Source organism: Amycolatopsis sp. lyj-109 (assembly GCF_046548995.1).
Taxonomy (GTDB): domain Bacteria; phylum Actinomycetota; class Actinomycetes; order Mycobacteriales; family Pseudonocardiaceae; genus Amycolatopsis.
This window is the reverse complement of record NZ_JAJPWR010000043.1, coordinates 1-50,450: the sequence shown is the minus strand read 5'-3', so window position 1 is coordinate 50,450 and position 50,450 is coordinate 1. Positions and strand designations below refer to the sequence as shown.

Annotated in this window: 47 protein-coding genes and 2 pseudogenes; 32 read left to right on the top strand and 17 right to left on the bottom strand. The window is 71.3% G+C overall.

Going from position 1 to position 50,450, the window contains the following annotated elements; translation table 11 throughout:
- Positions 1 to 242: 242 nt before the first annotated feature.
- The 3 genes from ACLJQF_RS46960 to mptB are packed head-to-tail and all read right to left on the bottom strand — an operon-like array spanning position 243 to position 3,589.
- Positions 243 to 1,028, bottom strand: a complete 786-nt coding sequence (locus ACLJQF_RS46960) for an ABC transporter permease (RefSeq protein ID WP_410617027.1) — start codon at positions 1,026 to 1,028, stop codon at positions 243 to 245.
- The gene (locus ACLJQF_RS46955; RefSeq protein ID WP_410617026.1) at positions 1,025 to 1,951 is read right to left on the bottom strand and encodes an ABC transporter ATP-binding protein; all 927 of its coding nucleotides are present in this window, start codon (positions 1,949 to 1,951) and stop codon (positions 1,025 to 1,027) included. Before ACLJQF_RS46955 ends, ACLJQF_RS46960 begins: the two co-directional genes overlap by 4 nt.
- 6 nt (positions 1,952 to 1,957) lie before the next feature.
- Positions 1,958 to 3,589, bottom strand: coding sequence for a polyprenol phosphomannose-dependent alpha 1,6 mannosyltransferase MptB (gene mptB / locus ACLJQF_RS46950; protein ID WP_410617028.1), 1,632 nt, complete (start codon positions 3,587 to 3,589; stop codon positions 1,958 to 1,960).
- Between the two features lie 121 nt (positions 3,590 to 3,710).
- On the opposite strand from mptB, the gene ACLJQF_RS46945 reads away from it, so the two are divergent.
- Genes ACLJQF_RS46945 through ACLJQF_RS46915 form a run of 7 tightly spaced genes read left to right on the top strand, consistent with a single transcriptional unit; the run spans position 3,711 to position 10,153 of the window.
- On the top strand, positions 3,711 to 4,565 hold the full coding sequence (locus tag ACLJQF_RS46945) for a helix-turn-helix transcriptional regulator (protein ID WP_410617025.1): 855 nt from the start codon (positions 3,711 to 3,713) through the stop codon (positions 4,563 to 4,565).
- Positions 4,562 to 6,010 carry a Fe-S cluster assembly protein SufB gene (gene sufB / locus ACLJQF_RS46940; protein WP_020645296.1) on the top strand — a complete coding sequence of 483 codons (1,449 nt, stop codon included), beginning with the start codon at positions 4,562 to 4,564 and terminating at the stop codon, positions 6,008 to 6,010. Before ACLJQF_RS46945 ends, sufB begins: the two co-directional genes overlap by 4 nt.
- Positions 6,011 to 6,012: 2 nt before the next feature.
- On the top strand, positions 6,013 to 7,185 hold the full coding sequence (gene sufD, locus ACLJQF_RS46935; protein WP_410617024.1) for a Fe-S cluster assembly protein SufD: 1,173 nt from the start codon (positions 6,013 to 6,015) through the stop codon (positions 7,183 to 7,185).
- Between the two features lie 26 nt (positions 7,186 to 7,211).
- Positions 7,212 to 7,982, top strand: coding sequence for a Fe-S cluster assembly ATPase SufC (sufC, locus tag ACLJQF_RS46930; RefSeq protein WP_410617023.1), 771 nt, complete (start codon positions 7,212 to 7,214; stop codon positions 7,980 to 7,982).
- A 37-nt stretch (positions 7,983 to 8,019) separates the two neighbouring features.
- Positions 8,020 to 9,309, top strand: coding sequence for a cysteine desulfurase (locus ACLJQF_RS46925; protein ID WP_410617021.1), 1,290 nt, complete (start codon positions 8,020 to 8,022; stop codon positions 9,307 to 9,309).
- A complete protein-coding gene (gene sufU / locus ACLJQF_RS46920; protein WP_410617020.1) occupies positions 9,306 to 9,755 on the top strand; it encodes a Fe-S cluster assembly sulfur transfer protein SufU in 450 nt (149 codons plus the stop codon). The genes ACLJQF_RS46925 and sufU overlap by 4 nt, the downstream gene beginning before the upstream one ends.
- Complete coding sequence (locus ACLJQF_RS46915; RefSeq protein WP_013224702.1) at positions 9,752 to 10,153, top strand: metal-sulfur cluster assembly factor; 402 nt, start codon at positions 9,752 to 9,754, stop codon at positions 10,151 to 10,153. The genes sufU and ACLJQF_RS46915 overlap by 4 nt, the downstream gene beginning before the upstream one ends.
- On the opposite strand, the gene ACLJQF_RS46910 is transcribed toward ACLJQF_RS46915, so the two are convergent.
- On the bottom strand, positions 10,143 to 10,931 hold the full coding sequence (locus ACLJQF_RS46910) for a DUF4184 family protein (protein ID WP_410617019.1): 789 nt from the start codon (positions 10,929 to 10,931) through the stop codon (positions 10,143 to 10,145). The two genes, ACLJQF_RS46915 and ACLJQF_RS46910, sit on opposite strands and share 11 nt — an antisense overlap.
- A 121-nt stretch (positions 10,932 to 11,052) precedes the next feature.
- Between ACLJQF_RS46910 and ACLJQF_RS46905 the strand changes: the two genes are divergently transcribed.
- Complete coding sequence (locus tag ACLJQF_RS46905) at positions 11,053 to 11,385, top strand: YnfA family protein (RefSeq protein ID WP_410617018.1); 333 nt, start codon at positions 11,053 to 11,055, stop codon at positions 11,383 to 11,385.
- Between the two features lie 29 nt (positions 11,386 to 11,414).
- The gene (gene lepB / locus ACLJQF_RS46900; RefSeq protein WP_410617017.1) at positions 11,415 to 12,194 is read left to right on the top strand and encodes a signal peptidase I; all 780 of its coding nucleotides are present in this window, start codon (positions 11,415 to 11,417) and stop codon (positions 12,192 to 12,194) included.
- Here the strand turns inward: lepB and ACLJQF_RS46895 are convergent.
- Positions 12,118 to 14,065 (bottom strand): annotated as a pseudogene (locus ACLJQF_RS46895) (ABC1 kinase family protein). The gene lepB and the pseudogene ACLJQF_RS46895 overlap by 77 nt on opposite strands.
- Before the next feature lie 183 nt (positions 14,066 to 14,248).
- On the opposite strand from ACLJQF_RS46895, the gene ACLJQF_RS46890 reads away from it, so the two are divergent.
- Positions 14,249 to 14,788, top strand: coding sequence for a snapalysin family zinc-dependent metalloprotease (locus ACLJQF_RS46890; RefSeq protein ID WP_410617015.1), 540 nt, complete (start codon positions 14,249 to 14,251; stop codon positions 14,786 to 14,788).
- A gap of 50 nt (positions 14,789 to 14,838) precedes the next feature.
- Here ACLJQF_RS46890 and ACLJQF_RS46885 read toward each other — a convergent pair whose 3' ends face one another.
- Complete coding sequence (locus tag ACLJQF_RS46885; RefSeq protein WP_410617013.1) at positions 14,839 to 15,714, bottom strand: DMT family transporter; 876 nt, start codon at positions 15,712 to 15,714, stop codon at positions 14,839 to 14,841.
- A 111-nt stretch (positions 15,715 to 15,825) separates the two neighbouring features.
- Here ACLJQF_RS46885 and ACLJQF_RS46880 point away from each other — a divergent pair, with 111 nt between their 5' ends.
- The 4 genes and pseudogenes from ACLJQF_RS46880 to ACLJQF_RS46865 all read left to right on the top strand — a co-directional run bounded on the left by ACLJQF_RS46880 (position 15,826) and on the right by ACLJQF_RS46865 (position 18,972).
- Positions 15,826 to 16,290, top strand: a complete 465-nt coding sequence (locus tag ACLJQF_RS46880; RefSeq protein ID WP_410617011.1) for an Lrp/AsnC family transcriptional regulator — start codon at positions 15,826 to 15,828, stop codon at positions 16,288 to 16,290.
- Positions 16,291 to 16,347: 57 nt separating this feature from the next.
- The gene (locus ACLJQF_RS46875; protein ID WP_410617010.1) at positions 16,348 to 17,598 is read left to right on the top strand and encodes a sensor histidine kinase; all 1,251 of its coding nucleotides are present in this window, start codon (positions 16,348 to 16,350) and stop codon (positions 17,596 to 17,598) included.
- The gene (locus ACLJQF_RS46870) at positions 17,595 to 18,248 is read left to right on the top strand and encodes a response regulator (protein ID WP_410617008.1); all 654 of its coding nucleotides are present in this window, start codon (positions 17,595 to 17,597) and stop codon (positions 18,246 to 18,248) included. Before ACLJQF_RS46875 ends, ACLJQF_RS46870 begins: the two co-directional genes overlap by 4 nt.
- Before the next feature lie 10 nt (positions 18,249 to 18,258).
- Positions 18,259 to 18,972: pseudogene (locus ACLJQF_RS46865) on the top strand (class I SAM-dependent methyltransferase).
- A gap of 3 nt (positions 18,973 to 18,975) precedes the next feature.
- Here ACLJQF_RS46865 and ACLJQF_RS46860 read toward each other — a convergent pair.
- From ACLJQF_RS46860 to cysD, 3 genes are read right to left on the bottom strand one after another with little or no spacing between them, the layout of a single operon-like run.
- Positions 18,976 to 19,347 carry a VOC family protein gene (locus tag ACLJQF_RS46860; RefSeq protein WP_410617007.1) on the bottom strand — a complete coding sequence of 124 codons (372 nt, stop codon included), beginning with the start codon at positions 19,345 to 19,347 and terminating at the stop codon, positions 18,976 to 18,978.
- Positions 19,348 to 19,381: 34 nt separating this feature from the next.
- Positions 19,382 to 21,193 carry an adenylyl-sulfate kinase gene (gene cysC / locus ACLJQF_RS46855; protein ID WP_410617006.1) on the bottom strand — a complete coding sequence of 604 codons (1,812 nt, stop codon included), beginning with the start codon at positions 21,191 to 21,193 and terminating at the stop codon, positions 19,382 to 19,384.
- Positions 21,193 to 22,125, bottom strand: coding sequence for a sulfate adenylyltransferase subunit CysD (gene cysD / locus ACLJQF_RS46850; RefSeq protein ID WP_410617004.1), 933 nt, complete (start codon positions 22,123 to 22,125; stop codon positions 21,193 to 21,195). Before cysD ends, cysC begins: the two co-directional genes overlap by 1 nt.
- A gap of 39 nt (positions 22,126 to 22,164) precedes the next feature.
- Between cysD and ACLJQF_RS46845 the strand changes: the two genes are divergently transcribed.
- Genes ACLJQF_RS46845 through ACLJQF_RS46830 form a run of 4 tightly spaced genes read left to right on the top strand, consistent with a single transcriptional unit; the run spans position 22,165 to position 25,785 of the window.
- The gene (locus ACLJQF_RS46845; protein WP_410617003.1) at positions 22,165 to 22,644 is read left to right on the top strand and encodes a nuclear transport factor 2 family protein; all 480 of its coding nucleotides are present in this window, start codon (positions 22,165 to 22,167) and stop codon (positions 22,642 to 22,644) included.
- Entirely contained in the window at positions 22,641 to 23,831 is a 1,191-nt protein-coding gene (locus ACLJQF_RS46840) for a hypothetical protein (protein ID WP_410617001.1), read from the top strand. Before ACLJQF_RS46845 ends, ACLJQF_RS46840 begins: the two co-directional genes overlap by 4 nt.
- Positions 23,828 to 24,616, top strand: a complete 789-nt coding sequence (locus tag ACLJQF_RS46835) for an SDR family oxidoreductase (protein ID WP_410616999.1) — start codon at positions 23,828 to 23,830, stop codon at positions 24,614 to 24,616. The genes ACLJQF_RS46840 and ACLJQF_RS46835 overlap by 4 nt, the downstream gene beginning before the upstream one ends.
- A gap of 8 nt (positions 24,617 to 24,624) precedes the next feature.
- Positions 24,625 to 25,785 carry a sulfotransferase family protein gene (locus ACLJQF_RS46830; RefSeq protein WP_410616997.1) on the top strand — a complete coding sequence of 387 codons (1,161 nt, stop codon included), beginning with the start codon at positions 24,625 to 24,627 and terminating at the stop codon, positions 25,783 to 25,785.
- A 25-nt stretch (positions 25,786 to 25,810) separates the two neighbouring features.
- Here the strand turns inward: ACLJQF_RS46830 and ACLJQF_RS46825 are convergent, their stop codons facing one another.
- Positions 25,811 to 27,028: a glycosyltransferase gene (locus ACLJQF_RS46825; RefSeq protein WP_410616996.1), complete on the bottom strand. Its 1,218-nt coding sequence runs from the start codon at positions 27,026 to 27,028 to the stop codon at positions 25,811 to 25,813.
- A 38-nt stretch (positions 27,029 to 27,066) separates the two neighbouring features.
- Between ACLJQF_RS46825 and ACLJQF_RS46820 the strand changes: the two genes are divergently transcribed.
- The gene (locus ACLJQF_RS46820; protein WP_410616995.1) at positions 27,067 to 27,696 is read left to right on the top strand and encodes a TetR/AcrR family transcriptional regulator; all 630 of its coding nucleotides are present in this window, start codon (positions 27,067 to 27,069) and stop codon (positions 27,694 to 27,696) included.
- Here the strand turns inward: ACLJQF_RS46820 and ACLJQF_RS46815 are convergent.
- Positions 27,693 to 29,360 (bottom strand): GGDEF domain-containing protein, encoded by a 1,668-nt coding sequence (locus ACLJQF_RS46815; protein ID WP_410616993.1) that lies wholly within the window; start codon positions 29,358 to 29,360, stop codon positions 27,693 to 27,695. The genes ACLJQF_RS46820 and ACLJQF_RS46815 overlap by 4 nt on opposite strands.
- 137 nt (positions 29,361 to 29,497) lie before the next feature.
- On the opposite strand from ACLJQF_RS46815, the gene ACLJQF_RS46810 reads away from it, so the two are divergent.
- The gene (locus ACLJQF_RS46810) at positions 29,498 to 29,845 is read left to right on the top strand and encodes an ArsR/SmtB family transcription factor (protein WP_410616991.1); all 348 of its coding nucleotides are present in this window, start codon (positions 29,498 to 29,500) and stop codon (positions 29,843 to 29,845) included.
- Positions 29,842 to 30,480, top strand: a complete 639-nt coding sequence (locus tag ACLJQF_RS46805; RefSeq protein ID WP_410616989.1) for an SRPBCC family protein — start codon at positions 29,842 to 29,844, stop codon at positions 30,478 to 30,480. The genes ACLJQF_RS46810 and ACLJQF_RS46805 overlap by 4 nt, the downstream gene beginning before the upstream one ends.
- Positions 30,481 to 30,687: 207 nt before the next feature.
- Here the strand turns inward: ACLJQF_RS46805 and ACLJQF_RS46800 are convergent, their stop codons facing one another.
- Entirely contained in the window at positions 30,688 to 31,056 is a 369-nt protein-coding gene (locus ACLJQF_RS46800) for a PASTA domain-containing protein (RefSeq protein WP_410616987.1), read from the bottom strand.
- 101 nt (positions 31,057 to 31,157) lie between these two features.
- On the opposite strand from ACLJQF_RS46800, the gene ACLJQF_RS46795 reads away from it, so the two are divergent.
- From ACLJQF_RS46795 to ACLJQF_RS46775, 5 genes are all read left to right on the top strand, one after another.
- Positions 31,158 to 32,729: a deoxyguanosinetriphosphate triphosphohydrolase family protein gene (locus tag ACLJQF_RS46795; protein WP_410616985.1), complete on the top strand. Its 1,572-nt coding sequence runs from the start codon at positions 31,158 to 31,160 to the stop codon at positions 32,727 to 32,729.
- A 340-nt stretch (positions 32,730 to 33,069) separates the two neighbouring features.
- Entirely contained in the window at positions 33,070 to 35,946 is a 2,877-nt protein-coding gene (locus ACLJQF_RS46790) for a S8 family serine peptidase (RefSeq protein WP_410616983.1), read from the top strand.
- Between the two features lie 114 nt (positions 35,947 to 36,060).
- Entirely contained in the window at positions 36,061 to 36,708 is a 648-nt protein-coding gene (locus tag ACLJQF_RS46785; RefSeq protein ID WP_410616982.1) for an acVLRF1 family peptidyl-tRNA hydrolase, read from the top strand.
- 152 nt (positions 36,709 to 36,860) lie between these two features.
- Positions 36,861 to 38,489, top strand: a complete 1,629-nt coding sequence (locus ACLJQF_RS46780) for an ABC-F family ATP-binding cassette domain-containing protein (RefSeq protein WP_410616980.1) — start codon at positions 36,861 to 36,863, stop codon at positions 38,487 to 38,489.
- Positions 38,490 to 38,666: 177 nt separating this feature from the next.
- Entirely contained in the window at positions 38,667 to 38,876 is a 210-nt protein-coding gene (locus tag ACLJQF_RS46775) for a helix-turn-helix domain-containing protein (RefSeq protein ID WP_003071237.1), read from the top strand.
- Here the strand turns inward: ACLJQF_RS46775 and ACLJQF_RS46770 are convergent.
- Complete coding sequence (locus tag ACLJQF_RS46770) at positions 38,863 to 40,230, bottom strand: glycosyltransferase 87 family protein (RefSeq protein ID WP_410616979.1); 1,368 nt, start codon at positions 40,228 to 40,230, stop codon at positions 38,863 to 38,865. The two genes, ACLJQF_RS46775 and ACLJQF_RS46770, sit on opposite strands and share 14 nt — an antisense overlap.
- Before the next feature lie 34 nt (positions 40,231 to 40,264).
- Positions 40,265 to 41,119, bottom strand: a complete 855-nt coding sequence (locus ACLJQF_RS46765; protein ID WP_410616978.1) for an LLM class flavin-dependent oxidoreductase — start codon at positions 41,117 to 41,119, stop codon at positions 40,265 to 40,267.
- 72 nt (positions 41,120 to 41,191) lie between these two features.
- On the opposite strand from ACLJQF_RS46765, the gene ACLJQF_RS46760 reads away from it, so the two are divergent.
- Together ACLJQF_RS46760 and ACLJQF_RS46755 are read left to right on the top strand one after the other, a co-directional pair.
- Complete coding sequence (locus ACLJQF_RS46760; RefSeq protein ID WP_410616977.1) at positions 41,192 to 41,623, top strand: MarR family winged helix-turn-helix transcriptional regulator; 432 nt, start codon at positions 41,192 to 41,194, stop codon at positions 41,621 to 41,623.
- Between the two features lie 98 nt (positions 41,624 to 41,721).
- Entirely contained in the window at positions 41,722 to 43,593 is a 1,872-nt protein-coding gene (locus ACLJQF_RS46755) for an ABC transporter ATP-binding protein (protein ID WP_410616975.1), read from the top strand.
- 84 nt (positions 43,594 to 43,677) lie between these two features.
- On the opposite strand, the gene ACLJQF_RS46750 is transcribed toward ACLJQF_RS46755, so the two are convergent.
- Together ACLJQF_RS46750 and ACLJQF_RS46745 are read right to left on the bottom strand one after the other, a co-directional pair.
- Positions 43,678 to 44,844 carry a serine hydrolase domain-containing protein gene (locus ACLJQF_RS46750; RefSeq protein WP_410616973.1) on the bottom strand — a complete coding sequence of 389 codons (1,167 nt, stop codon included), beginning with the start codon at positions 44,842 to 44,844 and terminating at the stop codon, positions 43,678 to 43,680.
- 108 nt (positions 44,845 to 44,952) lie between these two features.
- The gene (locus tag ACLJQF_RS46745) at positions 44,953 to 45,681 is read right to left on the bottom strand and encodes an SIS domain-containing protein (RefSeq protein WP_410616972.1); all 729 of its coding nucleotides are present in this window, start codon (positions 45,679 to 45,681) and stop codon (positions 44,953 to 44,955) included.
- A 117-nt stretch (positions 45,682 to 45,798) separates the two neighbouring features.
- Here ACLJQF_RS46745 and ACLJQF_RS46740 point away from each other — a divergent pair, with 117 nt between their 5' ends.
- The 4 genes from ACLJQF_RS46740 to ACLJQF_RS46725 all read left to right on the top strand — a co-directional run bounded on the left by ACLJQF_RS46740 (position 45,799) and on the right by ACLJQF_RS46725 (position 49,757).
- Entirely contained in the window at positions 45,799 to 46,491 is a 693-nt protein-coding gene (locus ACLJQF_RS46740; RefSeq protein WP_410616971.1) for an alpha/beta hydrolase, read from the top strand.
- A gap of 95 nt (positions 46,492 to 46,586) precedes the next feature.
- Positions 46,587 to 47,840, top strand: coding sequence for a class I SAM-dependent methyltransferase (locus ACLJQF_RS46735; protein WP_410616970.1), 1,254 nt, complete (start codon positions 46,587 to 46,589; stop codon positions 47,838 to 47,840).
- Between the two features lie 96 nt (positions 47,841 to 47,936).
- Positions 47,937 to 49,148, top strand: coding sequence for an LCP family protein (locus tag ACLJQF_RS46730; RefSeq protein WP_410616968.1), 1,212 nt, complete (start codon positions 47,937 to 47,939; stop codon positions 49,146 to 49,148).
- Positions 49,149 to 49,202: 54 nt separating this feature from the next.
- A complete protein-coding gene (locus ACLJQF_RS46725) occupies positions 49,203 to 49,757 on the top strand; it encodes a GNAT family N-acetyltransferase (protein ID WP_410616966.1) in 555 nt (184 codons plus the stop codon).
- Here ACLJQF_RS46725 and ACLJQF_RS46720 read toward each other — a convergent pair.
- Positions 49,723 to 50,184, bottom strand: a complete 462-nt coding sequence (locus ACLJQF_RS46720; RefSeq protein WP_410616965.1) for a peroxiredoxin — start codon at positions 50,182 to 50,184, stop codon at positions 49,723 to 49,725. The two genes, ACLJQF_RS46725 and ACLJQF_RS46720, sit on opposite strands and share 35 nt — an antisense overlap.
- Between the last annotated feature and the right edge of the window lie 266 nt (positions 50,185 to 50,450).

The following is a 50,450-nucleotide window of genomic DNA, read 5'->3' as shown; positions in this document are numbered from 1 at the left end:
GTTGCACCTCGCAGCCCTCTCGGGTGCGCCCGTTCAGGGGGATGTGGGGCCCGTCACCAGCGCCTTCACCCTCCCGCACCCTCGTGAGTGGTAATTCGGGTTAGAACCCTAATTACCACTCACGACCAGCCGCGGCAGACCGCTCACCTGCAATCTTCCCGGACTGGCGCACACCCGCGCGAATTCGCCAACAGCATCGTTGGAGGCACCGAACGCCACCTTGGGGCGTTTGAGAACCAGGGTCAGGTGAGCTTGGTCGTGCGCGAAGCCAGCGCCCCCGCGAGCACCGCCCAAACGGCCAGCACCGCGAGCGGCCCGGGCGCGAACGAGCCGTCCACCAACGCCGCGCGCATCCCCTCCGCCAGCGCGCCCGACGGCAGCAGCTCCACCACACGCGCCATCCCCGCGGGCAGCGACGACGGCGCCAGCAGGATCCCGCCCGCCAGCAGCAGCACGAACCACACGATGTTCGCCAGCGCCAGCACGGCTTCCGCCCGCAGTGCCCCACCCAGAAGCACACCGAGCGCCCCGAACGCCAGCGTCCCGAGCACCAGCAGCAGAACCGCCGACAAGAGACCGGACAGCGAAGGCGACCACCCGAGGAAAGCCGCCACCACGCCGATGATCACCGACTGCAGGGCCACCACCACCAGCGCCGCCGCCAGACGACCCGCCACCAGGAGCCAGCGCGGCAACGCGGTGGCCGAGAGGCGCTTCAGCACCCCGTAGCGCCGGTCGAAGCCGAGGGCGATCGCCTGGCCGGTGAAGGCCGACGACATCACCGCCAGCGCCAGGATCCGGGGCGTGATCCAGTCCACCTTCGGAACAGCGCCCAATGAAGACGCCGGCAGGATGTCCAACAGGGACAGCCCGATCAGCAACGCCAGCGGGATGAGCAGCGTCAGCAGCACCTGCTCGCCGTGGCGCAGGGTCAGGCTCACCTCGATGCGCGCGTGCGTGCGCAGCATCCGGCCCAGCGACCCCCGTCCGGGCGCCGGGACGAAAACGCCGGGCTCGAAAACGCTCATGCCCGCAGCTCCCGTCCGGTCAGCTCCAGGAAGACCTCTTCCAAGGTCCGCTTGCCGACCTGCAGTTCCTCCGGCAGCACGCCCTGCTGCGCGCACCACGCCGTCACCGTCGACACCACCTGCGGGTCGACCGAACCGACCACCGTGTACGTTCCCGGCGCCGACTCGCGCACCGCGTAGCCCTCCGGCAGTGCCGCGGTCAGCAACGCCGTGTCGAGCCGCGTGCGGGCCTTGAACCGCAGCCCCGCGTTGCCCGTCTCGTCCACCGTCAGCGACTGGGGTGCGCCCGACACCACGACCTTGCCGTGGTCCACGATCACCACCGTGTCGGCCAATGCCTCGGCCTCCTCCATCAGGTGCGTGGTCAGCAGCACCGAGACGCCGTCGGCGCGCAGCGCGCCCAGCAGGTCCCACACCAGGTGCCGGGCCTGCGGGTCCATGCCCGCGGTCGGCTCGTCGAGGAACACCAGTTCCGGCCGCCCGACCAGGGCGCAGGCCAGCGAAAGCCGTTGCTGCTGGCCGCCGGAGAGGCGCTTGAACGGCGTCCGGCGCACCGACGTCAGCCCGAGGACGTCCAGCAGCCAGGCCGGGTCCAGCGGGGTCGCCGCACAGGAGGCCACCAGCCGCAGCATCTCGTCGGCGCGGACGCCGGGGTAGGCGCCGCCGCCCTGGGGCATGATCCCGATCCGGGGGCGCAGCGCGGCCGACTCGCGGACCGGGTCGAGACCGAGCACGCGCACCGCACCGGCGTCAGCGCGGAGGAAGCCCTCGCAGACCTCGACCGTGGTGGTCTTGCCGGCCCCGTTCGGGCCGAGCAGGGCCAGCAGGCTGCCGCGCTCCATGCGCAGGTCGAGGCCGTCGACCGCGCGGGTGGAACCGTAGCTTTTGACCAGCCCGCTGATCTCGACGGCAGGGACACTCACGTCGGGTCACGATACGGCGTCGACCGGCTCGGGCACCCGCGGGGACGGCTTGGAGAGCAACACGGGGGCGAGCCGCCGCACGATCAGCATCCCGCCGCCGCAGACGACGATCGCCGCGACGTAGGCGAACGGCAGCACGTACGGGCGGCCGTCGAAGGTGCTGCCGGTCGGCGGGAGCAGGAACGGCAAGGCCGCGCTGATCACCGTCGCGGCGACGCGGAACCTCGACGTCCCGGCCGCGGCGGCCAGCGGGATGACCGCCCACAGCAGGTACCACGGCTGCAGGTTGATCTGCAGGAGCATCACCGCGCCGAGGGAGACGCCGAGCCCGATGATCGGCCGGTAGCGCCACTTGAAGCTGTCCCAGAGGAACTTGACGGTGATCCCGACGGCGACCAGGTAGCCCAGCGCGCCCAGGATCGGGACCAGCGCGTTCGTGTGGTTGCCCAGCCCCAGCGCGATGCCGAGGACGCCGGAGAGGTTGGCCAGCTCGGCGGTGGGGGAGATCCAGGAGCGGACCAGGCCGGGGGTGTTGAACGTCGCCCCGACCCAGCCGAAGCCGAGGCCGGTGCCGAAGCAGACGGCGACCAGGACCACGCCGAACCACAGCGCCATCGGCGCGCCGGCCAGGAACAGGTCCTTGAGCCGGCCGTGCCGGCGCCGCGCCACCATCACGGCGAAGAACGGCAGCGCGAACACCGCGGGCAGCTTCACCGCGACGCCGAGGGTGATGATCGCGACGCCGAGTCCGATGTACCGCAGTTCGCCGCGGGCCAGCGGGGGTGGCGTGTCGCCCTTCACCCGGATCGGCAGCCGCCGGATGCCGATCTCCAGCCCGGCGAGCATCAGGCCGACGGCGAGCGAGTCGTTGTGGGCGCCGGCCACGAAGTGGAAGATCAGCAGCGGGTTCAGCGCGCCGAGCCACAGCGCGGTCGCGGGCTGGACGCCGAAGCGGCGGGCCAGCCGGGGGAGCGCCCAGACGATGAGCACCACGCCGGCGAGCGCGAGCAGCCGCTGCAGCAGCACGCCGACCGCGATGCTGTTCCCAGCGAGCGGGGCGAGCCAGCCGCCGAGGCGCAGCACCAGGGGCCCGTACGGCGCCGGCGTCTCGCGCCACATGTTCGACACGCCCGCGGTGAACGGGTCGGCCACGCCCAGCGCCTGCGCCGGGCCGAGCACGTACGGGTCCATCCCGCGGTGCACGATCTCGCTCTGCGCCAGGTAGCTGTAGACGTCGCGGGAGAACAGCGGCGGGATGACCAGCAGCGGGAGCACCCACAGCGCGATGGTGCGCGCGAGCTGCCCCTGTGACGCCAGCCGCTCGCGGCTGGGCGCGGCGAACCGGCCGAGCATCAGCCAGCTCAGCACCAGGATGCCCATCCCGGAGATGGCGATGGCCAGCGACACCGTCGGGATCCGGGTGAACAGCCGCAGCACCGGGATCTCCTGTACCGGGTTGATCACCGGGGCGGCGCCGGCGCCGAGCGAGCCGAGCGCGAGGAACAGAGACCCGACCGTGCCGAAGCGGCGGACGACGTTCAGCCCGCGCTGTTCGGCGGCTTCCAGGGGGAGCGGTTCGCGGGGGTGGACGGGCGAGAGCGTCACGGGGTGGGCACTCCCGGTTTCGAGCCGTGCCACTTGCTGCTCCTGTTCGCCCACTGCCACGCGTGCAGGGTATCGGCCCACCCGGCGAGTGAGTCGGGTCACTGCCGGACACCCCGCCTTTGCCGACCGCGAGGAAATAAGACACACTTGTGTTGTGAAAAAGACGGAGACGGGTGACCAGGCGGGCGGCGACCTGCCCCGCGCCGTGCACCCGCACGTCCCGTCGCAGGTCAGCGCCGAGGGCAAGACCCGGCAAGAGGTCGCCCGGCTGCTGCTGGAACAGGGTCCCATGACCGCCGTCGTGGTCGCCGAGCAGCTCGGGATCAGCCCCACCGCCGTCCGCCGGCACCTCGACGCGCTTCTCGCGGATGGCGAAGCCGAGACGCGCGACGCGCCCCGCCGCGGACCCCGAGGCAGGGGTCGTCCCGCGAAGCTCTTCCTGCTCACCGAGCCCGGCCGCGCCCGCTTCGGGCACGCCTACGACGACCTGGCCGTCTCCGCGATCCGCTTCCTCGCCGAGCACGCCGGGGAGGACGCCGTCCGCGCCTTCGCCGAGCAACGCATCGAGAAGCTGGTCGGCCCGCACCGCTCCGCGATCACCGCACCGGGTGATCCGGCGGCACGTGCGGAGGCCCTCGCGACCGCTCTGAGCAGGGAAGGCTACGCTGCGTCGACCCGTCAGGTCGGCGCTGGTGCCCTCGAAAAGCCGGCCCCCGGTCAGAACGTCGGCGCGCAGCTCTGCCAGCACCACTGTCCGGTCGCCCACGTGGCCGCGGAGTTCCCGCAGCTGTGCGAGGCCGAGACCGAGGCGTTCGCGCAGCTGCTGGGCACCCACGTCCAGCGGCTGGCGACCATCGCACGCGGTGATTCCGCATGCACCACCCACGTACCCGCTTCGGCGGGTCACCCGGCCCATCCCGAGCCGGGAAGCACAAAGCGTCCGAAGGCGGCCCAAGGGCAGCTCACCGGGCGCGAAGCACGGATCCCGAATGGAGGGAAACCCGCATGACTGCCGCTGCCGAGCAGCGCACTCCCACCACCGCGCCACTGAGCCAGGAAGAGACCATCGAGTCCCTTGGCAAGTACGCGTTCGGCTGGGCCGACTCCGACGAAGCGGGCGCCAGCGCCCGTCGCGGGCTGAACGAGGATGTCGTCACCGACATCTCCGGGAAGAAGTCCGAGCCGGAGTGGATGCGCGAAGCGCGACTGAAGGCGCTCAAGCTCTTCGAGAAGAAGCCCATGCCCAACTGGGGGGCCGACCTCTCCGGGATCGACTTCGACAACATCAAGTACTTCGTCCGCTCCAGCGAGAAGCAGGCTGCGAGCTGGGAAGACCTTCCCGAGGACATCAAGAACACCTACGACCGGCTGGGCATCCCCGAGGCGGAGAAGCAGCGCCTCGTCGCCGGGGTCGCGGCGCAGTACGAGTCCGAGGTCGTCTACCACTCGATCCGCGAGGACCTCGAGAAGCAGGGCGTGCTCTTCCTCGACACGGACACCGCGCTCAAGACGCACCCGGAGCTGTTCGAGGAGTACTTCGGCTCGGTCATCCCGGCCGGCGACAACAAGTTCTCCGCGCTGAACACGGCGGTCTGGTCCGGCGGCTCGTTCATCTACGTGCCCAAGGGCGTCAAGGTGGACATCCCGCTGCAGGCCTACTTCCGGATCAACACCGAGAACATGGGCCAGTTCGAGCGCACCCTGATCATCGTCGACGAAGACGCCTACGTGCACTACGTCGAGGGCTGCACGGCGCCGATCTACCAGTCCGACTCGCTGCACTCGGCGGTCGTGGAGATCATCGTCAAGAAGGGCGCCCGCTGCCGCTACACGACCATCCAGAACTGGTCGAACAACGTCTACAACCTGGTCACCAAGCGCGCCAAGTGCGAAGCGGGCGCGACCATGGAATGGATCGACGGCAACATCGGTTCCAAGGTGACGATGAAGTACCCGTCGGTGTTCCTCATGGGCGAGCACGCCAAGGGCGAGGTCCTCTCGGTCGCATTCGCGGGCGAGGGCCAGCACCAGGACGCGGGCGCCAAGATGGAGCACCTCGCGCCGTACACCTCTTCGACCATCGTGTCGAAGTCGGTGGCGCGCGGCGGCGGCCGCACCTCCTACCGCGGCCTGGTCCGCGTCGCGAAGCGCGCGCACCACTCGCGCTCCAGCGTCGTCTGCGACGCGCTGCTGGTGGACACCATCTCGCGGTCGGACACGTACCCGTACGTGGACATCCGCAACGACGAGGTGTCCATGGGCCACGAGGCCACGGTGTCGAAGGTCAGCGAAGAGCAGCTGTTCTACCTGATGTCGCGCGGTCTCGACGAGGCCGAGGCAATGGCGATGATCGTGCGCGGCTTCGTGGAGCCGATCGCCCGTGAACTGCCGATGGAGTACGCGCTCGAGCTGAACCGCCTGATCGAGCTCCAAATGGAAGGGTCCGTCGGCTAGTCATGTCGGTTACCGAGAACAACGTTTCCGGCGCTTTGCGCGAGGGGGCGGTCATTCCGGCCGCCTCCCGCGCGGAGCGCTTCACCTCCTACGACGTCGAGGCCTTCGAGGTCCCGGGCGGCCGTGAGGAGAACTGGCGCTTCACGCCGATGAAGCGGCTGCGCGGCCTGCACGACGGCAGCGCGGTCGCCACCGGCGAGATCACCCTCGAAGCCGACGCCGCGCCCGAGCTGGGCATCGTGACCGTCGGCCGCGACGACCCGCGGCTGGGCCAGGCCGGCGTCCCGAGCGACCGGATCGCCGCCCAGGCGTACTCCTCGTTCACCAAGGCCACCATCGTGACGGTGCCCAAGGAGACGAAGGCGTCCAAGCCGTCGGTGCTGCGCATCCACGGCCCGGGTGTCGACCAGGTCGTCTACGGGCACCTGCAGGTCCGCGCCGAGGCGTTCGCCGAGGCCGTCATCGTGCTCGACCACGTCGGCTCCGGCACCTACGCCGACAACGTCGAGTTCGTCATCGGCGACGGCGCCAAGGTCACCGTGGTCAGCGTCCAGGACTGGGCCGACGACGCGGTGCACGTCTCCGAGCAGCACCTGAAGCTGGGCCGCGACGCCGCGCTGCGGCACACCGTGATCACCCTGGGCGGTGACCTGGTCCGCGTCTCGCCGACGGCGACCTTCACCGACAAGGGCGGCGACGTCGACATGCTCGGCGTCTACTTCGCCGACGGCGGCCAGCACCAGGAACACCGCCTCTTCGTCGACCATGCGGTGCCGAACTGCAAGTCCCGCGTGGGCTACAAGGGCGCGCTGCAGGGCGAGGGCGCGCACACGGTGTGGATCGGCGACGTGCTGATCCGGGCCGCGGCCGAGGCCACCGACACCTACGAGTTCAACCGCAACCTGGTGCTGACGCCGGGTGCCCGCGCGGACTCGGTGCCGAACCTCGAGATCGAGACCGGCGAGATCGAAGGCGCCGGCCACGCGAGCGCGACGGGAAGGTTCGACGACGAGCAGTTGTTCTACCTCCAGTCGCGCGGGATCGCCGAAGAAGCCGCCCGCCGGCTGGTCGTGCGCGGGTTCTTCCACGAGATCCTGGTGAAGATCGACGTCCCCGAGGTGCGCGAGCGCCTCGAAGCCGCGATCGAGGCCGAGCTCGAAGCCGTTGGCGCCTGACCGCTCTCTGACTTAGGAAACGAAGAATGGCTACCCTGGAAATCAAGGACCTGCACGCCTCGGTCAACACCGACGAGGGCGCGAAGGAGATCCTCAAGGGCGTGAACCTGACGATCAAGTCGGGCGAGACGCACGCGATCATGGGCCCCAACGGCTCCGGCAAGTCCACCCTGTCCTACGCGATCGCCGGTCACCCGAAGTACCAGGTGACCTCCGGCGAGGTGCTGCTCGACGGCGAGAACGTCCTCGAGATGAGCGTCGACGAGCGTGCGCGGGCCGGTCTGTTCTTGGCCATGCAGTACCCCGTCGAGGTGCCGGGCGTGTCCATGTCCAACTTCCTCCGCACCGCGGCCACCGCGGTCCGTGGCGAGGCTCCCAAGCTGCGCCACTGGGTCAAGGAGGTCAAGGAGGAGATGGGCAAGCTCGAGATCTCGCAGGAGTTCGCCGAACGCTCGGTCAACGAGGGCTTCTCCGGTGGCGAGAAGAAGCGCCACGAGATCCTGCAGCTGGCGCTGCTCAAGCCGAAGTTCGCCATCCTCGACGAGACCGACTCCGGTCTGGACGTCGACGCCCTGCGCGTCGTCTCCGAGGGTGTGAACAACTACAAGGCTTCGAGTGAGGTCGGCGTCATGCTGATCACGCACTACACCCGTATCCTGCGGCACATCACGCCGGACTTCGTGCACGTCTTCGCCGGCGGCAAGATCGTCGAGTCGGGCGGTCGCGAGCTGGCTGACGAGCTCGAGGAGAACGGCTACGTCAAGTACGTGGGCAAGCCCGAGCCCGCCGCGCTCTGACACGTCTTACTACACCGAGAAGAGAGGAGTCGGCCTGATGACCACCACCTCGGCCAGCTCTCTGCCACTCGACGTGGCGGCCCTGAAGGCCGACTTCCCCATCCTGTCGCGCACGGTTCGCGACGGGAAACCCTTGGTGTACCTCGACTCCGGGGCGACGTCGCAACGCCCGACGCAGGTGTTCGACGCCGAACGCGACTACGTGTTCACATCGAACGCCGCCGTCCACCGCGGCGCGCACCAGCTGTCCGAAGAAGCGACCGACGCCTATGAGTCCGCGCGCGCGAAGATCGCGGAGTTTATCGGCGCCGATCCCGAAGAGCTGGTGTTCACCAAGAACGCGACCGAGGGCATCAACCTCGTTGCGTACTCGATGAGCAACGCCGCCACGGCCGGTCCCGAGGCTGCGCGCTTCGTGGTCGGCCCGGGTGACGAGATCGTCGTCACCGAGATGGAGCACCACGCGAACCTCGTGCCCTGGCAGCAGCTGTGCCAGCGCACCGGGGCGACGCTGAAGTGGTTCAAGGTGACCCCCGAGGGCCGCCTGGATCTGTCCGATGTGGACGAGCTGATCACGCCGCGCACCAAGGTGGTAGCGTTCGCGCACCAGTCCAACGTGCTCGGCACGGTCAACCCGGTGTCGTTCCTGGTCGAGAAGGCCAAGGCCGTCGGCGCGCTCACCGTGCTCGACGCTTGCCAGTCGGTGCCGCACTTCACGGTGGACTTCCACGCCCTGGGCGTCGACTTCGCCGTGTTCTCCGGCCACAAGATGCTCGGCCCGTCCGGCATCGGTGTCCTCTACGGGCGCACCGAGCTGCTGTCGGCCATGCCGCCGTTCCTCACCGGCGGGTCGATGATCGAGATGGTCCGCATGGAGGGCTCGACCTTCGCGCCGCCGCCGCAGCGGTTCGAGGCCGGCGTCCCGATGACGTCGCAGGCCATCGGCCTCGGCGCGGCCGTCGACTACCTCTCGGCCGTCGGCATGGACCGCATCGCGGCGCACGAGCACGAGCTGGCCGCGGCGGCCATCGAAGGCGTCGGCGCCATCCCGGGCGTCCGGATCATCGGGCCGACCGACCTGGCGGACCGCGGCGCGACCGTGTCGTTCGTGATCGACGGCGTGCACCCGCACGACGCCGGCCAGGTGCTCGACAGCCTCGGCATCGCCGTCCGCGTCGGCCACCACTGCGCGTGGCCGCTGCACCGGGCCTGCGACGCGCAGGCGACCGTGCGTGCGTCGTTCTACCTGTACAACGATCTGTCCGAAGTGGACGCCCTGGTCGCGGGCGTGCGCGAGGCGCAGAAGTTCTTCGGGGTGGGCCAGTGAACCTGGAGAGCATGTACCAGGAGATCATCCTGGACCACTACAAGCACCCGCACGGGCGCGGCCTGCGCGAGGAGTTCGACGGCGAGTCGTTCCAGGTCAACCCGACCTGCGGCGACGAGGTGACGCTGCGGGTGAAGATCGACGACGGGAAGGTCGCCGACGTCTCCTACGACGGCCAGGGCTGCTCGATCAGCCAGGCGTCGACGTCGGTCATGACGGATCTCGTCGTCGGACACACGCTCGAAGAAGCGTTCACCACCATGGACGCCTTCGTGGAATTGATGCAGGGCAAGGGAAAGATCGAGCCGGACGAGGACGTGCTGGAGGACGGGATCGCCTTCGCGGGCGTTGCCAAGTACCCGGCCCGCGTGAAGTGCGCCCTCCTCGGCTGGATGGCTTTCAAGGACGCCGTCGCCCGGACGACCAGTGGAGATGGACAGGCATGACCGAAGACACCGCCACCGACGCGCGCGAGGGCCGGACCGCCGCCGACCTCGACGCCGAGACCACGGCCACGCAGGACCTCGACCTCGCCAAGCTCGAGGACGTCGAGGAAGCCATGCGCGACGTCGTCGACCCGGAGCTCGGCATCAACGTCGTCGACCTCGGCCTCGTCTACGACATCCGCGTCGAGCCGGACAACACCGCCACCATCGACATGACGCTGACGTCCGCGGCCTGCCCGCTGACCGACGTCATCGAGGACCAGACGTCGGCGGCGCTGACGTCCGGCGGCCTGGTCAAGGACTTCCGGATCAACTGGGTCTGGATGCCGCCGTGGGGACCGGAGAAGATCACCGAGGACGGCCGCGAGCAGCTGCGCGCCCTCGGCTTCACCGTCTGAGTTCTTTCTTGTCGAGCGGGTCACCCTTCCGGGTGGCCCGCCTCGCGTATAACGACATATACCAGGCGAGCGCGTAGAGCCCGAGTGCGGCGAAGAACCCGCTGCCGACGCCGGTGACGAGCAGGTAGGTCGCGTTGCCGAAGACGCCCGCGGGCGTCATCGGGTCGTGGCCGGCGAGGAACGGCAGCACCTGCACCAGGCCACCGCCGGCGGCGCCGATCGCCAGGAACGCCGTCACGAGCCCGCGGTGGCGGGCGGGCGGCGGGGCGGGCACGGCAGGGGTCCGGCGGTACCAGCGGACCAGCCACCAGGCGAGCACGGCGGCCCCGGCGATCGTGCTGACCAGCTGGATCAGCCGTCCGACGTCGACGCCGGTGACGAGCGGGACCCGCAGGAACGCGAATCCGCCGCTTTCGTGGGTGAAGGCGTCCCAGCCGACGTGCGTGGCGGCGCCGAGGACGAGCGACAGGGCGATCCACCCCGGTCGCGTCCAGTCGAAGGGGTGGCGGGGGAGCCGTTCGGCGAGCGGTCCCGGCGCGAGCGCCAGGAGCGGCCGCTTCAGCAGTACGTGGAAGACGGCGAGCAGGGCCAGCGCGAGGAGCGGGTCGAGCCAGAGGACCGCGGTGAACTCGTGGGTCCGGGAGAGACCGAACCCTTCCGGCGCCGGCAGGAACCAGAAGAGGTCCGGCGCGACCGAACCGGCGACGAGCGCCGACGGCACCAAGGGGTGCCTCGCCAGCGGGAGCACTGCGGCCGGGTGACTCAGCGTGAACGGCACGGGGGTTAGTAATCCGATCAAAAGTAGGCCGACCCTCACGCGGCACGTAACCGTAGCCGCGAAAGCCATTCGGCCGTGACTGTGGTCGGATTGGTAACGAACGACACAGTAGTATCCCGGAGTGGTCCTGCGGTCGATCGCCCTGTTCCTGGCCGCGGCGGTGTGCGAAATCGGCGGCGCCTGGCTGATCTGGCAAGGCATCCGCGAACACCGCGGTCTGCTGTGGATCGGCGGCGGAGTGGTGGCGCTGGGTGTGTACGGGTTCGTGGCCACTCTCCAGCCGGACGCCCACTTCGGCCGTATCCTCGCCGCGTACGGCGGGGTGTTCGTGGCGGGGTCGCTGGCCTGGGCAATGGTTGCGGACGGGTACCGGCCGGATCGGTACGACGTGCTCGGGGCGCTGCTGTGCCTGGCGGGGGTCGCGGTGATCATGTACGCGCCGCGCACGGGGTAACGGCGCAGGTGGGCGGGCGATAGATCGTCGTGACCGACCTCGCGTTCCCGCCCGCGCCGCCCGAACTGCCGAAGCCGCGCCGGATCTCGCCCGCCCTCGTGGTGGGCATCGTCGTCGCCCTGCTGGGCCTCGGTGTGACGGTGGCCGGTGTGGGCACGGGTCTCTTGAGCTACCGGGCCTACCGGGTTCCGGGTCCGGCGATGAGCCCGGCGCTGAAGCCCGGCGGCGAGGCCGTGGTGCGCGCCCGCGATGGTGAAGAGGTCCACCGCGGGGACGTGGTCATGTTCGACCGTGGTGCGTTCGCCCACCCGGACAGTTCCGGGCTCAGTGTCTTCCGGGTCGTCGCGGTCGCCGGGGATGTGGTCGCCTGCTGCACCGAGGGGCGGCTGTCGGTGGACGGCCGGCCGATCATCGAGACCTATCTCAGCCGGGACGAGTACGCGCACGACGCGGCGGCCGCCATGCCGTACCTCGTGCGCATGCACGAAGGCCAGGTGTTCCTGCTCGGGGACGAGCGGGGCAGAGCCCGCGATTCGCGCTTCCTCGGCGTCGTGCCGCTTTCCGCGGTCACCGGGTTCGTGGTCGGTACCGGGGGTGTCCTCCACCCGGCACCGCTGGCGCGCACAACCGCCTTCACCGATGCGGGGCTGCCCGGCGCGCCGTTCGAAGACACCTTGTACGCCACGCTGCGCTGGTGGCTGCTCGGCGGCGCTGTCGTGTTCTTCGCCGGGTTCACCGGGCTGATCGTGACGCTCGTCCGGAACGCCGGAAAACGACGAAGAGCAGCCGCAGTCCCACCAGGGCACTGATCACCAGCAGGTTGTAGCCGAACACCTGGTGCAGCGTCAGGTCCGCGGCGATCCGCGGGCCGCCCGAGCCGGTCAGCAGCAGCACCGCCATCAACCCCGTCGCCGCGCCGGTGAAGGCCAGCAGGGCCTCGTGGACCAGGCCGGTGACGACGTCGCGGTCGCGCTCGTCGGAGAACAGCCGGACGTTCACCGACAGCCGGCCCTCTTCCAGCGCCGCGCCGATCCGGTCGATGCGGCGGGGGATGCGGCGCAGCACCGGCAGCAGGGCCATCAGTTCGCCGGTCGCCGTGCGGGCCAGCGAGCCCGGCCGCAGCCCGGCGCCGACCTGCTCGACGGCGAACGCGCGGGACTCGGCGACGACGTCGAAGCCGGGATCCAGGGCGGCCAGGGTGCCCTCGACCGTGGCCAGCGTGCGGAACACCGCGGCCACCGGCGGCGGCACGCTGAGGCGAAAGTCCGCGACCACGCGGAACAGGCCGGTGAACAGGTCGAGGTCCGGGGTGCGGCCGGGGCCGAAGTGCCGGGCGACCAGGGCGCCGAGGGCGCGTTCGAGGCGTTGTTCGTCGATTTCGCCGGTGCGGTCGACGACTTCGAGGAGCCCGTCGCGCAGGCCCGCCGGGTCGCCGCGGTCCAGGGCGAGCAGCAGGTTCTGCAGGCCGCCGCGCAGGCCTGCGTCGAGGCGGCCGACCGAGCCGAAGTCGAGCAGGCCCAGGCGGCCGTCACCCAGCAGCATGAGGTTGCCGGGGTGGGGGTCGGCGTGGAAGACGCCGCCGATCAGCACCTGGTCGAGCAGGCAGCGCAGGAGCGACCGCGCCAGCCGCTTGCGCTCGGACGCCGGCAGGGCGTCCTTCGCCGCGGCGAGCGGCTGGCCGTCCAGGCGGGACATCACCAGCACGCGGTCGGTCGAGAGTCCTTTGTGGACCTTCGGGAGCGCGACGTCCGGCGAGCCCGTGGCGGCCACGGCGGTGATGTTGCGGGCTTCGATGGTGAAGTCGAGTTCCTCGGCCAGTGCGGCGGCGAACCCCTCGGCCAGTTCGGCGACGCCGAGCGAGCGTGCCCAGTCCGCGCGGTCCGCCAGCGCCGCGGCGACGCGCCGGACGATGGCGATGTCGCGTTCGGCCTGCTCCCGCACGCCCGGCCGCTGGACCTTGACCACGACGTCTTCGCCGCTGCGCAGCTTCGCGCGGTAGACCTGCGCGACCGACGCCGCGGCCAGTGGTTCGGGGTCGAACTCGGCGAAGACGTCGTCGGGGGAGCCGCCGAGCTCGTCGGCCAGCAGGGCTCGCACAGCGTCGGCGCGGGCGGGTGCGACCTGGTCCTGGAGCCGGGCGAGCTCGTCGGCGAACACCGGCGGCAGCAGGTCCGCGCGGGTGGAGAGCAACTGGCCGAGCTTCACGAACGTCACGCCGCCTTCTTCCAGCGCGCGGCGCAGGGACCGCGCGAGCTGGGCGTGCCGCCCCGCCGCGAGGCCCGGTTCGCGGCGGCCGGTGAGGTAGCGGCCGAGGCCGTGCTTGACCGCGATCCGGCTGATCTGCGCGTACCGGCGGGTGCGGGAGAGCCGGCCCCGCAGCCGGCCGAGGCCGACGCCGTGCGGCAGGGCCATCTCCGCGACGAACAGGAAGATCAGCGTCGCGAGGAAAGCGCTGCCGGCCAACGGGATCAGCAGGCCGAGCGCCGCGCCGCCGTGGTGCAGCAGCGAACCGGGGAACGCCTGCCCGATGCCACCGGCGACGAGCCACCCGAACGCGGCGGCGCACAGGGCGCGCACGGCACCGATCCGCACGCCGAGCACGCGCCGGGCCGCGGCGACGAGCGGCCACAGCAGGAGCACGTACAGGGGGGAGGGTCAGCAGGCCCAGCAAGATGTCCATCGGTTCCCTTTCGCCGGGAACGAGCAGACCACGGCGGCCGGGGCCGGTGGCTCACGCGGCGGCGGGAGGAGTCTCCCGCCCGCGGGGGAACGACTTTCGGCCGTGGCCGCGTCGGTGGTGACCTTCTAACCTGATCGCGCGAACCACGGTGAAGTGCTCTCTGAATCGGACGAAGGAGACTCGATGAACGGACGCGTGATCGGCAGGGTCCTGGCGTTGGCCACGGCCGTCGCGGCTCCGCTGGGCCTGGGCCTGGCCACCGCCCCGGCCGCCTCGGCGGCCGCGGTCACCACGCTGTACTACAGCTCGTCGGGTGCCCCGGACTACCTGGCCCAGATCGACCAGGGCGCGGCCAACTGGAACGCGGCGGTCACCGACGTGAAGCTGGTCAAGCGGGCCACGGGCGCGACGATCGTGTTCCACGAGGTGCACAGCGGCGGCTCGTACACGAACACGAACGGCCACGGCCGTGGGCAGATCTACCTGGACACGAGCCAGGTGGCGGAGGGCTACGACCCGACGCGTATCGCGGCCCACGAGCTGGGCCACAACCTCGGTCTCCCCGACCACTACACCGGGCCGTGCACCGAGTTGATGTCGGGCCACGGTCCGGGAACGGCCTGCAAGAACGCCAAACCGTCCGCGGCCGAGGCGGCGAAGGTGCAGTCGTCGTGGGTGAACGGCTTGGTGGCCCAGACGGCGGAAACGCGCGCGGTCGCGTAGGGCGTGGCGTCTTGAATGACTCATTCAGGACGTGGGAGGTCCTGAATGAGTCATTCAAGACGTCGGCGACTCCGCAGGCCCAGCGTCACCCCGGCGATGACCACCGCGCCGCCGAGCACCTGCACCAGCGTGAGCCGCTCCCCGGCCAGCACGACCGCCCACCCCAGTCCCGCCACCGGGACGACGTTCAGCAGGTTCACCGCGACGCTCGCTTCCAGCCGCCGGAGGCCGTGGTTGTACAGCAGGAACCCCGCCACCGAACAAAGCCCCGCCAGGAAAGCGATCCGCAGCACGTTCGCTCCACCGGGCACCCGCCAGCGGTCCACTTCGGACAGTGACAGCAGGACGAACCCGCCCGCCCCGGCGAGCGTCTGGTAGTACGTCACCACGATCGGCGAAGCTCCGGATCGGTCCCGCCGCGCCAGGACGTTGTACGCCGCCCAGGCCACGCCGCCCGCGATCAAGAACGCGTCGCCCCACAGCGAATGGGTGCCGTTGCCCCGGACCACCAGGCAGACACCCGCCACCGCCAGCAGCATCCCCGTCAGCCGGACCGGGGAAAATTCGGCGCGGCCGGACAGAACCAGCGTCAGAACCGGGTACGCGGCCACGATCAGCGTCGCGTCCGAAGCCGACGCCAGGTCGACGCCCACGTTCTCCAGCGCGAAGTACGCCGTGATCCCCAGCAGGCCCGCCAAGCCGATGAACAGCCGCTCCCGGGGCGAGGGCAGGCGCCGGCGGTCCGGGCCCGCGTGCACCGCCACCCCCAGGATGAACGCCGCCAGCACGAACCGCAGCGCGCCCAGCGTCATCGGCGGGATCTCCGCCAGCGCCACCTTGGTGACCGCGAACGAACTGCTCCAGATCAAGGCCGCGCCCAGGACGGCGGCGACGGACAGGCCCAGGTGACGGGAATCGGTGATCATGGGCGCCAAGGTAGACAACTGCCAGGACAAGCACGGCGAATGGCGTGTTAGATTCGGCAACAAGATAAAAATGCCGAATCGAACGACGAGAAACAGTGAGCAAGAGGCCCGATGGACGAACTTGACACGGCCCTGCTGACCCTCCTTCAGGAGGACGCCAAGCAGACCAACAAGGAACTGGCCCGCCGCCTGCACATCGCGCAGTCGCCGTGCCTCGAACGAGTGCGGGACCTGACCCGGCGCGGGATCGTGCGCGGGCACACCGTCGACGTCGACCTGAAGAAGATCGGCCGGCCCGTGCAGGCGATGGTCGCCGTGCGGCTGCGGCCGCCCGATCGGGCCGTCATCGAGTCCTTCCGGGCGTTCGTCACCGGCCTGCCCGAGGTGCTGTCGGTATTCGTCATGTCCGGCAGCGACGACTTCCTGCTGCACATCGCCGTCGCCGACAACGACCACCTCAGCGGGTTCGTCCTCGACCGGCTGACCCAGCGCCGGGAGATCGTCGACGTCCGGACGTCGGTCATCTTCAACCACTTCCGCCGCACCGTGGTGACGCCGCCCGACGGTGAGGGGTGACGCGGTTCCACCGCAAGAGGGAGGCGCGGCCGGGCGCCGGGCTGGGAAGATCGGCCGGTGCGCATCCTCCGGCCCCTGACGAACAAGGCGACCTACCGCCGCTGGGTCTACCTCGTCCTCGGCGGTGCCATCAGCGTGCCCTACATGCTCTTCTCCGCGGTCGCCGTGCCGTCGCTGCTGCCGTTCGTCACCACGCTGGAACGGGCCACCCTCCTCGGCGGCCTGCTGACGCTGCTCGTGCTGGCCGGGACGGCGTTCCTGCCCGCGGTGCACGTGCTGGAGTCCACCGCGATCCGCGAGCTGCTGGACGACCCGGTGCCGGACGCGCCCGCGAAACCGCACACCCGCCAGGGCCGGTTGCACGCCGCGACGATGTTCATCCTGCACGTCGTGGCCGGGTTGGTCGTCAGCTTCTTCAGCCTCCTCGCGCCCGTCGCGATCGGCGTGTCGATCAGTGCCGTGTTCACCGGGCATCTCTTCCAGACCACCGACGGCGACGACGTCACCGTGCCGAAGGGCTGGGCCTCGGTGTGGCTCCCCGTCGTCTTCGTATTCGGACTGGTCCTGCTGATCTACGCCGTCAGCGTGGCCGGCGGGCTGCTGCGCCGGGCGGCGATCGCGCTGCTCGGGACCACCGCCGCCGACCGGATCGCCCGGCTCGAACGGCGGACCGAGCAGCTCGCCGAGCGCAACCGGCTGGCCAGGGAGCTGCACGACTCGGTCGGGCACGCGCTGAGCGTCGTCACCGTCCAGGCGGGTGCCGCCCGGCGCACGCTGCGCACCGACCCGGACTTCACCGAGCGGGCGCTCGGCGCCATCGAGGAGTCCGCCCGCACCGCGCTCGACGACCTCGACCACGTTCTCGGGCTGCTGCGCGAGGAGGCGGCCGGCCGGGCACCGCAGCCGACGCTCGCCGCGCTGCCGGCACTCGTCGAAACGACCCGGCTCGCCGGTACCGACGTCACCGCCGACCTCGGCGGCGACCTGGCCGCCGTGCCGCCGGTGGTGTCCCGCGAGGTGTACCGGATCCTGCAGGAATGCCTGACCAACGCGGTGCGCCACGCCGGTAGGGTCCCGGTGACGGTGGTCGTCGGCGTCGCCGCGCACGAGCTCCGCGCGCGGGTCGCCAACCCGCTGGGGAGCGGCACCCGCCGGTCCGGGGGCGGCCGGGGCCTGCGCGGGATGGCCGAGCGGGTGTCGGTGCTGGGCGGCGAGCTGTCGGCCGGGCCGGTCGGGGGGCCGGTCGGGGGGCACTGGGAGGTCGTGGTGCGGGTGCCGTGGGGGACGGGGAGGGGGAGAGAGCGATGAGCGTGGGTGTGCTGCTGGTGGACGACGAGCCGCTGATCCGGGCCGGGCTCCGGGTGATCGTCGACAGCGAGGCCGATCTGAGCGTGCTCGGCGAGGCCGCCGACGGCGCGGAGGTGCCCGGGCTGGTCGCCCGGCTGCGCCCCGACGTCGTGCTGATGGACGTGCGGATGCCCGCCGTGGACGGGATCCGGGCCACCACCCACCTGATGTCCACTGTGGACGATCCGCCGAAGGTGATCGTGGTGACCACGTTCGAGAACGACGACTACGTCTACGACGCGCTCGTGGCCGGAGCCAGCGGCTTCCTGCTCAAGCGGGCCCGGCCGGAGGAGATCGTCGCGGCGATCCGGACGGTCGTGGCCGGCGAGTCGCTGCTGTTCCCGGCGGCGATCCGCCGGCTGGCCGCCCAGCGCGTCCCGGCCGCGACCGGCGACGGCCTGGCCAGGGCCGGGCTGACCGGACGCGAGCGCGACGTGCTGCGGCTGGTGGCCGCCGGACTGTCCAATGTGGAGATCGCGGGCGAGCTGTACGTGGGTGTCCAGACGGTGAAGACGCACGTGGGCAACGTGCTGGCGAAACTCGGCGCGCGGGACCGCACCCAGGCGGTGATCCGGGCGTACGACTCGGGCTTCGTGGCACCGGCGCGCTGATTCGGGCAGCATGGGGCGCGTGACTGCCGCATACGACGAGTTCGCCGGGGCTTACACGACCGAGAACGAAACCAGCCTGATGAACGCCTACTACGAGCGGCCCGCGACCCTGGCGCTCGCCGGGGACGTGGCCGGACGGCGGATCCTCGACGCCGGCTGCGGCTCGGGCCCGTTGTTCGCGGCATTGCGCGAAAAGGGCGCCGTCGTCACCGGGATCGACCAGAGCGCCGGGATGATCGAGCACGCCCGGCGGCTGCTGGGGGAGGACGCGGACCTGCGGGTCGCCGACCTGGCCGACCCGCTGCCGTTCGCCGACGCGGAGTTCGACGACGTCGTGGCGTCCCTGGTGCTGCACTACCTGCGAGATTGGGAACCGGTGCTCGCGGAGTTCCGGCGCGTGCTGTAGCCCGGCGGCCGGCTCATCGCCTCGGTCAACCACCCGATGATGGTCAACCTGACGCACCGCCACGAAGGGCCCCGGCCCGACTACTTCGAGGCCTACACCTGGACGGACGAGTTCGAGCTGCACGGCCAGGCCGCGCAGATGACGTTCTGGAACAAGCCGCTGCACGAGATGACCGACGCCTTCACCGCGGCCGGCTTCCGGATCGCCGTCATCAGCGAACCGCACCCGGTGCCGGCCGCGCGCGAGCTGTTCCCCGGCGACTTCGAAATCCTCGACACCTTCCCGAGCTTCCTCTTCTTCGTCCTGGAAGCCGGGTAGGGCTCAGTCGAGGCAGAACTCGTTGCCCTCGATGTCCTGCATGTTGAGGCACGACTCGTTCTCGTGGTCGGCGAGCAGGAGCTGCCCGCGGACCGCGCCGAGCGGGATCAGGCGGACGCACTCGGCCTCGAGAGCAGCCAGCCGCTCTTCGCCGACGAGCCCGGTGCCGACCCGGACGTCGAGGTGCACGCGGTTCTTGACGACCTTGCCTTCGGGGACGCGCTGGAAGTACAGCCGCGGGCCCACCCCCGTCGGGTCGCTGCAGGCGACTCCGCTGCTGTGGAGCTCGTACCCCAGCACCTCGCACCAGAACCGGGCGACGCGCTCGGGATCCGCGCAGTCGAAGGTGACCTGAACCTGCCTGACCGACGTCATGAGGCCCACCCTAGGGGGCGTGAGCAAGGGAGTTTCAGCCGAGCTCGTCGAGCAGGGCCTGGATCGCCGCTGCCATCGCCGCCGGGTCGCCGTCGCCCGGGCGCAGCACCAGATCGGGCGACGAAGGCCGCTCGTAGGGGGCGTCGATGCCGGTGAAGCCGGTGATCTCCCCGGCGCGCGCCTTCGCGTACATGCCCTTCGGGTCGCGGGCTTCGCACACTTCCAGGGGCGTGTCGACGAAGACCTCCACGAACGGCAGCCCGTCGTGCGCCGCCCGTGCCCGGGCGCGATCTTCTGAATACGGGCTGATCAGCGACGCGATCGCCACCACGCCCGCGTCCGCGAACAGGCGCGCCACCTCCGCCACCCGCCGGACGTTCTCCGCCCGGTCCTCGGGGCTGAACCCGAGCCCCTTGTTGAGCCCGTGCCGCAGGTTGTCGCCGTCGAGCAGGTAGGCCGGGCGGCCCGCCGCGACCAGCCGGCGCTCCAGCTCGACCGCCACCGACGACTTGCCCGACGCCGAAAGCCCGGTGAGCCACACCGTCGCGCCGCGGGTCGGCCGGTCCTCGCGCCGCACCGCCGCGGTGTGCCAGACGACCGGGGACAGCGGAGCGCCGGTGATCATGCCCGCCGCGACCGTGTCGCCGGTGTGCTCGTCGACCAGCAGGAAGCCGCCGGTGGCCCGGTTGCGGCGGTACGGGTCGAACAGCAGCGGACTGCGCGTGCGCAGCCGGATGCGGCCGATGTCGTTCAGGAACAGCGCTTCCGCCGTCTCGTCGCGGTGCAGGGTGGTGACGTCGAGACGGTATTCCAGCCGCTCGACCGTGCCCCGCGTCTCGGTCGTCGTGTGCCGGACCACGTAGGAAGCACCGGGGGTCAGCGCGGCGCGCTCGGAGAACCAGCAGACCAGGGCGTCGACCTCGCGGGCCGATTCCGCGCGGTTGCCGGGGCGGCACAGCATGGCCCCGCGGCCGAGGTCGAGGTCGTCGGCCAGTTCCACGGCCACCGCCTGGCCGGTGAACGCTTCTTCCAGGGGCTGCCCGCCAGGCCCCCACACCGCGCGCACCTTCGACGTGAACCCCGACGGCAGCGCCACGACCTCGTCACCGGGCTTGAACACCCCGCCCGCGATGGTGCCGGCGTAGCCGCGGAAGTCGGACCGGCGGATGACGTACTGCACCGGGAACCGCGCGTCGATCAGGTTGCGGTCGGAGGCGACGTGCACCTCTTCCAGCTGGTGCAGCAGCGAAGAGCCTTCGTACCACGGCATGCTCGTGCTGCGGTGGACGACGTTGTCGCCGTGCAGCGCCGAAACCGGCACGAAACTCAGGTCGGCGACGTCGAGTTTCATCGCGAACCGGCGGAAGTCCTCGCGGATCTCGTCGAACCGCTCCTGCGACCAGTCGACGAGGTCCATCTTGTTCACGCACATCACGAGGTGCCCGATCCCGAGCAGCGACGCGAGGAACGCGTGCCGCCGCGACTGCTCCAGCACGCCCTTGCGCGCGTCGACGAGGACGAGCGCCAGGTCGGCGGTGGACGCGCCGGTCACCATGTTCCGCGTGTACTGCAGGTGCCCCGGCGTGTCCGCGATGATGAACTTGCGCTTGGGCGTGGCGAAGTACCGGTGGGCGACGTCGATGGTGATGCCCTGCTCGCGCTCGGCGCGCAGGCCGTCGGTGAGCAGCGCGAGGTCCGGGTAGTCCTCGCCGCGGTCCCGGCTGGCGCGCTCGACGGCGGCGAGCTGGTCGGTGAAGATCGCCTTCGAGTCGAACAGCAGCCGGCCGATCAACGTCGACTTGCCGTCGTCCACGCTCCCGGCGGTGGCGATCCGCAGCAACTGCATCAGAAGTAACCCTCTCGCTTGCGGTCTTCCATGCCGGCTTCGGAGATCCGGTCGTCGGCGCGGGTGGCACCGCGCTCGGTCACGCGGGTGGCGGCCACCTCGGCGACCACTTCGGACGGGGTCGCCGCCGACGACTCGACGCAGCCGGTGCAGGTGGCGTCCCCGACGGTCCGGAAGCGGACGGTCGCCTCGTACGGCGTCTCGCCGTCCACGAGGGACAGGAAGCGGGTGGCCGCCAGCAGCATGCCGTCGCGCTGCACGACGGGCCGCTTGTGCGAGTAGTACAGCGGCGGCAGCGCGATCCGCTCGTCCCGGATGTACTGCCAGATGTCCAGCTCGGTCCAGTTCGACAGCGGGAAGACGCGGATGTGCTCGCCGCGGCGGTGCCGCCCGTTGTAGAGGTTCCACAGCTCCGGGCGCTGGGCCCGCGGGTCCCACTGGCCGTGCTCGTCGCGGAAGCTGAACACGCGCTCCTTCGCGCGGGCCTTCTCCTCGTCGCGGCGGGCCCCGCCGAACACGGCGTCGAAGCCGCCTTCGCGGATCGCCCGCAGCAGCGTGGCCGTCTGCAGCCGGTTGCGGCTGGCTCCCGGCCCGGTCTCCTCGACGACGCGGCCGGCGTCGATGTCGTCCTGCACGCTCGCCACCTCGAGACGCAGGCCGAGGGCGGCGACGGTCTCGTCGCGGAACCGGATGACCTCGTCGAAGTTGTGGCCGGTGTCGACGTGCAGCACGGGGAAGGGCAGCGGGGCCGGCCAGAACGCCTTCGCGGCGGCGTGCAGCATCACCACCGAGTCCTTGCCGCCGGAGAAGAGCAGGACGGGGCGCTCGAAGGTCGCCGCGACTTCGCGGAAGACGTGCACGGCCTCCGCTTCGAGCGCGGCCAGGTGCGAGAGCTCGTACGAGGTCACGGACACCGGAAAAAAGTAGAACATGTTCTTGTCTTTGGTCAAGTGGTGCGGGACGCTGGTGGCATGGACCTGGTCGTACTCGAAGAGATCAAGCGGCTGAAGTACCGGTACCTGCGCGGGGTGGACCTGAAGCTGTGGGACGAGGTGGCCGACACCTTCACCGTCGACGCCACGGCCGACTACGGGACCCGCGCGACCGGGAGTGAGGGCAAGCAGTTCGAGGGCCGCGACGCCATCGTCGAGTTCCTCACCCAGAGCCTCGGCAACGGCATCATCACCGTGCACCACGCAGCTCAGCCCGAGATCGACGTCGACGGCGACACCGCGACCGGGCGGTGGTCGTTCACCGACAAGGTCATCGTGCCCGAGCACAAGATGATCGTCGAAGGTGCCGCGTTCTACGAAGACACCTACCGCCGCGAGAGCGACGGCGTCTGGCGGATCTCGCACATCGGGTACGTCCGCACCTTCGAGACGCTGACGAGTTTCGACAGCATCCCGGGCTTCAAGCTGATCGCGAACCGCTGGGCTGTCCCGGCATGATCGAGAACGAGTTCTCGTTGACCCGGTCGTTCGCCGACGCCATCGTCGAGGCTGAGAAACTGATCGCCGAAGCGCCGCCGGCCCAGACCGAGCAGGGCCTTCTCGAGGGCTACGACTACCTCGCGGGCAGCATCCGGGCGTCGCTGCAGATGGCCTGGGCCTACCAGCGCGACTTCCCGTACTTCACCCTGTCCACCGGGCCCTACACGAAGATGGCGCTGGACAACCCGGACACCCTGTACTTCAACGCCAACATCCGGGCCGACCGCGAGTACCTCGTCACCGGTGTCCGGGGGACGACCGCCGACCTGAGCTTCCAGATCCTCAACGGCGACTACTCGCCGGTGGAGGTGCCCGACAGCCTCGCCGCGTTCGACGACCGGGCGATCGAAATCGATGAAGACGGCCGGTTCGAGCTGCGCTTCGGCCCGGCTCGCGACAACCCGCCGCCGAACTACTTCGTCCTCGGCGAGGGCTCGTCGATGCTCGTCGTGCGTGAGGTCTACAGCGACTGGGCCACCGAGCGGAAGGGTGAGATCCGCATCCACTGCGTCGACACCGCGGGCCAGGCGCCGCCGGTGCCGGACCGGTCCGCGCTGGCCAAGCGCTACGGCGTCACCGGCAAGATCCTGCTGAGCAGGCTCAAGACGTTCCTCGCCTTCCCGAAGTGGTTCTACTACGACCTGCCGGTGAACACGCTGACCGAGCCGCGCTCGACCCCGGGCGGGCTGACGACGCAGTTCTCCTCGGCCGGGCACTACGAACTCGGCCCCGAAGAGGCGATGATCGTCACCGTGCCGCGCTGCGCGGACGCCCCCTACCAGGGCATCCAGCTCGGCAGCCTCTGGTACATCTCGCTGGACTACAGCAACCACCAGACGAGCCTCACCGCCGACCAGGCCCGCGTCGACCCGGACGGCAAGATCCGGTTCGTCGTCGCCGAGCGCGACCCCGGCCTGGCGAACTGGCTCGAACTGACCGGCCACGACCGCGGGTACCTGCAGATCCGCTGGCAGCGGCTCGCCCGCGACCTCGGCCCGGACGACGGCCCGGTCGTCGAGGTGGTCAAGACCGACGAACTGCCCGACCGGCTGCCCCACTACGAGGACGCGCGGGTGACGCCGGAGCAGTGGGCGGCGCGGATCGCGGCCCGGCAGGACGCCGTCGCCGCCCGGATGCTGGGGTGAGCGTGGAGAACGTGCTGCAGGGCAAGGTGGTCGTCGTCTCGGGGATCGGCCCCGGGCTCGGCCGGTCGATCGCCGTGCGCAGCGCCCAGGCCGGCGCGGACGTCGTGCTCGCCGCGCGCACCGAGTCGCGGCTCACGGAGGTCGCGAAGGAGGTGACCGACCTCGGCCGCCGGGCGGTCGCGGTCCGCACCGACATCGACGACGCGGACTCCGCCGCGAACCTGGTGAACGAGGCGGTCGAGGCGTTCGGCCGGGTGGACGCGGTGGTGCACAACGCCTTCGCCGTCCCGCCGCTGACCGACCTGGCCACTGTGGACTTCGACGCCGTCCGCGCGGGCTTCGAGACCGCGGCGATCTCCGTGCTCCGGCTGACCCGGCTGTTCCTGCCCGCGCTCAAGGAGAGCAAGGGCTCGCTGGTGATGATCAACTCGGCGGTGCTGCGGCATTCGCGGAAGACGTTCGGCGCCTACAAGATCGCGAAGTCGGCGCTGCTGTCGCTGTCCCAGAGCCTCGCCAGCGAGCTGGGGCCGGACGGCGTGCGCGTCAACACCGTGGCGCCCGGGTACATCTGGGGCCCGAACCTCCAGTGGTACTTCGGCTACCTGGCCAAGGAACGCGGGATCACGCCCGAGGACGTCTACGCCGAGACGGCGTCCACAATAGACCTGCGCAAACTGCCCGAGCCCGACGAGATCGCCGACGCGGTGGTGTTCCTCGCCTCGCCGATGGCGCGCGCGATCACCGGGCAGTGCCTCGACGTCAACGGCGGCGAGTACCACCACTAGGAGGATTCATGCTCCCCGGCCGGGAAGACGTGGGCACCGTCGAGGACCTGCACGCCTCGGCGTCGAAGCTCACCGGGCTCGACGACTTCGGCGCCGACGAGTACGTCGAAGGCCTGCGCGTGCTGCTGGAGTCGTACGAGGCGGACGAGGACCTGACGCCGTACGGCAACAAGGTCCACCGGGCGCTCCTGCGCGGCGCGCTCGTGGCGCGGCTGCTGAGCGAGACGTCGTGGAAGCAGCACCCGGCGTACGCGGACGTCCGCGTGGAGCGGCCGATCTTCGTCACCGGCCTGCCCCGCACCGGCACGACGGCGCTGCACCGGCTGCTCGCCGAGGATCCCGCGCACCAGGGCCTCGAAGTGTGGCTCGCCGAGGTCCCGCAGCCGCGTCCGCCGCGTTCGACGTGGCCGGACAACCCGATCTTCCAGGGGATTCAGGCCGGCTACGAACGCCACCACGTCGAACACCCGGAGTTCATGGGCGTGCACCACATGTCCGCCGACCAGGTGGAGGAGTGCTGGCAGCTGCTGCGCCAGTCGATGCGGTCGGTGTCCTTCGAATGCCTGGCGTACCTGCCGCGCTACTCGCGCTGGCTGGCCAAGCAGGACTGGACGGACGCCTACGCCCGGCACAAGCGCAACCTGCAGCTGATCGGGCTGCCGGACGCGGGCAAGCGCTGGGTGCTCAAGAACCCGAGCCACCTGTTCGCGCTGGACGCGCTGATGGCGAACTACCCGGACGCGCTGGTGATCCAGACGCACCGGGCGCCGAGCACGATCATGGCGTCGATGTGCAGCCTCGCCGAGAAGGCCGCGGAGGGCTGGTCGTCGAAGTTCCGCGGCGAGGTGATCGGGAGCGGGCAGCTCGATCTGTGGGCGCGGGGAGCGGACGAGTTCGGCTGGGCCCGCGCGCGGCACAATCCGGCGCAGTTCTGCGACGTCCGGTACGAGGACTTCGTCGCGGACCCGATCGGCACGGTGTCCACTGTGTACGACCACTTCGGACTGGACTTCACGCCGGCGGCGCGGGCGGCCATGACGTCGGTGCACGAGGCGAGCCGGACCGGGGAGCGCAAACCGGTGCACCGGTACAGCCTGGCGGACTTCGGCCTGACGGCCGAGGAAGTCGACGAGCGCTTCGCGAGCTACCTGGCCGCCCACGGCTCGTGAGTGGTAATTCGGGTTCTAACCCGAATTACCACTCACGACAAGCCGCGGCAGACCCGGTGATGAGCTTGACTACCTCGTCCATCGTCGGCCCGGCCGCCATCTCCGCGGCCAGCGCCCGCGCCCGGTCGCGGTAGCGCGGGTCGTCCAAGACCGCGCGAACCGCCCGCCGCAGCGTCCGCGGTGAGGCCGAGGCGCGGGCGCGGCCGATCCCGGCCCCCGACCAGGTGACCCGGGCCGCGACCTCGCGCTTGTCCTCGCTGGCCCCGACCACGACCAGCGGCACGCCGTAGCGCAGGGCGTGGTTGACGCCGCCGTACCCGCCGTTGCCGACCATGACGGCGCAGCGGGGGAGCAGCTCGTCGTATGGCAGGAAATCGGCCACCCGGAGGTTGTCCGGCAGCGGGCCGGGCCGCAGCCGCCCGCCGCAGGTCGTCGCGACGACCAGGACGTCCTCGTCGGCCAGCGCGTCGATGGTGGGCTCGACGAGCCGGCCGAGGTCGTCGTTCGCGATCGTCCCCTGGGTCACGTGCACCACCGGGCGGCCGCCGTCCAGGTCGGCCCACCACGGCGGCAGCGGGTGCTCGCTCGCCGCGCTGACCGTCGTCGGCCCGATGAAGTGCAGCGGCGCTCCTTCGCGCGGGTACTCGAAGCCGGGGCAGGTCATCTGGAGCACGCCGTCGCTGTGCAGGGGCCAGTCCGTGAACAGCAGGCCGGGGTCGCCGCCCAGCAGGTCTTTCGCGAGTTTCTGCGCCGGGCCCGTCACCCACGGCGCGAGCGTCCGGAGGATCGCGCCGCTGACCGGATGCCCGGGCGGGCCGGTCGGGACCGGTGGCATGAACGGCAGGAAGCCGAGGACCAGCAGCCGCGGCCGCCGTTCGCGCCGGGACAGGGCCAGCCCGGCCATCATCAGCGGATCGCACAGCACGACGTCGGCCTCGTGCGCGTCGATGACGCCCAGCTGTGCGGGCACGGCGCGGACGAAGTGGGTCAGCTCGAACCGCGCGAGCTTCAGCCCGCTCAGCCCGGCGCGACCGGGGATGGAGCCGTCCAGATCGGTCTCGTCGAAGTCGGCCTCCGGCGGCAGGACGCTCACCTCGGCGCCCAGTGCTTCGAACGCCTGCCGGTAGCGCGCCCCGGTGACGACGGCGACCTCGTGGCCGGCGGCGATCAGCGCCTCGACGACCGGCTTGGTCGGCCCGACGTGGCCGCGCGCGGGCTGTACGCAGACGAGTACCCGGGTCATGACCGCCCCTTTGATCGATACGCTGTACTATCCAATTGATGACGATACCCGAAGGTTCGCGGCGCCGGTACGCGTCGCCGGTGCGCGAGGCGGGCGCCCGGCGCACCCGGGCGCACGTGGTGGCGACGGCGGGCACGTTGTTCGCCGCGCGGGGTTACGCGGGCACGAGCATGCGGCAGATCGCGGCGGAGGCGGGGGTGAGCCTGGAGACGGTGACGCAGACGGGCCGCAAGCCGCAGCTGCTGCTGGCGGCGTTCCGGGACGGCTTCGCGGGCGACCCGGACGCGATGGACCTGGACGCGCTGGCGGGCCCGGCCGGTCCGGCGGACCTGCCGGCGGTGGTGTCCCGGGTGGCGGTGGGGGTGCGCGGATCGTTGCCGATCTGGCGCGCGTTCACGACGGCGGCCGCGGCGGACGCGGAGGTGGCGGCGGTCCGCGCGGAGCTGGCCGTGCTGCGCCGCGCGGAGATCTCGGGGCGCCTGGTAGCGGCGGGGCTGGCCGGCGGCGGGGCGATCGGCCGCCTGGCCGACGCGATCGGGCTGATCATGTCGCACGAGGCGTACGACCACCTGACGGCGGTGTGCGGCTGGGCGCACGACGAGTACGTGGCCTGGGCGGTGCGGGCGGTCCAGGCCCAGCTGACGCTCGACTGGGAGTGGGGGCGTTAGCCCGCGGCAGCCTGCAGACCTCGGGTGCCGATGCCGCGCAACACTTCCACCCGCTCCGAACCCGGACGGCTCAGCACCCAGCTCGACCCCGGCACCGTCTTCGCGCGCTTCTTCAGTGGCGCCAGTAACCGCGAAACGTCCTGGTACGAACCGATCGCGCCGCTCGCGCAGACCAGCGTCGCCAGCGACACCGTCACCGGCAGGCCCTCCGCTGACCAGGCCCGGTCCAGCAACGCCCCCGCCACCGTGGCGATCTCGTCGACGTCGCACACCACCAGGAAGTCGTCGCCGCCCACGTGGCTCACCCGCATCCGCCGCAGGCCGCCGGCCAGCTCCGTCAGGGCCGCGCCCAGCTCGCGGATCAGGTTGTCGCCCGCCGCGAAGCCGGCCGTGTCGTTGATCGTCTTGAACGCGTCGATGTCCAGCCAGGCCGCCACGAACGGCTCGCCGATCGTGATGCGGCGGGCCACGTCGCGGGCGATCGTGTCGCTGCCCGGCAAGCGCGTCAGCGGGTTCAGGGCGGCCGCCGCTTCGACCTTCGCCTCGGCCACGCCGCGGACCACCTCGGTCACCAGCACCACGCCGAGGCAGCGGCCGAGCTCGTCGACCACGACCACGTCGTCGCCGGTGCGGCCCCAGTCGGCGTCGGTGACGAGCTCGAGGAACTCCATCGCGCCGGCGCGGGCCTCGATCGTGTGCGGGGTGTCCGCGAGCCGGGCCGCGGGGCGCTTCGCGTGCAGCGCGTGCCCGTACGGGCCGGTGACCGCCACCAGGAACCGCGTCCGGTCGACCGACCAGCGCGGCCGGTTCAGCTCGTCCACCCCGACCACGCCCGACGGTGCGTCCGCGGCCGCGAGCACCGCGCGGACTTCGTCGCAGGTCGCGGATTCCGGCAGCGTCGTCGCCGGGCGCAGGAAGTCGCCGACGCACGGCGCGGGCGCCCCGGTCGAGGGACGGCCGCGGGTGAGCAGGGCCGGCGCGGGACCGGCGGCGGTGGGCGGCGCGAGGAGGTGCCCCTGCGCGATCCGGACGCCCAGGCCGCGGACGGCGTCGAGCTGGGCGCCGGTCTCCACGCCGGTGGCGACGAGCCGGGTGCCGGTGCGGTTCGTGTAGTGCAGCAGCGCCTCGGTCACGGCCACCGAAGCCGGGTCGTCCGGCAGCCCGCGCAGCACCGTCCGGTCGAGCTTCACCAGGTCGATCGGCGCGTCGACGAGCAGGCCCAGCGGGAGGTCGCCGCGGCCGAGACCGTCGAGCGCGATCCGGAAGCCGAGCTCGGTGAGCTTCCGCATCCCGGCGAGCGCGCGGCCGGCGGGCAGCGGCGCGAACGGCGGCCCGATCTCCAGGACGACGTCGCGGGTGCGGCGGCCCGCGTCGCCGAGCGCTGCGAGGAGGTCCTCGTACATCGACGGCGGCGCGGCCAGCGTGCGGGCGGAGAGGTTCAGGTGCAGGGGGAGCGCCGTCGGGCTTTCGGCGTCCTGCCGGACGGCCGCGACCGCGAGCCCGAGGTCGGCCTCGGCGAGCCTGCCGTCGCGGCGTGCCTGCGCGAGCAGCTCGGGGACGGTTCCGCGGCCGGGCCTGGCCAGCGCTTCGTGCGCCACGACGCCTCCCGTGTGGAGGCTGTACAGCGGCTGGAAGGCGAAGCGGACCGCGCGTGGCGACTTCACGGACCGATCGTCGCGGGTCCCGCGGCGAAACGAAACCGATGTCGACTGATGTTCATCGGCGCGGCACCCGGGTTCGTCGCATCGGAGTAGCTGTTTCAGTCTTGACTTATATAAGTAGCTGCTTGTAACTTGGCCGGGTGCACGCGTTCGACGTCCTCGGCGACCCGGTCCGCCGCCGGATCCTCGAGCTGCTGGCCGACGGCGAACGGGCCGCCGGCGCGGTGACCGAGGTGATCCGGGCCGAGTTCGGCATCTCGCAACCGGCCGTCTCCCAGCACCTGAAGGTGTTGCGGGACAACGGCTTCGCCGTCGTCCGCCAGGACGGGACGAGACGGCTGTACGCGGTCGGCCACGCCCCGCTGCGCGACGTCGACGTCTGGCTCGACCGGTTCCGCCGGTCCTGGACGCCACCACTGGACGCGCTGGCCACCGAAATCGCCCGCGGCAAGCGTGCCCGGCGCCTCACCGAAGGAGAAGGTTCGTGATCGACGTCAGCCACCAGGTCAGCGCCGTCCGCCGGACGGTCGGCACGCGCGTGCTCGAAGCGGGGGAGGCGCGGGTCATGACCATCAGCCAGGTCTACGACACCGACGTCGACGACATGTGGGACGCGGTGACGAACGCCGAGCGCATCCCGCGCTGGTTCCTGCCGGTGCGCGGCGAGCTGCGCGTCGGCGGGAAGTACCAGCTGGAGGGCAACGCGGGCGGCACGGTCGAGCGCTGCGACCCGCCGAAGAGCTTCGCCGCGACGTGGGAGATGCACGGCGGCGTCAGCTGGGTCGAGGTCCGGCTGACGCCCGAAGGCGACGGCACGCGGTTCGAGCTGGAGCACGTCGCGCACGTCGACGACCACTGGGAGCAGTTCGGCCCGGGCGCGGTCGGCATCGGCTGGGACATGGCACTGACGGCCCTGGTCCGGCACCTGGCCGCCGACCCCGGCTACGTCGTCGACCCGCAGGAGGCGATGGCCTGGATGGCCTCTCCCGAAGGCGTTTCGTTCGTGACCGCGGCGGGCGAGGCCTGGTACGAGGCGCACGTCGCCGGCGGCGAGGCCGAGCCCGTGGCCCGCGCCCAGGCCGACCGCTGCCTCGCGGCCTACACCGCCCAGCCCGAATCCTGACCCGCCCACCCCGCCTTCGCGTGATGCCCCTCCAATCACGCGTGATGCCCGCCCAATCACGTGAGATGACTCTTCGCGCACCGGCGTGCTCTTGCCGCACGAGCTGCCGTGGAAGGTCTCGCGTGCGCCGCGGGGCATCACGCGTGTCTGGAGGGGCATCACGCGTGATTGGAGGGGCATCATGCGTGATTGGAGGGGCGACACGGGTCAGCGGTCGGTGTACTTGACTGCGGTCAGGGTGATGACCGTGTCCGGGGAGACCTCCGTGCCCGCGGACGGGGACTGGCCGGTCTGGACCCAGTTGCGGTCGAGGACCAGGGCGCGGCCCTGGCCGGTGCCGTCGACCTCGCGGAGGTTGTAGAGCCCGGCTCGCTGCATCGCGTTCTGGGCGTCCTGGTGGTTCATGCCCGAAACGTCCGGGACCTTGATCAGGGCGGCCGAGGTGGTGGCCGGCGGGGCGGTGGTTCCGGTGGCGGCCGTGCCGGTCGAGGCCGGGCTGCCGGGCGGGGAAGCCCCGCAGGCGGCGAGTCCGGTGCCGAGCAGCAGGGCGACGGCGAGGCGAATCGGGCGGTTCATGGCGGCTCCTCCGTCGGGGGTTACCCCGTCAATCGATCCGTGAGCGGGCGACGTTGCCCATCGATCGGGTGAAGACCGCTCGGCCGGATAAGGTCGGGCGCATGGATCAGGGCAGCGAGCACACCGACCCGCGGGCCGCGCGGCGCGATCCCGTGGCGAACGTCGGCGGGTTCACCGACCTGGCGACCAGCCCGTTCCGGATCGACCGCGACCGGATCGCCGCGTCGCCGTTCTTCGCGCGGCTCGGCGGCGTGACGCAGGTCGTCAGCGCCGGCGGGGCCGGGCTGCTGCACAACCGGCTCACCCACAGCCTCAAGGTCGCGCAGGTCGCCCGCGCCATCGCCGAGCGGATCACCACCGGGCCCGACGCCGGGCTGGCCGACAAGCTCGGCGGCTGTGATCCCGACGTCGCCGAGGCGGCCGCGCTCGCCCACGACCTCGGGCACCCGCCGTTCGGGCACCTCGGGGAGCAGACGCTCGACCGGATCGCCCGCCACCGTTTCGGCCTCGCCGACGGCTTCGAGGGCAACGCGCAGACGTTCCGGATCATCACCACCACCGACGTGCGCGGGCCGTCGGCGATCGGGCTGGACCTGACCGCCGCGGTGCGCGCCGCCGTCCTCAAGTACCCGTGGCTGCGGCTGCACCACCCCTCGCCGCACCCGTCGGAGCTGGCCGTGCCGCCGCGCGGGGCGGCGGAGCCGGGCGGCCTTCCGGGCACCGGCGCGGCCAAGTTCTCCGCCTACGCCACCGAACTCGACGACTTCGAGCAGGCGCGCGCGGCCTTCGCGGGCCGCGTCGAAAGCTGGCAGCAGACCGTCGAAGCGTCCGTGATGGACACCGCCGACGACATCGCCTACGCCATCCACGACCTGCAGGACTTCCACCGCATCGGGGTGCTGCAGCACGCGCCGGTCGCCGCGGAGCTGGGGGAGTGGCTCGAGCACGCGGTCGAGCTGGCGTCGCTGGACGACGAGACGCTGCACGCGGACCTGCGCCGCCCCGGCCGGTCGCTGGAACGCCTCCGCCGCCGCATGCACGCCAAGGACGCGTGGATCGTCGACGACGACGCCTTCGCCGCCGCGGTCGCGCGGGTGCGTGCGGAGCTGGCCGACGGGCTCCTGGCCGGCGAGTTCGACGGCTCGATCGAGGCGGAGCAGGCGACCGCGGCGTTCTCCGCGAACTGGACGGCTCGCCTGGTCGACGGCGTGTTCCTGCTGGCCTCGCCGTCCACCCGCACCGGGCACGTCTCGCTGCGGCCCGCCCAGTGGCACGAGGTCCAGGTGCTCAAGTTCGTGCACCGCCGGTTCGTCCTGCTGCGCCCCGACCTCGCGCTGCACCAGCGCGGCCAGGCCGGCGTGGTGACGAGCCTGGTCGACGCGCTCGACGCGTGGCTGCTCGACCGCGACGAGGTCTCCCGCCTGCCGCGCCGGTTGCACGACCTGGTCGAGCTGGCCCGCGCGGAGTACGCCGGGCTGGCGCGCTCGGCGCCGGAGCTGCTGGTGGGGGCGACGGGGGAACCGGTCATGGGGGCGGACGCGGTGCGCGGGCTGGCGCGCGGCCGTGCGGTGATCGACTTCGTGGCTTCGCTGACGGACAAGCAGGCGGTGACGCTCCTGGACGCGCTGTCCGGGCGGGCCGCACAGCCGTGGTCGGACTCGTTCGTGCTCTGAGCGCGCGGTAACGAATTTTCCCCGTGGCCCCGCCGGTTGCACGGTCCGGTGTGGCGATTGTGGACATCCCACTCCGTGGCCGGGGTGGCGGGCGAGCGTTTGTCCGGTGCGTGTCCGGTGACCGGTTCACCACTGCGCTGAACGGCCTACGTCATCCGGCCCATTCGGGAAATTATCCGTCCTTTGTCACTCGAACGGCTGATGTTTACGGAGAACTAACGGTACTTAGCTGGGTTCAGCCGGTGATCACCGGCGTCGGTCAGCGTGAGTCGGGGCACGCGCCTGGAGAATTCGGAGGGCGCCCGTGCGCCGTACCCGTTCCAATAGATCGAGATCCACTGTGCTCACTGCCGGTGCCGCGGCTCTGCTCGCCGCGCTCGGCCTGGTGTCCCCGCCCGTCGCGGGGGCCGCCACCGCGTCCGCACCGGACGCGTTCAGCGAAACCGCGCAACAGCAGATCGCCGCTCTGCAGGCGGTCAAGGCGGGCCGCACCGCCGCTGAGTCCAAAGTAGACAGCAAGCTGCTCGTCGCCGAGAAGGGCGTGGGGAAGCAGCTGAACGCACTGCAGTCTGGGGCCACCGTTTCCCCGGCCGGGACCGTCCTGGTCGACATCCGCGCGAGCAAGGTCTCACCGGACCTCCTCGCCGGGCTCACCAAGGCCGGGGCCGGCATCCGCGCGGTGTCCGACCGCTACGGCAGCGTCCGCGCCGAAGTGCCGCTGGCCAAGGTCGGCGAGATCGCCGCGCGCGGCGACGTCAAGCGCGTCGAGCAGGCCGACCAGGCGATGACCGCCCGGGAGCTGGCCACGCCGGCGACGACGCCGGAAAAGACCGAAACCAAGCAGCAGAAGGCCGACCGCATCGCCGGTGAGCTGCAGAAGGCGGTCAGCGCCAAATCCCAGCGCAGCGCCGCCGCGGCCGCACCGCTGGTCAGCGAAGGCGACCGGGCGCACAACGCCGACCTCGCCCGCCAGCAGTTCGGCGTCACCGGCGTCGGCGTCAAGGCGTGCGCCCTGTCCGACGGCGTCGACTCCCTGGCCGCTTCGCAGGCCAAGGGCGAACTCCCGCCGGACGTCGACGTCATCGCCGGTCAGGAGGGCGACGGCGACGAGGGCACCGCGATGCTCGAGATCATCCACGACCTCGCGCCCCGCGCCGCGCTCGGCTTCGCGTCGGCGTTCAACTCGGACGCCAGCTTCGCGGACAACATCCGCAAGCTGCGCTTCGAGTCGCACTGCGACGTCATCGTCGACGACGTCATCTACTTCAAGGAATCGCCGTTCCAGGACTGGATCATCGCCCAGGCCGTGAACGACGTGACCGCCGACGGCGCGCTGTACTTCTCCTCGGCGGGCAACGAAGGCAACGTCGCCAGCGGCACCGCCGGGCACTGGGAAGGCGACTTCGTCGACTCCGGCAAGTCGGTCGGCAAGTTCGCCGGCACCGCGCACAACTTCGCCGGCGCGGCGGGCAACCAGATCTACGAGCCGATCTCGAACGCGTCCTCGGCCGGCGTGCCGGTGACGCTGCACTGGTCGGACCCGCTCGGCGCGTCCGCGAACGACTACGACCTCTACCTGCTCAACTCCGCGGGCGCGGTCGTCAGCTTCAGCCAGGACGTCCAGAACGGCGCCCAGGACCCGTACGAGCGCGTCACGACGCCGGCCTTCGGCGGGACCGGGCTGCGCCTGGCCATCGTGAAGTTCTCCGGGGCGAACCGCTACCTGTCGCTTTCGGCGCTGCGCGGTCGGTTCTCCGACTCGGCCGACGGGCTCAAGGCCTACAACACCCCGGGCGTGACGGTCGGCCACTCGGCCGCGCGGGACGCCTTCAGCGTCGCGGCGGCCCCGGCGGCCAAGGCGTTCGGCCGGGCCCTCGAGCCGGGCGACCCGGCCAACCCGGCGGGCCCGTACCCGGGCTCGTTCAGCGGTGCCACCAAGGCCGAGCGGTTCACCTCCGACGGTCCGCGTCGCGTGTTCTACGAGGCCAACGGCACGCCGATCACCCCGGGCAACGTGTCTTCGACCGGTGGTGAGGTCCGGAACAAGCCGGAGATCACCGCGGCCGACGGCGTGCAGACCAGCGTGAGCGGGTTCAACCCGTTCTTCGGCACCTCGGCCGCCGCTCCGCACGCGGCCGCCATCGCCGCGCTCGTGCTGTCCGGCAACCCGGGCCTGCCGCCCGCGGAGGTGCGCGAAGCGCTGATCAACACCGCGATCGACATCGAAACCCCGGGCCGCGACAACTTCACCGGGGCCGGCGTCATCCTCGCGGACAAGGTGCTGGCCTACACCGGCGCCAGCCCGCAGCCGCTCGTGGTGGCCAAGCAGCCGACGGTCACCCCGGCCGACGGCGGCTCGGCGCTCGACCCGGGCGACACCGCCAAGGTGACGCTGCCGGTGACCAACGACGGTGACGGCACCGCGGTGTCCACCAGCGTCGTGCTCACCAGCCCCACCCCGGGTGTCACGGTGGCGCCGCGCTCGAAGTCCTACGGCACCATCAGCCCGGGACAGACCGGCGTCAACGACTTCACCATCACCGTCCCGGCGAGCCAGCAGCTCGGCGTGCCGGTGGTGCTGAACGCCCGCGTCACCTTCGCGGGGGCGCACTCGCCGACGACGACGTCGTTCTCGCTGCCGGTCGGCACCCCGTCGCCGGTCGCGAAGGACTTCGCCTACGCTGGCGCGCCGGTGTTCATCCCGGACAACAGCCCGGTCGGCGCGTCGGTGACCATCCCGGTCAGCGGGGTCGGCCGCGCGTCCAAGGTGTCCCTGTCCGTGGACGGCACCACGTGCAGCACCGACCCGACCTCGACGACGGTGGGTCTGAACCACTCGTACGTCGGTGACCTGGTCGGCACGCTGACCGCGCCGTCCGGGGCGAAGGCCACGGTGTTCCAGCGCAACGGCGGTTCGGGCAAGAACCTGTGCAAGGTCGTCTTCGCCGACAACGCGGCGGCGGCGTTCAGCACGGTGACCTCGGCCAACGCGCCGTTCACCGGCACCTGGCGGCCGACGCAGGCCCTGACCGGCAACCTCGCCGGCGCGGCCGTCGACGGCACGTGGACGTTCGCGGTGGTCGACGCGGCCGGCGGTGACGACGGGTTCATCCGTTCGGTCGCCCTGCACATCAACGGGTTCGTGCAGCCCGCGGCGGCCGGCGCGCCGTCGAACGTGCGAGGCGTGACGAACAACGGCCCGGTCCACCCGCAGTAAGTTCCAAGCGCCCCAAGGCGGCCTTCGGTGCGTCAGACGCACCGAAGGCCGCCTTGGGTGCGTCTGACGCAACCAAGGCCACATTGGGGCGCTCTTGGCCGTAGCGTGAGGTCCGTGAAGCCACGGGAAGTCGCGGGCGGCGGGCGCGCGGTCGAGGTGCCGCCCGAGCGGCTGGCGGGGTTCTTCACGCGGTTCGCCGAACGGCACGGCGGCATCACGGCGACCTCGGGAACAGCGCACGAAGTCCGGGTGACCGCGGCCGACGGCAGCACCGCGACCGCCACCGTCCCGTTCGGACCGCTCGCAGAACCCTCCGTGGCCGGACTCGTCGCGCACGCGCTGGTGCCGCGGCGCATCGCCCTCGTGGTGGTGCGGCGCGGAGGGCACAGCGTCGGCATCGCGCAGGGCGGCCGGATCGAGGTCTCGCGCACCGACCGGCACCTCGTGCAGGGCCGGTCCGCCGCCGGTGGCTGGTCGCAGCAGCGGTTCGCCCGGCGTCGCGCGGGCCAGGCCCGGCACGCGCTCCAGGACGCGGCGAAGGACGTCTTCGAAGTGCTCGTGCCGCGGCTGTCCGAAGTGGATGCCGTGGTGCTCGGCGGTGACCGGCGGGCGCTCGACGAGCTGCGCGAGGATCGCCGGCTGGCGCCGCTGTTCGCCCGTGCGGAACCCCGCGTGCTGGACGTCGGCGAACCGAGCCGGGCCGTGCTCGAGGAGGCCGCCGTGCGTGCGCTGTCCGTGCAGGTCACGCTGCGCGACGGGTGAGACCGCACACGTCCGGAAAAACCGGTGGACCGCGCCCCGTACACTGGTCTGCGTGGATATCCAGCTGGAGTGACGCCGCGGCCCGAGCGGCCGCCTGACGCTGTCCTCCGAGAACGCTGTCCTCCGTTCACCCCCCGTCCACGGGAGTTCCCTTGATCACGGCCACCGGCCTTGAGCTGCGCGCGGGTTCGCGCATCCTGCTCAACGGCGTCACCCTCCGCATCCAGCCCGGCGACCGCATCGGTCTCGTCGGCCGCAACGGCGCGGGCAAGACCACCTCGCTGAAGGTCCTCGCCGGCGAAGGCGAGCCGCACGCGGGCGACGTCCGCCGCACCGGCGAGCTCGGCTACCTGCCGCAGGACCCGCGCGAAGGCGACCTGTCGGTCACGGCGAAGGATCGCGTGCTCTCCGCGCGTGGTCTGGACAAGCTGATGCGCGACATGGAGAAGGCCCAGGCCTCGATGGCCGAGCTCGTCGACGAAGCCGCGCGCGACAAGGCCATCAACCGCTACGCCCGGCTCGAAGAGCGCTTCGCCTCCCTCGGCGGGTACGCCGCGGAGAGCGAAGCGGCGCGCATCTGCTCCAATCTCGGCCTCGCCGACCGGGTCCTCGCGCAGACGCTGGGGACGCTGTCCGGTGGCCAGCGCCGCCGCGTCGAGCTCGCGCGGATCCTGTTCGCCGCGGCCGAAGCCGGCGCCGGCGGCAAGTCCGAGACGATCCTGCTGCTCGACGAGCCGACCAACCACCTCGACGCCGACTCCGTCAACTGGCTGCGCGGCTTCCTCAAACAGCACGACGGCGGCCTGGTCGTGATCAGCCACGACGTCGAGCTGCTGGGCGACGTGGTCAACAAGGTCTGGTTCCTCGACGCCACCCGAGCCGAGCTCGACCTGTACAACATGGGCTGGCAGCGCTACCTCGACGCGCGCGCCACCGACGAGAAGCGCCGCCGCCGTGAGCGCGCCAACGCCGAGAAGAAGGCGTCGGCGCTGCAGCAGCAGGCCGCGAAGCTCGGCGCGAAGGCGACGAAGGCCGTGGCGGCCAAGAACATGGCGCGCCGCGCCGAGCAGATGCTGTCCTCCCTCGAGGACACCCGCCACGCCGACAAGGTCGCCCGGATCAAGTTCCCGGAGCCCGCTCCGTGCGGCCGTACCCCGCTCACCGCGGAGAACCTCTCGAAGTCGTACGGCTCGCTGGAAATCTTCACGGGCGTCGATCTCGCCATCGACCGCGGTTCGAAGGTTGTCGTACTCGGGCTGAACGGTGCGGGAAAGACGACTTTGCTCCGGCTGCTCGGCGGAATGGAAACCCAGGACACCGGATCCGTCGTTCCGGGTCACGGATTGCGTTTGGGCTATTACGCACAGGAACACGAAACTCTTGATCATGATGCGTCGGTGTGGGAAAACATCCGACATCTCGCTCCGGACACCGGAGCGCAGGAGTTGCGGAACCTCCTCGGCTCGTTCCTGTTCACCGGCGAACAACTCGACCAGCCCGCCGGCACGCTTTCCGGTGGCGAGAAGACGCGGCTCGCGCTGGCGGGCCTGGTGTCCAGCGCTGCCAACGTCTTGCTGCTCGACGAGCCGACCAACAACCTCGACCCGGCCAGCCGGGCGCAGGTCCTGGACGCTTTGCGCAGTTTCGCCGGTGCCGTCGTCCTGGTGACGCACGACCCCGGCGCGGTCGAGGCGCTGGAGCCCGAGCGGGTCATCCTGCTGCCCGACGGGACCGAGGATCACTGGTCGGCGGACTACCTCGAACTCGTTCAGCTTGCGTGACGGTGCGTCCATTCGGGTGCAAGATCACTCGCCGTAGAGCACTGGAATGGCCCAATGTGATCGCAATTTCGGCTGTTTCGCGTCTGTCGTCTGGCATTCCGGCGCTCAGTGTTCGATCATTGCCCCGGCAGGGGCCGATATGTGGCCCAGAACACTCTCGGCGGGAAGGCGATCGACGTGGCTGATCTCAAGAAAGGCGCGCGGATCACCGGCAACACGCGCGACAAGCTGGCCGCTGACCTGAAGAAGAAATACGAGAAGGGCTCGAGCATCCGGGCGCTCGCGGAGTCGACGGGGCGGTCCTACGGCTTCGTGCACCGGGTGCTGTCGGAGTCCGGCGTCCAGCTGCGGGGGCGTGGCGGAGCCACCAGGGTCAAGAAGAAGTAGTCGCGGACTGCTGCGCGGGGGGCGCAGTGGGATCTTCGGCCGCGCGGAACGCCAGGTGGGCCCCGAGCAGGATCAGCGGGTACACCAGGTAGCCGTACCGGGTGGCCGGAGTGAGCAGGATCAACGCGCCGAGTCCGACGGCGATGCGCAGCAGTGCGCCGGAGCCGTTCGCGGGGGGCCGGCGCACCAGCCAGGCGATCATCGCGACGGCCGCGGCGCCGACGAGCACGAAGGCCGCCACCTGACCGAACGGGCCGGTCTCGGCGATCAGGTGGCCCGGCAACGGGCTGGCCGCGGGCGACCGCACGACGCCCATCCCGAGCGGGAACCGGAAGACGTGCTCGACGAACGCCGCCGGATCCACCAGGTACACGGGCAGGTGCAGGGCGGCCGTCGTCGCCACCAGCGCCGCCGCGAACCGGCCCAGCGCCGCCCAGTCGAGCCCTGCTTCGGAGCCGACACGGCCGCGGCGCACCAGCACGAACACCGCAAGCACCGCGGCTGCGGGCGCGACGATGAGCTTCGCGCTGACGACCAGCGCCAGCACCAGACCGGACCAGGCGACCCGGCCGGTGGCCGCGAGTGCGCAGCTGAGCACCAGCAGACCGACGATGGCCAGGTCGGGGCCGGCCACGGCCCAGGTGAGCGCGGTGAGCGGGCAGGCCAGCGCGAGCTGCGCGGCGCCGACCGGCACCCGGGGCCACTTCAGCAGCTTCAGCGTGCCCAGCACGCACGCGCAGGCGGCCAGCGCGAACATCCAGCGGGCGTCGGTGAGCGCGTCGGTCAGCGGCGTGCCGCCGAACAGCGCCCGCGGCAGCCCGAACACCGCCATCACCGGGCCGTAGGGCGTGTAATCGTTTACCACGGGCGCCCGGCCGAGCGCGGTGACGTCGACGTACGGGGTTCCGTGGTGCAGCAGCAGATCCGCGGACCGCTCGATCACCCAGACCTCGGGCTGCGCGGCCCACGAGAACGGCGTGATCAGCCAGTCCACTCCGGTCAGTCGCCGAATCACCAGAACTGCCAACGGGAGGATCATCGCCAACAGGGCGACCGCGGCGATGCCGCACCAGCGTGAACCGAGTACGCCACGCGGCGTACGCCCGCTGCGTGCGGACAGCAGCAGGTACCCGCTGTGCGCCGCGCCGAAGCCGTACGCCACTGTCGCGAAGTTGCCCCAGACGCGGTAGCCGTAGAACTCCGACACCAGTGCCGTCGGCAGCGCGAAAGCCAGGCAGGCCAGGTAGAACCCCAGGTCCCAGCGCAGGGGGGCGACCTCTCCGGTGCGCGACGGCGCCGTGAAGAGCCGGGCCGCGCGCCGCCATGCGGGCGCCTGGCCCACCTCCGTTCCCACGTCGGCCAGGCTACCGAGGGCGCCGCCGCCCGGTTCAGCCGACGTCTCGCAGGCGGGGGAGCAGCTTTGCGGCCGCTTCGGACGCCGCGACGACGTCGTCGCGGCCGGCGGGCATCAGTACCAGCTCGGTGAAGCCGGCCTCGACGTAGCTCTGCGTGAGGCGCAGGGCACTGTCCGCGTCGGGCGGCAGCCGGAACTGCACGGCACGGCGGACGGTAGCCGGATCGCGGCCCACGGCCGCGCAATGCGCGTCGAGGACGCGGGAAAGCCGTTGCAGCTCGGCGAGTTCCGTGCCCGGCAAGGCCGCGTTGAGCCAGACGTCGGCGTGCTCGGCGACAACTCGCAGGCCGTGCTTTTCGCCGCTGCTGCCCAGCCACAGCGGGGGTTTCGGCCGTTGCACCGGCTTCGGATCGCTGAGTGCGCGGGTCAGGGTGTAGTGGCGGCCCGGGTAGGTGGTTTCCGCTCCCGTCCACAGCAGACGGAGGATTTCGCAGGTCTCGGCCAGTCTTGCGACGCGTTCCGCCGCGGACGGCGTCGGTGTGCCCATCATCGCGTCGGTCACCGTGTCGCCGCCCGCGCCGAGGCCGACGTCGAGCCGGCCGCCGGAGAGGTGGTCGACGGTCGCGGCGATCTTGGCGAACGTGCCCGGGTGCCGGTTGGTGTTGCCGGAGACCAGGCAGCCGATCCGCACCCGCTTCGTCGCCTCGGCCATCGCGGCCAGCAGGGTCCACCCGTCGAAGACGTCGCCGGTGCGGTCGGGGCCCATCGGGGCGAGGTGGTCGAACACCCAGCAGCCGTCGAAACCGGCGTCGTCGGCGATCGCCCAGATCTCGCGGAGGGCGGCGATGCCGATGTGCTGCTGGGGCGGCTTGAGCCCGACGGTGGTCATGAGGAACTCCTGATCATCAGAGCGGCAAATCATCAGTAAAACTGACGATCAGCGTAGGTGTAGAGTTCTCGCATGTCCAGCGCGCCTCTCGCCGTCACCCAGCGGCTCGGCTACCTGCTCAAGCACGCCCAGCTGCGGCTCGCCGAGCTGGCCGAGCCGTTGTATGCCCCGCTCGGCGTCACCGGGCGGCAGCTCGCGCTGCTCACCCTCTTCGGCGACGGGCCGGCGCAGTCGCAGCAGGACGGCGCGGCGCGGCTCGGCGTCGACCGGACGACGATGGTCGCGCTGGTCGACGAGCTGGAGGCCAAGGGTCTGGTCCGGCGCGAGGTCGCGCCGGGGGACCGGCGCAAGCGCCTCGTGCTGCTGACACCCGAGGGGGAACGCGTCCGCGAGGTGGGCGCGGAAGTCACGCGGAAGGCCGAGGCGCTGCTGCTGGAACCGCTCTCGGGCGAGGATGCCGAGCGGCTGCGCGCCGCTCTGCACCAGGTCGTTCGCGCCGAGTGAACGACATCGGGAAGCAAACGGGCAACGGGGGCGTTGTCCAGGTCATATCCGCCGAAAACCTCAGTCAATGTAGAGGTTTCTGACACTGGGGGTTTCCCGTGGACAACATGTGGGGGCTGTGGAGCTCGGCGATGCGCGCCGACGACACGCCGAAAGCGCTCACGCGCGGCACGCTCAAACGCATCGCCCGCTTCGCCCGGCCGCATTGGCGGCGCCTGCTGGCCTTTCTCGTGCTGACGGTCGTCTCGGCCGTCCTCGCCGTGTCGACACCCGTGCTGGCGGGCAAGGTGGTCGACGCGATCGTCGGCGGTCACGACGTCACGCTGGTCATCTGGCTCGCCGTGGTGATCGCCGCGCTGGCCGTCGCCGACGCCGGGTTCGGGCTGATCGAGCGGTGGCAGTCCTCGCGCATCGGCGAGGGCATCATCTACGACCTGCGGCGCGCGGTCTTCGAGCACGTGCAGCGCATGCCGATCGCCTTCTTCACGCGCACCCGCACCGGCGCGCTGGTTTCGCGGCTCAACAACGACGTCATCGGCGCGCAGCGGACGTTCACCGCGACGCTGTCCGGGCTGGTCACCAACGTCATCCAGCTGGCGCTGTCGCTGGCCGTCATGCTCACGCTGTCCTGGCAGGTCACGGTGATCGCGCTGGTGCTGCTGCCGATCTTCGTCATCCCCGCGCGCCGGCTCGGCCGCCGGATGGCCGGGCTGCAGCGGGAAGCCGCGAACCTCAACGCCGGGATGACCACGCAGATGACCGAGCGGTTCTCCGCGCCGGGCGCGACGCTGGTGAAGCTCTTCGGCCGTCCGGTGCAGGAGGCGGACGACTTCGGGGTGCGCGCGGGGCGCGTGCGGGACATCGGCGTCCGGACCGCGATGCTGACCCGCTGGTTCATGACCAGCCTGACCCTGGTTTCGGCGCTGGCGCAGGCGCTCGTCTACGGCCTCGGCGGCTACCTGGCGTTGACCGGCAAGCTGGCGCCCGGCACGGTCGTCGCGCTGGCGCTGCTGCTGACCCGGCTCTACGCGCCGCTGACCGCGCTGGCGAACGTCCGTGTCGACGTCATGACGGCGCTGGTGTCGTTCGAGCGGGTCTTCGAGGTGCTCGACCTGGAACCGATGATCAAGGAAAAGCCGGCCGCGCGTTCTTTGGTGTCGTCGGGGGGCGTTGCGGTCGAGTTCTCCGACGTCCGGTTCGGGTACCCGGCGGCGGACAAGTACTCGCTGGCTTCGCTCGAGGACGTCGTCACGCTCGATCACCGCGGCGGCGAAGAGGTGCTGCACGGGATCTCGTTCCGGGCCGAGCCGGGGCAGATGGTCGCGCTGGTCGGGTCTTCGGGTGCGGGGAAGTCGACGATCGCGTCGCTGCTGCCGCGGCTGTACGACGTCGACTCCGGTTCGGTGCGGCTGTCCGATGTGGACGTCCGGGAGCTGACGTTCGCGTCGCTGCGGGAGACCGTCGGCGTCGTGACGCAGGACGGGCACCTCTTCCACGACACGATCCGCGCCAACCTGGCCTACGCGCGTCCGGACGTCACCGACGACGAGATCTGGGAAGCGCTCGAGCGGGCGCGCCTCGGCGACCTGGCGCATTCGCTGCCCGACGGCCTCGACACGACGGTCGGGGAGCGCGGCTACCGCCTCTCCGGCGGCGAACGCCAGCGGCTCACGATCGCGCGTCTGCTGCTGGCCCAGCCCAAGGTCGTCGTCCTCGACGAGGCGACCGCCCACCTGGACTCGGAGTCCGAAGCCGCCGTCGGCGAGGCCCTGACGCACGCCCTCGCGGGCCGCACGGCCCTCGTCATCGCCCACCGCCTCTCGACGGTCCGCGCGGCCGACCAGATCCTCGTCCTCGAGCACGGCGAGATCATCGAGCGCGGAACCCACGACCAACTCCTGGCCGCGAACGGCCGCTACGCCACCCTCCACGCAACCCAGTTCGCCGACGAGGAACCCGCCATAGCGTGATCAGCGGGGCATCACCCGTGATTGGAGGGTCAACTCGCGTGATTGGAGAGTCGACACGGTGTCAGTGCCGTGTCGACCTCTGAATCACGCGTGTCGACCTTCCAAACACGTGTAGAGGGCTTGGACCAGGGCCATTTTGCGGGGGTCGTCGCGGATGAGGGGGCCCAGCTGGTTGAGGGTGTAGCCGAAGGCGATGCCGTTTTCGGGGTCGGCGGCGCCGGTGGAGCCGCCGAGGCCGTCGTGGCCGAAGGCCGTGGGGTTGGGGCCGAAGCCGCGGGCGTCGCTGCCGAGGTAGAAGCCCAGGCCCCACTCGTTGGGGAGGCCGAGGATCGCGTCGATCTCCTTGCCCTGGCTTTCGCGGGCCCGGGCCAGTGCCGCCGGGGCCAGGAGCGTGCCGGTGGCCAGCCCGGAATAGATCGTCGCGATCGCGTGGGCCGTGCCGTGGCCGTTCAACGCCGGCATGACCGCGTGCCGCCACGCCGGTTCGTTGGCGTCGTGGCCCTGGACGCGGGGGTTCATCAGCGCGGCCTGGGCGACCGGGCCGGCGGCGGCGAACGCCGTGGCCAGCGCGTTCGCCATCTCCTCGGTCATGACGGGGTCCACCAGGGTCGCGCAGCGGTCCAGGTCGGCGTCCTCGGGCAAGCCGATCGAGAAGTCCGCGCCCAGCGGCCCGGCGATCTGCCCGGCGAAGAACTCGCGGATGCCCTGCCCGGCGATCCGCCGGACGACCTCGCCGACGAGCCAGCCGTAGGTCAGTGCGTGGTAGCCACCCGCGGAGCCCGGTTCGGACAGCGGTTCCTGCGCCGCCAGCAGCGACGTCATCAGGTCCCAGTCGTACAGCTCCTCGACCCGCACCGGCCGGTCCAGGCCGATGCCGGGCAGGCCGGACCGGTGCGAAAGCAGCCACCGCACCGGGATCTCCGCCTTCCCGGCCGCGGCGAACTCCGGCCAGTACTTCGCGACCGGGGCGTCGACGTCGAGTTCGCCCGCGTCGGCGAGCTTGTGCGCGCAGAGCGCGGTCATGCCCTTGGTCGTCGACCAGACGTTGGCCAGGGTGTCCGGTTGCCACGGCCGGTCGCGGTCCGGACCGGACCAGCCGCCCCACAGGTCCGCCACGACCTCGCCGTGGCGGATGGCGGTGAACGCGGCCCCCAGTTCGCCGCGGGAGCGGAAGTTCTCTTCGAAGGCCTCGCGTACCGGCTCGAAGCCGGGAGCGCATTCGCCGTGCACCGTCGCCGTGGCGCTGTCCATCGGACCTCCTCGGGGAGCGACCGGTCCACACCGACCAGTCGGTATGTCGACGCTAAGACGGCTGGGCACGTCCGTCAAGACGTGCTCGGCCGGTACTTTCCGACGAACTCAGCGTAGGCGCGGGACGATTTCGCCGTACTTCGCCAGCAGGCCGGCGTTCGCCTCGTCGCCACCCTCCACATTGGAGCTCCGCCACAGCGGGACGTCGAGACCCTCGGCCGTTCCGCGGTCGTAAACCTGGGCCAGCACCAGGTTCCACAGGAACGCGTTGACCACAGTGGACAGCGGTGCGGTGCGCGGGGCGTCCGGCGGGTAGCTCGCGTCACCGGGGATGACCAGCGAGTCCAGCACGACCGTGCCCTGCTCGACCAGCGTGCTCGACGACCGCCGGGGCGCCGCCGCCACGCACGCCCGCGACGTCACCGCGATCACCGCCGCACTGCGCTTGCGCGCCTCGATGCACAGTTCGACCGGGTAGGGGTTGACGCCGGACGTCGAAAACACCACCAGCACGTCGTCCGGGCCCGGCGGGCGCTCGGCCAGCACCTCCGCGGCCAGGCCGCTGCGCCGCTCGGTCCGCGTGCTGGCCACCGCGCCGTGCAGCGGGAGCAGGTCCGGGTGGTAGAGCGGGTAGACGCAGGCCAGCCCGCCGGCCCGGTAGAACGTCTCGGCGACGGCGGCCAGCGAGTGCCCGGCACCCGCGGTGTAGACCAGTGCGTCGGCCCGGATCACCCCCAGCACCAGGTCCGCCGCGGCACGCACCGCTTCGGCGTTGGCCTGCTCGACGTCCGCCAGTTGCCGGGCGACGTTGCTTGTGATGTCCGTGGCGCTCACCACACCCACCCTTCCGTCGGGGATCGGGCGCCGAATCTACCGTGCGGACCACTTCACGCGGTGGAATAGCCGTGTGGGGGACCGAGGTTGACCCGGATGCGGGGGAACAGGAGGACGCGGGTGGTCGAGGCGGAACCGGCGGTGTCCGTGTGGCGGGCGCGTGGGCAGGCCCGGGCGGTCGTGCTCGTGCTGCACGGCGGCGCGGAGCGGGGCATGGGCAGCGTGTCACGCTGGAAACCGGCCTATCTCAGGATGGTCCCGATCGCGCGCGCCCTGCACCGGGCCGGTCGCAGGGACGGCGTCGAGGTGCGGCTGCTGCGCAACCGCCGCTACGGCTGGAACGCGCCCGCCGAAGACCCGGTCGACGACGCCCGCTGGGCCCTCGACCGCATCCACGCCGACCACCCCGGCCTGCCGGTCGTGCTGGTCGGTCACTCGATGGGGGCACGGGTCGCGCTGCGCGTGGCCGACGACCCGGCCGTGCGCGGGGTCTGTGCCCTGGCGCCGTGGACGCCGCGCGGTGAGCCGGTCGAGGCCGTCGCCGGGCGCTCGGTGCTCATCGTGCACGGCACCCGCGACCGGATGACCAGCCCGGCGGAGTCGCACGCCTTCGCCGAACGAGCCGAAGGGGTCGCCGCCCGCGTCGCCCGGTTCGAGCTGGCCAACGAGGGCCACGCGATGCTGCGCCGCGCCCGGGTCTGGACCCGGCTGACGGTGGCCTTCACCCTGGATCTGCTCGCCGGCGACGACGGCGGCACCCTCCGCGGGGCGTGGGCCGCCACCGGGCCGCAGCGGCTGCGGATCCCCGTGTGAACGGGCCCCGGACAGCGCATTCGGCGAAACGCGCCGCGGGGGTGCGGCGATTAAAATCGATCACCGGCGAACCTGGCCGGCCGGAGGGAGAACCCGTGACCACTTCGAGCGCTGATCGGGCGTCGGCCCGGGACGTCCCGGACGGGACCCGGTGGCCGGGCCTGGCCACCCCGCCGCACTCCGCGTTGCGCGCGCGCATCGCCGCCACGCTGTTCCGCCGCGCGGTCCGCCCGCTCGACGTCCGGGTGATCTTCCCGGACGGCACCGTCCTCGGCGCCGGCGGCCCGGCTGCACCCGAGATGCGGATCCTGCGGCCCGAGGCGTTCTTCCACCGCCTCGGCGTCGACGCCAAGATCGGCTTCGGCGAGTCCTACATGGCCGGCGACTGGACCGCCTCCGACCTGGCCGACGTGCTGACGCCGTTCGCCGAGCGGATGGCCACGCTCGTCCCGCCGCTGCTGCAGAAGTTCCGCCGGGTCGCCGAGCGGACGCAGCCGCCGTCCGAGGAGAACACCCTCGAGGGCGCGCGGGCCAACATCCACCGGCACTACGACCTGTCCAACGACCTGTTCGGCGCGTTCCTCGACAAGTCGATGACGTACTCCTCCGCGCTGTTCGCGCCGGGCGACGACCTCACCGCCGCGCAACACCGCAAGATCGACAGCGTGCTCGACTACGCCGGCGTCCGCGAAGGCAGCGAAGTCCTCGAAATCGGGACCGGCTGGGGCGAACTCGCCATCCGCGCCGCCGCTCGCGGCGCGCACGTGACGTCGTTGACCATTTCCGAGGAGCAGCGCGCGCTGGCCACCGAACGCATCGCGGCGGCCGGGTTCTCCGACCGCGTCGAAGTGAAGCTGTGCGACTACCGCGAGTCGAGCGGCCGGTACGACGCCGTGGTCAGCGTCGAGATGATCGAGGCCGTCGGCGCGACCTACTGGCCGGCGTTCTACGAGACGATCGGGGACCGGCTGCGCCCGGGCGGGCGGTTCGGCCTGCAGGCCATCACCATGGACCACGACCGGATGATGGCGGCGTCCCGGGCCTACGGCTGGGTCCACAAGTACATCTTCCCGGGCGGGCTGATCCCGTCCGTGCGGTCGATCGAGGAGGGCGTCAAGGCGAACACCCGGCTCAAGCTGGCCGGGATGCGCGAGTTCGGCCAGGACTACGCGCGCACGCTACGGTGGTGGCGCGAACGGTTCGTGCACCGCTGGGCCGATATCGCCGGGTTCGGGTTCGACGACGTCTTCCGCCGGATGTGGGAGTTCTACCTGGCCTATTCCGAGGCCGGGTTCCGGTCCGGGTACCTCAAGGTCCACCAGTTCGGCTACGAGGCAACCGGCAAGTAACGTCGTCTCGCAACCCCACCCCGGTGCCGGGCGTCCTCCTATCGAGGACGTGCGGTGTACTGACGACGACACGTTTGTCCGGATCGGGATTGGGTGATGGTGATGACGTACCGTGGCGACGACGGCGGGCGCCGGGTGCCGCCGCCCCGGCCGCCTGGCGGCCGCTCCCGGGACCACCAGCGCGCCCAGATGATGCCGCTGCCCGGGCGGGGCCGCAGCCCGTACGACGAGCGCACCCGCCCGATGGGCACCCGCGAACCCGAGTACGCCCCGCCCTCGCCGCCGCGGCAGGACCCGCCCCGCCGTCCCCCCGAGGACGACTACCCGCCGTCCCGGCCGCCGCGCCGGCGTCGCCGCTGGAGCTTCGGCAAGGTTCTGGGCGCCCTCGTGCTGGTGTTCGTCGTCTTCCTCGCCGGCATCTGGGTCTACCTCGAGTTCTCGATCAAGCGCGTCGACGCGCTCGCCGACTACTCCGGCCGCCCGGTCGCGGAGTCCGGCACCAACTGGCTGATCGTCGGCTCGGACAGCCGCGAAGGCCTGACGGCGGCGGACGAGGAGCGGCTCGCCACCGGCGACGTCGCCGCGGCCGGTGGCGGGCAGCGCACCGACACGATCATGGTCGCGCACATCCCGGACAACAGCACGAAGCCGACGCTGCTGTCGCTGCCGCGCGACTCGCAGGTGGCCATCCCCGGCCACGGCAAGAACAAGATCAACGCGGCGTTCTCCCTCGGCGGCCCGAAGCTGCTCGCGCAGACCGTCGAAGGCGCCACCGGGCTGCACATCGACCACTACGCGGAGATCGGCTTCGGCGGGTTCGCCAAGATCGTCGACGCGATCGGTGGGGTCGACATGTGCATCGACAAGGACATGAACGACACCATGACCGGGATCGACATCAAGGCGGGCTGCCAGAGCCTCGACGGCCGGTCGGCGCTGGGCTTCGTCCGGATGCGCCACAGCGCGGCGACCCCGCGCTCGGACCTCGACCGCGTCGCCAACCAGCGCAAGTTCATCGGCGCGCTGGTCAGCCAGATCGCCAGCCCCGGCACGCTGTTGAACCCGTTCGACTTCTTCCCGCTGCTGTCTTCGGCGCCGGACGCGCTGACCATGGACTCGGGCGACCACGTGCACAACCTCGCCGGACTGGCGCTCGCGATGCGCGGGATCTCCTCCGGCGGCGTGGTGACCACGACGGTGCCGGTGACCAGCGGGTCGGCGGAGAACTGGGACAAGGCCAAGTCGAAGCAGCTGTTCGACGCGCTGAAGAACGACACCGAGGTCCCCGACAGTGTCATCGTGAACTGAAGTCATCGTGAATTGATTCGCGGTGAGAGTCCCGGCCGGGGCACCATGAGCTGCATGGAAGCCCCGGCCGAGACGTACCGCGACGGTGACCTGACGCTGACCCGCTGGCACCCCGGCGACCGGCCGGTGCTGACAGCCGCCGTCAGCGGCTCACTGGCGCACCTGAGCGAGTTCCTCATCTGGGCCACCGGCGGGTACACCGACGACGACTCGTCCGAGTTCCTGCGGTTGACCGCGAAGCGCTGGGAGAGCGGCGAAGCGTACGAATACGCGCTCGCCACCGGCCCCGACCTGGCCGGTGGCGTCGGGGTGATGACCCGCGACGGCGGCGTCGAGATCGGCTACTGGCTCGCGGCCGGCTTCGTCGGCCGCGGGTTGATGACCCGGGCCGTCACGCTACTGACCGAGGAGGCGTTCCGGCTCGGCGCCGGGTACGTCGAAATCAAGCACGACGAGCGGAACGTCCGAAGTGGAGCGGTACCCGCGCGCCTCGGGTTCACCAAGGTGCGCTCGGAACCGGCGGAGAAGCCGCTGGCGCCGTCGTGCACGGGCACCAACCACGTGTGGCGGCTGGCTAGGAGACCTTGTTCCGCTCCCGCAGCACCTTGAGCGCCTCGTCGGCGTGGACGGTGAAGTTCAGCTCGCTCTTGATCTTCGCGATGACCTTCCGGTCCTCGCCGATCACGAACGTGGCGCGCTTGGTGTGCATCGGCAGGAGTTTCCGCCATACGCCGAACTGCTTCGCGACCTCACCCTCCACATCGGACAGGAGCGGGTAGTCGAAGCTGTTCGCCGCGGCGAAGGCGCGCTGCTTGGTGATGGCGTCCGGGCTGATGCCGACCCGGTGCGCGCCGACCGCCGCGAACTCCGCCGCCAGGTCGCGGAAGTGGCAGCTCTCCGCCGTGCAGCCGCCGGTCATCGCGGCCGGGTAGAAGAACAGGACCACCGGCCCGGTGGCCAGGAAGTCCGAGAGCGTGCGCTCCTGGCCCTGGTCGTCGGGCAGCGTGAAGTCGGGGGCGAGGTCTCCGGCGTCCATGGACGTCCTTTCCGTCGGCGGCAGAACCCATCCTGCCCGGTGTTCGGAACCGACGGGGCACCGGCTTGGTCTTGGCCCGCCGTGGTCCGGTCCCCAGCGCCCCAATGTGGCCTTCGGTGCGTCTGACGCACCCAAGGCGGCTTGGGTTCATGGGGTGGTTGCAACACCGATGGTTGGAGGGTGTTGTGGCTGGTCGGGTAGGTCGGGTGCCGTTGTTGCGGGATGTGCGGGTGCGGTTTTGGGAGCAGGTGCGGGCGGGGCGGGCT

Bases quoted from the DNA above. Each gene is read 5' to 3' on its own strand.
- ACLJQF_RS46915 (WP_013224702.1), top strand. From the start codon at position 9,752: ATGACCGAAGACACCGCCACCGACGCGCGCGAGGGCCGGACCGCCGCC.
- ACLJQF_RS46860 (WP_410617007.1), bottom strand. From the start codon at position 19,347: ATGACGTCGGTCAGGCAGGTTCAGGTCACCTTCGACTGCGCGGATCCC.
- sufD (WP_410617024.1), top strand. From the start codon at position 6,013: ATGTCGGTTACCGAGAACAACGTTTCCGGCGCTTTGCGCGAGGGGGCG.
- cysD (WP_410617004.1), bottom strand. From the start codon at position 22,125: ATGTTCTACTTTTTTCCGGTGTCCGTGACCTCGTACGAGCTCTCGCAC.
- ACLJQF_RS46830 (WP_410616997.1), top strand. From the start codon at position 24,625: ATGCTCCCCGGCCGGGAAGACGTGGGCACCGTCGAGGACCTGCACGCC.
- ACLJQF_RS46880 (WP_410617011.1), top strand. From the start codon at position 15,826: ATGGACGAACTTGACACGGCCCTGCTGACCCTCCTTCAGGAGGACGCC.
- ACLJQF_RS46800 (WP_410616987.1), bottom strand. From the start codon at position 31,056: ATGAACCGCCCGATTCGCCTCGCCGTCGCCCTGCTGCTCGGCACCGGA.
- ACLJQF_RS46890 (WP_410617015.1), top strand. From the start codon at position 14,249: ATGAACGGACGCGTGATCGGCAGGGTCCTGGCGTTGGCCACGGCCGTC.
- ACLJQF_RS46730 (WP_410616968.1), top strand. From the start codon at position 47,937: ATGGTGATGACGTACCGTGGCGACGACGGCGGGCGCCGGGTGCCGCCG.
- ACLJQF_RS46725 (WP_410616966.1), top strand. From the start codon at position 49,203: ATGGAAGCCCCGGCCGAGACGTACCGCGACGGTGACCTGACGCTGACC.
- ACLJQF_RS46720 (WP_410616965.1), bottom strand. From the start codon at position 50,184: ATGGACGCCGGAGACCTCGCCCCCGACTTCACGCTGCCCGACGACCAG.
- sufB (WP_020645296.1), top strand. From the start codon at position 4,562: ATGACTGCCGCTGCCGAGCAGCGCACTCCCACCACCGCGCCACTGAGC.
- ACLJQF_RS46925 (WP_410617021.1), top strand. From the start codon at position 8,020: ATGACCACCACCTCGGCCAGCTCTCTGCCACTCGACGTGGCGGCCCTG.
- ACLJQF_RS46840 (WP_410617001.1), top strand. From the start codon at position 22,641: ATGATCGAGAACGAGTTCTCGTTGACCCGGTCGTTCGCCGACGCCATC.
- ACLJQF_RS46885 (WP_410617013.1), bottom strand. From the start codon at position 15,714: ATGATCACCGATTCCCGTCACCTGGGCCTGTCCGTCGCCGCCGTCCTG.
- ACLJQF_RS46795 (WP_410616985.1), top strand. From the start codon at position 31,158: ATGGATCAGGGCAGCGAGCACACCGACCCGCGGGCCGCGCGGCGCGAT.
- ACLJQF_RS46825 (WP_410616996.1), bottom strand. From the start codon at position 27,028: ATGACCCGGGTACTCGTCTGCGTACAGCCCGCGCGCGGCCACGTCGGG.
- ACLJQF_RS46820 (WP_410616995.1), top strand. From the start codon at position 27,067: ATGACGATACCCGAAGGTTCGCGGCGCCGGTACGCGTCGCCGGTGCGC.
- sufC (WP_410617023.1), top strand. From the start codon at position 7,212: ATGGCTACCCTGGAAATCAAGGACCTGCACGCCTCGGTCAACACCGAC.
- ACLJQF_RS46845 (WP_410617003.1), top strand. From the start codon at position 22,165: ATGGACCTGGTCGTACTCGAAGAGATCAAGCGGCTGAAGTACCGGTAC.
- ACLJQF_RS46960 (WP_410617027.1), bottom strand. From the start codon at position 1,028: ATGAGCGTTTTCGAGCCCGGCGTTTTCGTCCCGGCGCCCGGACGGGGG.
- ACLJQF_RS46870 (WP_410617008.1), top strand. From the start codon at position 17,595: ATGAGCGTGGGTGTGCTGCTGGTGGACGACGAGCCGCTGATCCGGGCC.
- ACLJQF_RS46760 (WP_410616977.1), top strand. From the start codon at position 41,192: ATGTCCAGCGCGCCTCTCGCCGTCACCCAGCGGCTCGGCTACCTGCTC.
- ACLJQF_RS46765 (WP_410616978.1), bottom strand. From the start codon at position 41,119: ATGACCACCGTCGGGCTCAAGCCGCCCCAGCAGCACATCGGCATCGCC.
- cysC (WP_410617006.1), bottom strand. From the start codon at position 21,193: ATGCAGTTGCTGCGGATCGCCACCGCCGGGAGCGTGGACGACGGCAAG.
- ACLJQF_RS46750 (WP_410616973.1), bottom strand. From the start codon at position 44,844: ATGGACAGCGCCACGGCGACGGTGCACGGCGAATGCGCTCCCGGCTTC.